This is a genomic window from Maribellus maritimus, from assembly GCF_022267315.1.
Classification (GTDB): domain Bacteria; phylum Bacteroidota; class Bacteroidia; order Bacteroidales; family Prolixibacteraceae; genus Draconibacterium; species Draconibacterium maritimum.
The window spans coordinates 1-55,754 of the sequence record NZ_JAIKLE010000013.1 but is presented as its reverse complement, the minus strand read 5'-3'; the positions used below and the strand labels follow the sequence as shown (position 1 = coordinate 55,754).

Genomic DNA, 55,754 nt, shown 5'->3' with positions numbered 1-55,754 from the left:
GCTGTTCCCGTTCTTTGAGTTGATCAACTGATGCTTTTTTAAAGGGTAGCGATACAAAGAATGTGCTTCCAAGATTTAGTTTACTTTCAACCCAAATGTCTCCTTTTAACAGGTTTACCAGTCGATTACAAATTCCAAGACCAAGACCTGCGCCACCCCGTATTTTTTCGGTTCGTTTATTTCCCTGTTCAAAAACATCAAAAATGTAAGGTAAATCCTTATCGCTTATTCCAATTCCTGTATCCGATACCTTAAACAAAACCTCGGCTCTGCCTTTTGTTTCCTTTTGAACCTCGCAAATCAAAGTAATCTTCCCTTTATCGGTATATTTTATTGCGTTAACCAGCAGGTTCATTAAAATCTGTTTTAACCGGAACGGATCCCCTCTTAAAACCTGTGGAAGCTTTTTATCTTTTATTATTTCAAAATCAAGACTCTTTTTTTCTGTTTGTTGGCTAAAGACTTCTTCCAATTCAACAAAAATGTCGTTTACCGAGAAAGGTATATTTTCCAGATACACCTTGTCCATACCAAGTTTGAATAGAAAAACAATTTCAGTTACCAGGTAAAGAAGATGGTCGGAAGCATTTTTTATAAGGTTAATCAGTTTTTCCTGCTTCTGGTTTAGTTCTGTTTTTTCCAGTTGCTCGGTAAAACCCAATATTGAGTTTAGAGGTGTCCTGATTTCATGACTCATGTTGGCAATAAAAATCGATTTTGCTTTGTCAGCTTTTTGAGCCTGCTCCTTACTTTTTATCAGGTTTTCTTCGAGCAATTTATCGTTGGTAACATTTTGCGAAATTAATATTCCTGCAATGGTTTTGCTTTGGTGATTTTTTACAGGGGCGGCTACAATGTAATAGACATTTTCCCGGTATCTTACTTCGCCTTCCGTATATTCGCCGTTTAAAGCTTTGTTATAAAATGGAAAAACTCTTCGTTGCGTTTGTTTATCAAAAACATCGAACATTTTTTTTCCTATAAAGTCAGAATTGTTTAAGTTAAATTTTTCTTTTTCTCTGCCGCCACATAATATATATCGGTAGTCTTTATCGTAAAGATAAACGTCCATGTCGGGCAGATTTTCAAAAACGATTGACTGGTAGTCGAAAGCCTGTATATCATTGCTTTCCATAAATCGGAAATATAAAATATATCTGTCGCTGTTTATATTACTCGATTCAATGTCAATTTCCAGTTCACACCGGTTCAGGTTTCCTACTCCGGTTTTTAGGTCAATTTCAATGGTTTCATTTTTTAAGTGGGAGAGTGCATGAGAGAATGCTTCCTCGAAACTCTCTCTGTCTGTATCGTGAATAAATTCAGTAAATTTAAATTTGCGTGAATAATTAAATGTGCTGCTTGAGAAATAATTTTTAAAGCCGGAATAATGGATGATTTCCATAGCCGAATTTAAAATCATTATTCCATCCTGCCAAAGGTTTCTGTCGTAACTTTGGTCTTTTAAAATATTACTTTCCTTTATTCTTTGAAGTTTTATTTTGCCAAGCTGGGTGTTTAGCCAACTTTCAATTTGTTCTAATTCAGACGTATTTTCTTCTTCAGATAATAATTTTTCGATGGCTTCCGAAACATTAAGAAGCCTCTTGTCGAATTTCCGATATTCAGTTGGCATTAAACATTGTTTTATGAATGAGTAGAATATACAAAATTTTTATGCTCTGTGACTAAAACAATCTGATATCAGATTCAGTTTAATGTTATCGTAAACAAAACCTGGCTCATTCCTGCCACCGGACTGATCAGTAAACAATTTTTCAGGGTAAATGCAGAAAAATATCCTTCCTTCGGTCTCAACACGGATTTTTCTTTGAATTCAGTGTAAGAATCTTTTTAAATCCCGGTAGTTAGGAATCTGCTGAATCTTTCGAAGACTTCTTTTTTCGAAATGATGAAATGATTTGCATCGTTAGGTTTGTTCCCAAATCGTACGCCAGGTCTTTTATTTTGTCCGATAAATTATCCAGGATGTTTGCAGAAGATTCAACCAATTCTTTTTCCACAAATTTTTCCTGGAATTTTAATTTTTCCTGCATTAAAACCAGTTCCCTCATGTTTTTTATTCTTTTCATATTATTCTTTTTCCTGGTTTTCATCATCGAATAAAACTTCTGAGAAATTGCTGAGTAGGGCTTTGGTTAAAATTTTCTTTCTGAAGATGATGAACAAAACAGCTATCAAAACTAAAAAACCGGTTGCGATTAAAACACCCTCAACATAATTGTTAAATTTTTGTCCATACCAAATGGCAAATGCGGCTCCGAGAAACATGATTATTATTACTGAAAATAGAATAATAACCAGGTAGCTAAGTAAATAGCTCACAAAAGTGGATGTTTTTTTTAACAGCAGAAGCTTAAACAAGTCAAACTTTACCTGAATATATTGTTTAACAGAATCATTAAGCTCTGCTATATTGTTCGTTAATTTATTGCTCATTATTTTAAGATTTAGTGGAGTAACACACTAAATTTATTAATTGATTACGCGCCTGCCTTCGCTTTTTCTTTTACTTCTTTTTCTACTTCTTCTTTTTTAGTGCGCATTTCATCAATAACTTCATTAAGCTTTTCTTTTACGTAATCCACTTTTTCTCCCAAAGTTTCGGTTACTTCTTTTGAAGTGTCTTTTACCTTTTTACCAATTTTTTTTCTGGTTTTTTCTCCTTTGTCAGGTGCTACCAATATTCCGGTTAGTGTTCCTGCTGCTGCGCCTGCAATAAATCCTAATAATGCGTTTCTTGTTCCCTTTTTCATAATTGTAATTTTTAAAATGTTTATATACTTGCTAACTTATGTTTTTGTTTTTTCCTTTGTTTTAAGTTGATTTTAAGAAGCTTTTTGAAAAAAATATTCCAATATTTTTCGTTTTAATATAATTTATTTATTGTCAGTGATTTGAGTCTTTTCTTAGATTGCGGCAAACAATTATAAATGTGAATATATTCTACATATTGTGTAATTTGTCTATAGTTTATAAATAAACTTTTGTTTTTTTAGCCCATATCAAACCGTAGAAATAAAGTCGCATGTTGTGGAGGATTTTATCCATTCTTTTCTCAGAATAATTCTTTGGTTTTTTTGTTTTATCTATTCAATACTAGCTGTTTGCGCGGTTTTGGTTATGCTGGCACAGTTTTCACATAAGCATTGGTGTATAACTTTAAAATTATGATTATGAAAGCATTTGGAACTATTTTAACGGTATTGGGATTGATAGGTACCATTTTATTTGGCATTCAGGCAGTCAACAACTCGGAGACGTTTAGTTTACTGGGGATTGATGTTGCCGTAAGTGAAGCCAACTGGACTCCTGTTATTGTAAGCGGGGTCGTTACTGTAATCGGTATTCTAATCCTGTTGATCAGAAAAGGAAAATAGTAAAAAAGATATTAGAATAATGTTTAACAATTAAAAATTAAAGTCATGAATAAATTACAGGTAAAAGGAAACTGGAATGTAGTAAAAGGTAAATTGAAGCAGAAATATGCGGATATAACCGATGATGATCTCACTTATGTAGAAGGAAAAGAAGACGAATTACTCGGTCGTTTGCAAAAAAAGACCGGCAAAGCGCGTGAAGAATTAATAGATGAATTAAATAAGTTATAGTCATGAGATCGCTGCTTTACCTTATTGCCGTTATTTTGGTAATTGGATGGATTTTTGGATTTTTTGTTTACACCGTCGGTGGTTTAATTCATATACTACTGGTGCTGGCGGTTATCTCAATTTTGATTTCAATAATCAGGGGCAGATGACCAAACAAAAGAGCAAAAGTTACACGGACTTTCGAACGATGGTCCGTTTTTTTTATGTTTTCAATTATTTTACCGGAGTTATTTCAAAAGGAATAGCAAAATTTAGCGGTTTATTTTTATGGTTATAAAACTTTGAATACTGATGGGTTATTTCCACTCCAAAATAGAAGATAAGTGAAACAAAATAAATCCAGATTAGAATAACCACAAACGAACTGGCTGCGCCATAAACAGCTCCTAATTTGCTGTTTCCAATAATAAAACCGATGATATATTTTCCAATAAAAAAGAATACGGCTGTAAATATAGCACCAAACCAGCTTGAGCGCCATTTTACATTGACATCAGGCAAAAAACGGTAAATAAAGGAAAATACCAGGGTAATAATTGCCAGCGAAATGAAAACATTTATAACCTGGGCAAATACAACAAAATCAGCTGTGAAATACTGACTTAAAATATCGCGAAGAAAAGCAATTGAAGCGTCAACAACTAGTGAAACGAGCAAAATAAAACCCAAACTCAGAATCATCCCAAAGGAGAAAATACGATCTTTGACAAGTTTAAGAATATTCTGCTTTAATTTCGATTTTACTTTGACCCGCCATATATAATTGATATAATTTTGCATAATGCTAAATAGTGTAGTGGCCGAAACAAGAAATATAACTCCACCAATAACAGCACCTATTCCGCTGTTTTCCGCAATCTGATAATTTTCAATGGCATTCTCCAAAAGCTGGCTGCTTTCACTACCGATTAATACATTTACTTCATCAAATAATTTTTGGCGAATGGTAATGTCACCGGCAAAAATTCCGAAAACAGAAATAATGATTATTAGTATTGGAGCGATTGAGAATATTGCAAAGTATGCTGTTGTACCTGCCATACCAACCGGATTGTTTGAACCAAAATTTACCAATGCTTTTTTTAAGATCAAAAAGCTGTCGCGAATTATTTTTCCTGTTTTTCTGCCTTTCATAACTAAAATTATTTTTTTCTTTTCCACAATTTTTTGAAACTAACACGATACTTGTCAACTCCCCTGTCACTAATCAAAAAAGCATAGGGCTTTAACTCATCGATATTTCGCATGATTACTTTTAATATGGCGAGTGTAGGGACAACTATCAGCATTCCTGCTATTCCCCATATCATGTTGGCAACCAAAAGGCTGAGGATGATTGCCAACGGATTTATTTTAATGCTGTTACCTACAATGTTGGGGGTCAGTAGATTGTTCTCAGTAAACTGGACAACGATAAATAATACAGCAACCTTAAGCAGGGTTGAAAAGGGGTCAGGAACAGTGAACAGTACATAACTAAATGGAATTAAAAAGCCGAGAAATGTTCCTGCGTATGGAATCAGATTTAGAAGTGCAGCTAATATCCCAAAAATCAGGGCATGTTTTACTCCAATTATATAAAGCCCGGTTGAGTTTAAAATGGCGAGAATGGCAACAACAATAAACAGACCTCCTAAGTATCGGGTTGTTACGGTAGATACCTCTCGCAAAATATGTAGCGTCTTTTCTCTTTTTTTCCTTCCAACAACACGAAATATAAAATGGGCCGATTTCGTTCTGTAAAAAAGAAGAAAAAAAGTAAAAACTGGTAGGATTGCAATTTGAAAGATAGTTGTTGTGGTTGCTGCAAATAAATTCCCCAGTTGTGTCTCCCAGGAAGAGAAAAAATTGTTTGAGAACCGGTCCACATAATGGTCCATGGCTCCGGCATTCATGCCAAGTTTACTTTCTAAAATCAGTTTTAATGAATCTGCTTTCGTTTCAAAATTTTCTTTTAGCTCTGCAAGGTCGATAGTCATATTCGAAAGTTTTGCCGATAAAAAAAGAGCTACACTTCCAATAATTAGTATCGCAACCAGTATTACAAACAAAATGGCAATCGCCCTGTGAATTCCCAGTTTTTCTATTTTCCATGAAACAGGATAAAAAAGATAGGAGAAAAACACGCTTATTGCCAAAGGAATTAATATACTTTTTGCAGTAATAATCCCTGCAAGCAGAATAGTGATGATAAATAAAACTAACGTAAAACGGATAAGTCGTTGATTTTCCATATGCTGAAACTTTGTTTGAAATAAAGAAAGAATTGTGCCAGGCATTCAGCGGAAGTTCCCGGGGAGATAACCAGATGCGGTTTTTGGGAGTTACTTCAGGGGTGATGGTAAATTAATTTGCCAATGTTTGGTAAGGTAGTTTAAGAAAATGTTGATAAGACTTATATTGAAAACTTCTTTGAGAAGGTTTAATTTGTTAAGGAGAATTGTGAAATATGAATGGGGAATTTTATCTACATAATACGAAAATCAGTTTCGTAAATTCCACAGTTGTATGTGGTCTGGAGTTCCCGTTATTCAAAGAATTCAAGCATGTTGTTTGCTTACATATTTTTGGCAATATTTTTTCATTGTTAGTTTACGTCGAATTTAAACATTACAGTTATGCCACAGAAAAATAGTATCCCTCAGGTTAAAAATGAAAAACAATATGAGGCATTAAGAGATAAAGGCTACAGTAAAGAAAAAGCAGCCAGAATTGCCAATACACCGGACTCCGGAACAAAAGGCGGAAAAAGTAAAAAATATGAAAAATGGACAAAAGAAGAACTTTATAAAAAAGCAGCCAAAATAGGTATTTCAGGAAGAAGTAAAATGAACAAAAACGATTTGATACACGCACTTCGGAATCATTAAATACTTTGTATTTTGTGGTTTTTTTGAAAAAAGTGTTTAAATGCCGAAATTTGAAAAAAAACTCCGGTTAAAACAAAGTCTTCAATTTTAAGTTAAATAGAAACTGAATTTTATTTCTGTAACACACGGGAATAGTTTTGAAATAAATATCAATATGCTTCGTCGCTTACTTTTTTTAATTTTTGTTTTTTTGGGCTGTATTGTTCAAATGCAGGGACAGGAAAACTATGAAATCAGAAAGATTTCTTTTAAAGGCGATAAATCACTGGAAGAGAGTTTTTTGCTGGAGAGGATGGCGTTAAAAGAGGTTTCCGGTTTTCAGAAATTAATTACAAGCGATGAACCCCCGCTTTACAACAAGGAACTTATTGAGCTGGATCTGGAAAGACTTAAAAAGATATACCAGCGCGAAGGTTTCATCGATGTAACAGTTTCAGCCGAACCACCTGATGTTAACGACAAAAAACAAATCGTAAAGCTAAAGTTTATCATTGAAGAAGGAGAGCCCGTTCAGGTTGATTCAGTTTATCTGATAATGGTTGAAAACAAGCAACAAATAAATGTCGATTCTTTAAAAGAAAAGGCGATAAAAAAATTACAGCTAAAAGAGGGAAAACGGTTTCGCGATGAGGCTCTTCAGGAAGATGTAGCGTATGTCGAGAATATTTTCAGAGATTTGGGGCATGCGTATGTGAGTGTTAGTTATGAGCTTGGTTTGAAACCTAACAAAAAAACAACATCAATAAGATATAAAATTACACCCGGTCCGGTATGTAACTTTGGAGAAACTACAGTTGCAGGAAACAAACATGTTTCAGAAACATTTATTCGAAAACAGTTTGAGTATGAAGAAGGAGAATTATATAATAAGTCGTTGTTAACTGAAACCCGTCAGTCTCTTTATCATCTTCAATTGTTCCGTGTTGTTTCCGTTTTGCCGCAAAAAGATCCGCAAACCCGGCAAAGCCCCATTCCGGTGAAGTTATATGTAGAAGAGGCACCGCGTGTGGATACAAAATTTGGTGTCGGTTACGGGACAGAAGATAAGTTCCGGACGTTTGTTGATTTTAGTTACCTTGGCTTTTTCGGCACTGCCCGGCGTATTAACCTGTATGCAAAACACTCTGCTCTTGAACCCTATTATATAAGCTTAAAATGGACACAACCGCAAATTTTGAATAAAAACGGATCGGTTTCTCTAAATCCATTTATTTCAAGCAACTCGGAGCCTGGTTACAATACACGGACTTATGGAGTTAATGTGCCGCTCACATACAATTTTAACAGCCGGCTGAATTCGACGCTTACCTATTATCTTGAAAATGTTGAACAGGAAATAGAAGCCGGAGATCCGGATTTTGAGGATACTGAAAGTGAGAAGTTTCCATACAATAAATCGGGTATGCTGTTAAGTACCGTCTTTTCTACAGCCAGACCTAAATTTTCTCCGGAAAGCGGCGTGAGTATGTCGTTTGGATTTAAGTTTAACGGTTATGTTTTTGGTGGCGATTTTAGTTACACTCGTTTATGGGGCGATATTAGAACCTACCAGAAAATCGGGGACTGGATACTTGCGTTGCGGGTTATGGCGGGAGGAATAAATTCTTCCAACGAGAACGGTTTTATTCCGGTTGAAGACCGTTTCTATTCGGGAGGGAGTAATTCTATTCGCGGTTGGAATCGATCAGAATTGGGACCAAGACGAGAAAGTGGTTCACCGCTTGGTGGTAAAAGTATCATCGAAACAAATATCGAGTTGCGTTATCCTTTGTTTTGGAGAATTAGCGGAGTTGCTTTTTTTGAAGGTGGAAATGTTTGGACGGGGTCGTACCAGTATAAGTTAAATGATTTAGGATATGCTGCCGGCGGCGGAATAAGGGTTGAAACACCAATCGGGCCGGTTCGCTTTGATGTGGGGCTACCGGTTTGGAATCAAAAAAGAAGCCCCCAGTTTTTTATTAGTGTTGGACAGGCTTTTTAAACAAATGAAGAATTTTTTCAAATATGGGCTGCTTATTTTGGGATGGTTAGTTGCGGGAATCATTCTTTTAATTGTTATTGCCGGTGTGTTACTGCAAACTCAGCCTGTGAAAAAGAAGATTGCATCTGTCGCACAGGAAAAAGTATCCGACGTTTTAAAGGGTGATATTACAATTGGTAAATTAGATGGGAATTTTTTTACAAGCCTTTCTTTAGAAAATATTTTATGGCTGAATGAAAGTGATACGATAGCTTTTATTCAACAATTTGATGCCAGATATGAGTTAAGGCCTCTTTTGAAGAATAAGCTACTTGTTCACAGCGCACATATTTCAAATCCGTATTTTTACCTAAAACAAAATAAAGATTCAACTTGGAGTGTACAAAATCTGGTTGAACAGACGGCAGGTGATAAAAGCACCGAAAAGTCTTCGGACAGTTTTAATATAGTGATTTCAAATTTTGAAATCGAAGAAGGGAATGTGAAAATCGACGCGTTGGACACAATAATTCCTCAAAGAATAAATCATTTGAATACAAGGTTGGACTTAAATTATTCGTCAGAAAGCCAAAATTTGATGTTGAATAATCTTTCATTTTCCACCGCAGAGCCAACGCTCACTCTGGAAAAACTTTCATTTAATGCTGAACGAAATTCCAACAAAATTAAAATGGAGGATTTTTATTTAAAAACGGCCAATAATAAGTTGGAAGCGAGCGCCGACTATGTTCAGGATACGTTGTTAAACGCGACAGCCGATATTGAAAGTGCACCTTTACATCTGAACGAATTTGAATTTTTCCTTCCGGGGCTGACACTTCCGGCCTCGCCAACTTTAAATATCTCAACCAGTGTGAAAGAAGGGCATCTGGAAGCAAAAATTATTTTGGCTGACAAAGATCAACAGATTGATCTTTTGATAAATTCAGAAAATTTTGCTCAGTTTTTAAATGATACCAAAACGATACTCCTGCAATACGATGTTGAAGGAACATTTCAAAAGATAGATCTTGCGCACTGGTTGGGCGACCCTCAGTTGGATTATCTTGTAAATGGCCGGCTTCAGATTAAAGGGAAAGGAACAGACCCTGAAACTGCTGTTATTTCACTAAATGGAGATTTCAAAGATTGTATCATAAAAGAAAAACCGGTAGATAAATTATTGGCTTCTCTGCACCTCAAAAACGGAAATCTGGATGGAAAAGTAGAAGGAGAGGGAAATTTTGGAACGATAAATATTACCCCTGAAATAAAAGATTTACAGGGAACACCCTCTTACCGGTTAAAACTGATAACCCGGAAATTTAATTTGGCCGAAATTACCGGGAACGACAGTCTTCAGTCGGATATAAATTTAATTGCACAGATTGAAGGTGAAAGTTTTGATCCTAAAAAAATCCGGGCCAACTCAAATTTAAATTTATCAAAGTCCCGGTTTCAGGAAGTGGTTCTCGATACTTTGGTTGCTCAAGCCCGATATCAATCTGAAAATATTCAAATCGATTCGTTGTGGACAGAAACACAAACCGTTAAACTAAATGCATCGGGGAATTATAATATGGAAGGAAATTCTGACTTGATATTAAAAGCCAGCTTTACAGGTCTTGAGGAATTTGCCCGGTTTATTCCTACAGAACAGGTTTTTGCAGAAGGGGAAGTTAATGCCCGTTTAAAGGGAATAACTGATTCTTTAAATGTAGAAACAATGTTAACCTTACAAAACGTTCAATATGATGGTTTAACAACTGAAAAAATAGCAGTTACAGTCAACGGACAGCTAACTCAACGAGATACCACTCTTAATGCCAGTATTATAGCAAACAAATTCAGAGCAGGAAAATTACTTCTCGATTCAGTAAATTTTGATGTTGACTATTTAACTGATTCTCTTTTTGTTGACGGAAGAGTTTCAGGCGACAATGTGAAAACAAATTTGACGGCTGGAGTCAATTTGGGAAAATCGCAAAAGATAAGCGTTGAAGACTGGGCAGTAGATTACAAAAACCAGCATTTTGAACTTCAAAATCCACCGGCCGTTTTTGAATTGGATTCTTCCCAATACAAAATTTCAAATTTTAAGCTTACTTCTAACCTTTCCGATTCTGCTCAATATATTATGGCGGATGGTCTGATATCCCGGGATGGCAAAGAAGATTTTCGTATGGAAGTAGCAAATATCAATATACAGCGACTTTTGGAAATGTTTGAGATAGATTTTGCTGCTTCCGGAATATTAAACTTAAAAGCAGATTTAAAGGGCACGGCAAAATCACCCCTGTTGACGGGGAGCTTTTCGGTTGACAATGCAACTTTGAATGAATACAGGTTTACCGATTTTAGTGGTAATATTGGGTTGAAAGAACGGAAATTGAGCACTGATATAAACATTATTCCAACCAGGGAAGGTCGATTAAAACTAAATGGTGTATTTCCCGTGCTGGCAGAGTTGGATAGTATGAAATTCAACCTTAATCCTAAAGATTCTCTTGATGCAAATCTGATTGTGGAACAGTTTCCTCTGGCCGTTTTACAAAACATTAAAATCGCAAAAAATATTGAAGGTTATGTAGAAGGAAATGTTGATGTAAAAGGAACACTCGAAGCCCCCGACCCAAAAGGAAATTTTCATTTGGTAGATGCCTCGCTGGAGGTGCCCGAATATGGAATTGATTATGAAGAGCTTTCTTTAAATATTGAATTTTTCTCTGAAGCGGTTAAGCTCGATTCGTTTTATATAAAAAGTAAAGATGGGAATATGAAAGCAAGTGGAACCATCGATTTTAACACAGCATTTTATAAAGGTGATATTAGCCAGTCGGAAATAAATGTAGAATTTAATGATTTTAATCCGGTAGATCACAGGCAATTTAATATGCAGCTGTCGGGAGATGCAAATCTGCAGGGGAAAAAAGGGGAGGTGGTTTTTAGCGGCGATCTGAACATCCCTGAATCAGAAATTTACTTGCCGGCTATTTTTAATATGATGGGCAGAATGAACGCCCCGGAAATACCCGATCCGATTTTGGTGCGTGAGATGAAGAATATGCAGCTCTATGAAGATTCGATCAAATTTGTTGGCGACACCATTCAAACCGATAGTTTTGATTTTTCTTATCTCGACAATTTTACCGGAACACTTAATTTAAAAATCCCCAAAAACTCCTGGATTAAAAATAAAGATATGCACATAGAAATATCGGGGGATGTGGAGCTAAGAAAAAACAAAGATTTTTTCGAACTATTTGGTTCGGTTGATGTGGTGCGGGGGCAATATGATTTACTGGGGAAAACTTTTATTATCGACGACGGAACAATTGGTTTTCAGGGCGGGGAAGAATTGATGCCCCGTATTGATATAACCGCTTCCTATACATTTCGAAATTCAGAAAGGGCGCAACAAAAACTGACAGTTCAGGTTTCAGGTACAGCTGAAGAACCAAATGTAAATTTCAGTTTGGATGGCGGCAATGTGAGCGAGGGGGATGCACTTTCATACATTTTGTTTGGGAAAAGTATGGATGAACTTAGTATAGACCAGCAACAAAATGTGGCTGGGGCCGGAAGTCTGGCCGGAACAGCTGCTGCAGCAATTTTATCATCGCAGTTAAATAATTTTTTAGGTGAAAACCTGGATGTGGATTATATAGAAATTAAAAGTGACGGTGATTTTGATAACGCAACTGTAGTAGTGGGAAAATACATTACAAATGATCTTTTTGTGAGCTATGAACAACGTTTTGGCGAAACCGATGAAAAAGAAATGGCGAAATATGAAGTTAAGCTGGAATATGAACTTTTTAAATTTCTTTTTCTTCAGCTTAACAACTCTTCCAACGACAGCGGCTTTGATGTAATATTCAAACTTAATTCGGAATAATATTCCTTTTTATTCTCGTGAATCTTTATTTGACAGGCAACGAAAAAATCCTTCGGAGTGTTTTTTTAATCTCTTTTATTTTAATCAAAATGTAGTTGTTAACGGGTTGATTATATGTGGATACAAGTAGTTGGTGCGGCATTGTGGCTAAAAGGTTTCGGAGTAGTTCAGGAGAAATATTGTATTTTAATCTCGAACAGATATTATGACTTTTTGAATATCCCGAATAACCCTTAAGAAGAAACTTTTTTTAAGAAAAAAGGGGGCTCAATGGAACCCCCTCGCTTTGTAATTATATGGTTAATATAACCATTGCTCATCGCTTAAAAAGCGATTTTAATTCCTATTCCCGGGTCAGGCGAGAAGAAAACTCCTCCTTCACTAACAATTTCGATGTATGGTTTTAGTCCAATATCAAATGCAATGGGAACATCCGGTATTTTATATTCCAGACCGATTACACCGTCAATACCAATCCCAAAGTCTCCGTCATCAATACCGTGCGGATGGTTGTACCACGATGCTCCATATCTTCCGTCAAAATCATCGCCATAAAATGCAACATGGCCTCCAACACCATAAAACCAATTTAACCCGGGTTCGTTAAAAGCCATTTGATTTTTCTCCCATAGTCCGGTTAAACTTACGCCGTCGTGCCAGAAACCCACAATACCTTCAAATGCTGAGGCTCCGTTGTTTTTTTTCAGTGTAATACCGGAAGTCCCCCCTGAGCGGAGCCCGATTGCAAAATCATATTGAGCCATTACAACTCCCGTACTTAAAATCATCAGCGTAACTAAAACGATTTTTTTCATAATAATTTTTTTAATGTTTTGGGATTGCTCAGCCAAATTCCCGACCACAATATCAATTGTTTGTATTTTTTGTTTTTAAATGTCTGTTTTTTAGGTTTTTAGTTATTTTCCGAGAATGCGCTTCATTTGTTTCATTCTTGTAGACTATTAACCTCAATGTGTGGATTCGTTTTACCAAGTCCACACCAGAAAATACAACAAGGAATATATTGGTTTTTGAATTTAATATGTTGGTTTTCAGTTCGTAGGATTTGGAGGTTAAATGTGTTTCTTGAGTTGGCATAATTGTTCGCTGGTATTTAGCAGATTTTCAAAATTTAAATGATATGAAAAAATGCAAAAAAACAAACAAAGTTATTCTGCCGGTTTTTTTATCGGTTGTTTTTTTATTCGTTTCGTGTAATACAACCAGAACCTTAAAAGGCGGAGCAATTGGTGCCGGTGCCGGTGGTGCAATAGGTGGAGTTATTGGCTCAAAATCAGACAACACAGCCAAAGGAGCTATTCTGGGGGCTGTAATCGGCGGTACAGCCGGTGCATTAATCGGAAATTATATGGATAAACAGGCAGAGGAACTTGCCCGGGATTTGGAAGGTGCCCAAATTGAAAGAATTGGAGAGGGAATCAAAATTACTTTTGACTCCGGGATTCTTTTTGGTTTCGATTCGTCGGAACTAACATCTACTTCAACAACCAACATTACGGAAATGGCACAAACGCTTATTAAATATGATGATACAAAGATTATTATCGAAGGTCATACCGATAGTAAAGGAAGCGACAGTTATAACCAGGATCTTTCGGAAGAACGTGCAGCCTCTGTTGCCGATCTGTTAAAAAGTAAAGGCGTTGCCGGAAACAGAATATCAGAAGTTGGATACGGTGAAGAGATGCCGGTTGCCGACAATGAAACGGAACAGGGCAGAAGCCTGAACAGAAGAGTTGAAGTAGCCATTTTTGCCAATGAAAAATTAAAACGTGCTGCTGAAAGGGGAGACCTTGATAACTCGTAAAAGAACATTTCAAGTAAAAACAAACACATTAAAACAACAACAGAGAATATGAAAAAAATAGTTATAATTACGTTATCAATCATTTTGATAAGTGGTACAGCATTATATGCTCAGGAATCGCAAAGTGGGATTAAAGGAGGACTTAATCTGTCGAGTTTAACCACCGATGGGAACAATGATAAAAATCTGAAAACCGGCTTTCATGCCGGTGTATATACAAAAATCCCGTTGAGCGAGAGTTTTGCCATTCAACCCGAACTTATGTATTCGGGTAAGGGCATAAAATTAAATTACGACGAAAGTGCATTTGCCGATGGAGAAACAAAATTCAATCTCAACTATATTGATTTGCCGGTAAAACTGGTATTTAATCTTTCTGAAGATTTTGAATTTCAATTTGGTCCGTATGTGGGTTACCTTATAAATGCGAATGTGGATACCAATGCCGAAGTTCTCGACTTCTGGAACATTGAATCAAACGACGAACTTAACCGGGAACACTTTCACTCATTGGATTATGGATTGACTGCCGGACTTGGCTTTGACCTTGAGCCTTTAATTTTAGGATTTAATTACAACCTGGGGCTCAATCAGGTGGCAAAAGATGATGATGCCTCTTATGATATTTTGGGTGATGCGAAAAATTCGGTAATCCAGGTGTACGTTGGAATGAAATTTTAACCCGAAAAATTTATAGTTATGTTACGTTTAGCCATTATCTTTTTCATCATTGCAATTATTGCAGCCATATTTGGTTTTGGTGGAATAGCAGCAGGCGCTGCAAGTATAGCAAAAATCGTTTTTTTCATATTTATTATTTTGCTGCTTCTCTCTGTTATAGCAGGTGGAATACGCGGTTTTAAATAGGAAAAGGTATTTTTCATAATCAAATTTTATAAGTTTGGTTGATGGGAAGCTGAAATTTTAGCTTCCCATTTTTGTTTCTCACACTATTCTTATTTACATAAAAACACAATCGTTTGCTCATAATTTTGTGGCATTACATCCACAGGTCAACAAGAAATCTACACTACTTAAAAAGGTTATATTTTCCCGATTTTGCGGATACTTGTTTATAAAGTATTGAAAAACTGCTTGTTGTGTTTTGTTGGATTTTTATTTGAAGATTACAACCTGTAATAGAACGAAATTTGCAATTGAAACAGATAGAGTAGAACGATTTAATAAAACAACCATGAAAAAAATAGTCTCAATAATTTATTCTTTTGAAAATGTAGAAAAAATAGCTGACTATTCAATAAAGTTAGCTCGCGATTTAAATCGTGAACTGGAATTTTTACATGCAACCGAATCTAAAAATGTCAATTGGGATCCCACCATTACAAAATACAATTCACTAAGTAATGTTGCAGAGGGTGAGAATGATTTACTGGTTAAAGAGCGGACACGTATTTTGCAAAAATTACTTCATGTAAAAAAAGTTTCGTTAGATTATGATTATCCGGTTCATTTTACTGTTGTACCGGGTTCTGTTTCGGTCGTTGCAAAAATGCTTCACGAAAGAGATGATGTGGAAATGGTAATTGTGCCCTTCACAACAAAAAACAGAATGGATGTTGTAGTTTTTGAGATGATTGACGATTTGGATTTGCCGGTATATACTTTCCCGCTTGATGAGGAGTATCACAAAATTAAATCCATAGTTTATGCTTCCGATTATCAGAAACAAGATGTAAAAATACTCAAACGAATTGCGCGACTGGCCAAAAAGTTTACTGCGTCGGTAACTGTATTTCATGCACTAAAATCAAAAGAGTTTGATGCTGAGCTTAAAAGGAACGGGCTCCAGGAAGTGGTGAATAAAAAGATTGATTTGAACGATATGAAGGTAGAACAGGAAAAAGCCGGTAGCCCGGCAAAAGGCATCCGCAGATTTACGCAAAAATCGTATGCCGATTTGGTTGTTTTATTAAAACAGAATAAGAATTTTTTTAAAGAAATTTTTGGCAGAAGCACAACCAAGGAAATACTAAACGATATTGATACGCCGGTACTAATATATCATCAAAAATAGTTGGTTGTTTATTTGGTCAGTAATGAAAAAAGGGTTTCCGGAGGTAGATTCGCGAAATCCTTTTTTAGATCGAAACCACCAGTTCTCGAAAAAAATACCATGTCATCATTCCGGAGGTGATAAGTTTTAGCAGTGTTCCCGCTAAAAAACCAAGGAAAGAGCCGAAGCCGGATTTTAACGCTGCACCTGAGTCTTTTCCAGCAGTTAACTCACCAACCACTGCGCCAACAAACGGGCCGATAATAATTCCGAATGGCGGGAAAAAGAACAAACCAATAACCAGCCCTATGATACTGCCCCAAACACCGCGTTTACTTCCACCAAATTTTTTTGTTCCCCAGGCGGGGATAATATAGTCGAGTGCATAAACGACAGCAGTTATAATGGCCCATATTACCAGAAAACGGGATGAAAACTGGTATCTTTCTGTAAAATGAAGGAGGAGTAGGCCGATATAGCTTAAAGGAGGTCCGGGAATAATAGGGAGTACACAACCAAGAATTCCACTGATTATCAAAATGACTCCCAACCCAATTAAAACATAATCCATAATTGTAAATTAAATTTCCGGTAAAAATATTTTTTTGAATTGTACTGTCATTTTTATTTCGGTAAACACCGGATTATTTTCGGTTATCTTTTCTCCATTTTATACTGAGCAGGAAAATGAGAATCACCGAAAGCGCAACCACAAGGCCGCTGAGATACATAAATTCTTGTTTTTCGAGCAAATATATCGCGTGGGCGCTTATTTTTTCCCAGTAGGTTATTGTGAGCAGCACCAGTAAATTGTTTATAGAATGGCCCAGAATTGAAAGGACAATGTTATTTGTCCGAATCATAATCCATCCCAAAAGAAGGCCTAAAATAAATGTTGCGGGCATCTGCCACGGATTTAAATGGTATAAGGAAAACAATAGCGCTGACATAAAAACAGCCACAAAGGCATTGTAATTGCGTCGCAATCCCTGTAAAATTATTCCTCTAAAGATAAGTTCTTCTACCACAGGGGCCACCACAGCTACCTTTATGAACGCTCCCCACCAGCCAAAATCACTGTCGAAAATTTTACTGAACATTTCCCAAAACCACACGGGTGCAGGAATCATTTTTTCTACCCATGCATTCACGTCATTCAGGAGATTTTGTATTCCCCAGAAAAAAGTAGCAATAGGAATAAGAATCAGCGGGTTAAACATTTTTAGCGGAAATACTTTCAGGAAAGGTGCTTTGGACTTTTTAAAACCGTAAATCAGTATAAAAAGTGTAGAGCCAACGCCAAGTACAATCTTTTTTACCGGATTGTAGAGGTATTCCGTGTCCTTGTAATAATCGACTAGAGCAAGCGGAAAATCTACAATGGTTTGAATAAACATGTAGAGGATAAGTAAATGAATGGATTGCAGAATTGTTGGATAATATTTTTGTCTCACTTCATTCATTTATTTTACTGCTGTATTTATTGATTATGTAAATAAATTAAACCTAAAAATGTTCAGATTAAAAATAGTAAAAATGTCAATCGGGTACATTTTCAGCAGCCAGAATTTTGTTGGTTTTAAAAGAAAAGTAGCGTTGGATAATGTAGCTGTACACAACTACAATAAAAGTGGTTACTCCTTTAGCTAAAGTTGCATACATTCCGGCCACTTCCACAAATAGTTTCAGAAAAATATAATTTAATAAAACAGATCCGGCTACTGAAACACCATATCTAAAAAGCTGAATACGACCACGTAATTCAGAGGCTGTGAAAGTTATATATTTTGCCAATAAAAACCCGGTAGTAAAAGTTATGGGGAAAACCATTAAAAATGCTGCAATGTGCGGACTAATGGCAACAAATCCCAGATCGACAATTTGCATTTGTAAAACAAAATGATAAAAAACAAAATACAGGAAGATATCAAACAAGGTGTTTGCTCCACCCGTAGCTGCATACCTGAAAATTTCGATGGGGATAAATTTAAAAAAAGGGAAATAAAACCAATCGATAATCCGGATTATCAGATCTCTAACTTTGTTAAAAAAATAACTCATAAATAGTAACTGCCCCGTTTAACGTCGTAAAGAAACCAAATTCCGGGTAATAAATAAAAAAATGGAGCAATATTTATATTTCCGGTGGTTTTCTGAGCTGTTTTTTTTGTGCATTTATTTTTTTCTTTTCAAGCCGTTTTTGTTTCGACCCTGCAGTTGGACTGGTTTTTATTCTTTTCTTTTTTGGAGTTAAAGCATTTTTTACCAGTAAGATAAAGCGTTCGAATACCTTTTTCCTGTTGGCCAGTTGTGAACGCTCCGACTCTGAGAAAAGTAACAATTCGCTTTCCGAGTTTATCCGGTTGCCCAGTTTTTGGCGGATGAGGTCTTTTTCTTTCTCTGAAAATACAGAAGATTCATTTACCGGGAAACGAAGTTCAACCCGGGTATTTACTTTGTTTACATTTTGTCCGCCGGGGCCGCTACTCCGCGTGGCTGAATAAGTGCATTCATTTTCGAGGCGTTTTATTATTTCTTCCGAAAAAATCATATCATCCGTTTTTACTTATCGATTCCAGCTTTTCCTGATTAAGAATCGAAATATCTTTACCTTTTAGTTGTATGATTTTTTCTTTTTCAAATTCCTTTAAAAATTTGATGGCGCTTTCGGTAGAAATAGAAGCAAAATCGGCAATTTCCTGCCGGGTAAGAAATTTAAAAACATTTTCTTTTAAAAATTCTTCTTGTGAAAGATAGAGTAGGGAGGAAGCCAGTTTTCCGCGCATTTGTTTATAGGAAACATTTTTTATTATTTCAAAAAGATGCCTTTCGTTTCGATAGTTCTTTGATGTTATTTCAAGCGCAAATTTCGGGTTTTCTAACAGTAAATCTTTCAATGTCTCTTTTTCAATCATACATATCTCGCAGTCGGTTAGGGCCTGTGTTGAATAGGTATGGATGTTTTCACCAAAAATGGAAGAAAAAGCGAGAAAGTCGCCGGCTTTGGCAAGGCTAATGTTAATCTGCTTTTCAACGCCGGTTTGCAGGTAGACTTTAACCAGCCCTTCAACAACATAAATTACATAAGGCGCAAAGGCACCTTGTTTAAAAATATTTTCACCTTTCAGATAAGAAACCCGGGTTTTGTTTTCGTTCAAAACCCTGCTTTGAACCAAATCCATTTCTTTAATCGGATTCGGTGTGGTTATATTTTCAGAGTCCTCCATAATTCCGGTTTTGTTTACCTAGTGCAAAATTATGAAAACCTTTAATATATTGGTATAAATGCCCTTTTTTTAAACTAGAGCTGACTTGTTAAAGCCGACTGTTTCTCTGTATGTTTGTGGTGAAACAGTTGCATTTTTTTTAAAAAAACGGCTAAAATAGTATTCGTCGTCATACCCTAATTCGAAGGCAATTTCTTTAACCGTTTTATTGGTTAGATACAATTCCCTTTTTGCTTCAATAATTATTCTGTCGGAAATGATTTCGGTTAATGTTTTATTAAAATGCTTTTTTGTGATTTTAGCCAGGGCTTTCGGGCTTATGGTTAGTATTTCCGCGTAGTCGCTGGGGCTATGTTTGGTTTTATAGTATTCTTCAATACTGTTTTTCAGGCTTTGTAACACAAAAGGTTCATTTGTTTGTATGTTTTCATTTTTAATTAAATCCGGGTACTGTGCAGCTTTATGCCGAGAGGCTGTGATAAGAAAAATTTTTAAATAAGAAACAAGCGACTCGTACTGTGCCAGTTCAGTTTGTTGTAATTCTTCTTTTATTTGGCTAACCAGAATTTGCAGTTTATTTTTTGTTTCTTCCTGAATTTTTACAAAAGGAGGATCATAAATATTATTAAATAAAACACCATGACAGGCAATTTCTTTATGGTGTTTGTGAATGCAGAAAAAATCGGAATGAAAATGAATAACTGTGGCTGTTATCTCTTTTTCTGCCGACAACAAAAACGGTTGGTAAGGAGAAAAAGCAAGCAATAAACCTTCCTTAATGTTGTATTCGCTGAAGTCGGCTTGTAATGTTCCTTCTCCCTGATGTATCCATATCAGCGAATAATAATTTAAACGTTGAATATGGTCGAACGGGTTAGTACCGTCAACAGAATAAAGTTTAAAAGCAAGGTTCCCGGTTTGGTGGTTAATAAGCGTGTGGTTACTTTTTTGTATCATTTTTTTAGATTACTGGTGTCTGTTGATTTTGTTTATTTCGAAATCAGCGATACTGGCATAACGTTTTCTCATTAATTCGTGTTCATTAAACGCCCACATTTTGTTTCCATACGCCCTGAACCATTTTCTGTTTTTTTTTGATTCCTGGTCATTTTCATCCATTTGAGCTTTTAGAAGAGTTGTTTCTTCATTAAATAGGGGTAATGGACGTTTGTTTTCATAATTTTGATATTAGATTGAGTAAATGAAGAGAAAGGCAGTTCTATTTGCCTTTCTCTGATTTTATTTAAGCTGCCGCAGTTTCAACTAACGACGATTTTGGAAAGTCTACTTCCACTTCAATTGCGTTATTAAAATAGTTTGTGAAAATGTTCAAAGCGGTGTGGGCAATAATTTCTGTTACTGCGGCGTCGGAATATCCTGCATTTTTAACTTCGTTAATATCATCGTTGCTAACACGGCCTTTGGCAGCCACTAATTTTCTTGAAAAACGAAGTGCAGCTTCGGTTTTTGGATCTGCTGATTTTCCTTCTTTTGCCAATTCAAGTGTTTTTTTGTCGATCCCTACCAGTTTTTCACCGATAAACGAATGAGCTGCATTACAATACTCACAACCATTTGCGTTTGCTACCGAAATGGCAATCAGTTCACCCAATCGGGAACCGATTGTACTTTTTCCAAGTTGCTCACTAAAATTTAAGTAAGCGCCTAACACTGCGGGAGAATTTCCCATGGTTCGCATCATGTTCGGAACCATCCCCAGCCTGGCTTCAATTCCTTCAAATAATTCTTTTGATTTTCCTGTTGTTGTTGTCGGATTTAGTGCTTCAATTCTTTGCATTTTTTACATTTTTAAATTCTGGTCAAAATTGACATTGCAAAGATTTGCAAACCTCGTATATGGAGAAATGGATGATTTTCGCTGATTAATGGACAATTTTTGAGTGATGTATTGCTTTGTTTTTCAGATTATTTATTCTGAGAACTTTCGTTTCGTAGGAAAAAAACCATAAAATTTCAGTTTTTAACCCGTTTTCTTCCACCGTGTTTTTATCGTTTTTCATTTGGAGCCCAGTTAACTTTGTATCAGAAAAATTAAACAAATGAAAAAAGTAGCCATACCGGTAACAAATGATCAGTTAAGCGAATTTTTCGGGACGTGTAACCACTACAAAGTTTTCGAGATTGAAAAGAAGGTTTTAAGGAGTTATGTTTTGGAAATTCCTACTGAAACCGACATTATGGAATTACCCGGCTGGCTGAAAGAAAAAGGCGTTACCGATGTTATCACTTTTCGGGTGAATCGGAAAATTATATCGCTGTTTGCTTCCCGCAAAGTGAATTTGTTTGTCGGCGTTCCGTTGGGAAATCCAAAGCACTTAATCGACAAATATTTGGAGGGAAGATTAGAATCGGACAAAAGAATTATAGCAGAAATAACACAAACAGAATATTAATTATTAAAGATTTAAAATCATGAAATTATTACAAACAGGTTTACATGAATTTGAAACCGCAGCAGAATTGGAAAGTTTTATCAACGAAAATGAAAATGTAATGGTATGCTGTGGTCGGATGGGGCCAATGTGTTTGCCGGTTTACGATGTAATGGAAGAGCTGGAAGACGAGCGTGAAAACGTGAAATTTGCAGTAATGGCATTTGACAATCCTGAAGCAGCTGTAATTCGCAACGCTCCTGAATGTCGTGGTTTTATGGGGTTGCCGTTTACCATGTATTATAAAAATGGTGAAGTAGCTCATGCAACCAGCAGCATACAGAATATGCAGCAGGTAACCGGCATTCTTGATGAAAAATTTGGAGAATAAAAATTATCATAAGGCTGTTCTGGTTCATTGGAAGGGAGTGAGGCTTTGTTGGTTTTTGATTTAGTTTAGTTGTTTTTGATGTTTTTAATTGGGTAGATACAAAGTTTTCAGGACAGCCTTATTTAATGTTTTACACGATGGATGAAGTTTTTGATGTGATAATAGTTGGAGCAGGAGCTGCCGGTTTAACTGCCGGGATTTATGCTTCACGCGCCAAACTTTCAACGCTTATTTTAAACGAAGGTGCAGTTGGAGGACAAATGGTATTAACCGAAGAAATTGCCAATTATCCGGGCGTTCCGGCTACCAAAGGTTATATGCTCGCCAACACGATGAAACAGCAAGCCAAAAGTTTTGGCTGCAAAATAAAGTCGAATATAAAAATTACAAAATACAAGCTTGAAGGTGAAGTAAAGGAAATTGAACTGGAGGACGGGAGATCGTTTAAAGGAAAATCGGTGATTTTAACACCTGGAGGGCGACCGCGTTCTTTAAACATTGAGGGTGAAGGCGAATTCAAAGGAAAGGGGATTTCGTATTGCGCAACCTGCGACGGCGATTTTTTTACCGGAAAGGAAGTAGTGGTCGTTGGCGGCGGAAATTCTGCTTTGGAAGAAGCGGTGGCTTTAACAACTTACGCAACAAAAGTTACCATTGTCCACCAGTTTGATCATTTTCAGGCATTTGAACACGCAGTTCAGGAAGCAAAAAAGAATCCGAAAATTGAATTTATCATGGAATCGGAACTGCGCGGATTTTATGGAAATGGTCTGTTGCAGAAAGTAGCAATTGAGCATTTGCCTAGTGGCAAAACTTCAGAATTAACTACCGACGGCACATTTATTTTTGTGGGTTATCAGCCGAATACCGAAAGTATAAAAGGCCTGGTAGATTTAAATGAACGTGGCGAAATTGTTGTCGATTCCGGTATGAAAACCAGTGTTGACGGTGTTTTTGCTGCCGGCGATTGTATTACAAAACGTTATCGGCAGGTGACTACAGCTGTAGCCGATGGAACCATCGCTGCATTAAGCGTTTCAGAATATTTAAGGAATTAATAGTCAATCAAATTTTAGTTTTATAAAGAACGGTGTACTTTTGTGCGCTGAAGATTCGAAAGGAAAAAAAGATATGGCAAAGCAGGAAATTAAAATAAACTGGCTGGAAAACATGGCCTTTGAAGCCGATGTGAGCGGACATAAAATTACGATAGATGCTGGTAAACAGGTGGGAGGAGAAAATCGCGGCCCCCGGCCAAAACCATTATTGATGGTTGGCCTTGCAGGTTGTACTGCAATGGATGTGATTTCTATCCTGAAAAAAATGCGTATTGAACCCGAAGAATTTAATGTTCGGGTTGAAGGCGATGTTACTGAAGAACATCCCAAACAATTTGAAAGGATGAAGGTTATTTATGAGTTCAAGGGCGAAAATTTGCCGATGGAAAAATTACAGAAGGCAGTAAGTCTTTCAGAAGAGAGATACTGCGGAGTAAGCGCAATGTATAAAAAGGCCATTGAAATGACTTCTGAAATTGTAATTCTGAATTAAAAATAAAAATATGTCGACAACATTAATCATTATCGTTGCTGTTATTGCTGCTCTGGTGGGGCTAATAACGTTTAACTATTTTCGGATGAAAAATGCAAAACCGGTAGCCAATAGCAAAAAAATTAAAGTTTTGGGGAATAAAAATTTTAAAACGGTAACCCGCAGAGGAGTAGTACTTGTTGATTTTTGGGCTCCCTGGTGCGGACCATGTAAAATTATTGCTCCGGTTTTAAACGATATTGCTGACAGCGAAGATAATGTTACGGTTGCCAAAGTAAACGTTGACCAGCAACAACCGCTGGCAAAAAAATTTAAAGTACGTAATATTCCGACTCTGGTGGTTCTAAAAGACGGAGTGGAAATACACCGTTTTGTTGGGGTGAAAACCAAACGCGCCATCATGAAAGAAGTAAATGCACTGATGGCAAGCTGATAAAAAGAATCAATTAATCATAAAAGTATACCGTCTTTCCGTTGTGGAAAGGCGGTTTTTTGTTTTATTTGATAAAGTTGCCACTCCGAATCACAAATCCCCGATGTATAAAAGTTCAATCTGGCCGGCCCCAATGTTTGTTTATTTATTATCGTTTTTGTGAATAATATCTGTTTTTAAGAAGTTAAAACCCATAATGGAGTGATGAGCTGCCAGCAAAAAAAGCAACAAAAAGAAGTAAAAAATAATGGATTATTTATCCGGTAAAATAGGCAGGATATATGCCATGACAAGTTTTTTTTAAAAAAAAATCGTTACAGACTCAATTTCAGGTAGATAAGGCGGCGTAAAATGGAGAGAATCCGAGTTTTTGATGGCAGTTGCAAAAAACTGCGCTGGATTGTTATTTTTCTGAACGGACAGCAAATGATAGACTATTAACAAGATACCGGAGACAAATCAGACATTATTACGACCATTGAAACAAGGAGATTATGATATCCTGAAAGAAATAAGCGGAGATACTGGTCTATGGACTTATTTTACAAATGATTTGTCAGACCAGGATGAACTCAAAAATTGGATTGAGGCTGGTGTAAAGGAAACAAAAATTAAAAAGAGGATCGTCTTTTTAATCGTTGACAAACAGACAAATTCCGTTGCCGGCTCAACCAGCATTGGAAATATTTCAAAACGGGATAAGCGGATTGAAATTGGTTGGACATGGCTTGGCAGAGAGTTTCAGGGAAAAGGTGTAAATGAAGCGGTTAAATATTTGCTTCTGAAATATTGTTTCGATGAACTAAATTGTGAGCGTGTTGAATTTAAGACTGATATTTTGAATAAACCGGCAAGAAACGCATTGAAGCGAATAGGTGCTGTTGAAGAAGGGGGTTTGAGAAGTCATACTTTAATGACACATAAGAGAAGGCGAGATACAATTTATTATAGTATATTGAGGCACGAATGGAAAGAAATACAAATGAAAAATAATTTTCTGGGAAAATGGGATTTAATCCCCGATAAGTCGTAGTACGAGCGGGGAACTCCTCCTTTAAAAGCAACTTATGAATTCAGACAAAGCAAGAATAATGGTTTCGAAGTTTTTATAAATTGGATGGATGAGGAAGGAAAAGAGTTCGAGGTTGAATACCAAACTGTCCCGGACGGGCAGAGGAAAAAGTACGAAAATCCGCAGGTAGCAGACGAAGTGATGAGTGAGTTTGAATCGGAATTTATTTTGAATTCTTATACTTTCAAAGGCGAAAAGGTGATAGCTTTTGCGTCAAGGATAATTGAAAGTGAGGTAAAAATGAAAGTTATTCAACGCTTTTTTACAGCGGAAGGGAAACATTTTGATAATATTCAGTATTACCAAAAAGCTGCTTTATAAGATTACCTTGTTAAACAGTAAAATTTTTAGGTGTGTTGTGAATATCAAAAAATCTCGAAATAAAAATCCATGAAGTTTAAATAGGAAACCATGGCAAAAATTTTAAAAGCAAATCAAAGAGAATATCTGGAAAATCCAAATAAGATTGATAATTACAAGATATTTACAGATAGTTCGCGGGAAAAAAATGGCATAAAACCTGAAAATCTGAATTTTGATTTGAGAAAATTGAATCCCGATCAATATTCCGCTCCCTACCATTTTCACCGATTTGCAGAAGAACTTTTTATGATTATTTCCGGCTCAGCAACATTAAGAACTCCCGATGGATTGGAGATTGTAAACAGCGGAGATTTGATTTTTTTTGAAAAGGGAGAAACAGGGGCTCATCAACTGTATAATCATACTTCAGAGTCGTGTGTTTACTTAGACATAAGAACCTATAACGGCTATGACATAGCTGAGTACCCTGATTCCGATAAAATATTGTTGGCACCGTCATTCGAAATTTTTGACAAAAATGTGCAAGCGGATTATTTTGATGGTGAAAAGGGGATAAAAGATATATGGAATCAGCTTCGAAATAGAAAGTAAAAAAGTCGCTGTTAATTCATTGAAATTTTTTACAGAGAGGTTCAGTACTTGATTTATGTTTCTGGATTTTCGTGTAATATATTGATATATAGTGGAATATGTCTTGGGTGCCATGTTTAATAATAGAATATCGATGAAAGTTATTTTGCTTTTAGTAACAGCAGTTTTTCTTCAAAGTTGTAGCTTTAGCGGGAGTGCTCAAAAGGTGAAACAACCAAATGTTTTAATTATTCTGGACGACGATTTGAAATATGCTGATGTTGGGTTTCATAACAGCGACATTAACACACCAAACATAGACAAGCTGGCGTATAGTGGAGTAAGACTTGAAAATTTTTAGCCTGCCCGATGTGTACTCCAACGCGTGCAGGATTGATGACAGGACGCTATCCGATCCGCTATGGATTGATGCGATCGGTGATACCGCCATATCGCGGTTTTGGATTGGATCCGAATGAAATTATATTGCCGGAAATGCTTGCCGAGGCAGGCTATGAGCACCGGGCATGCATTGGCAAATGGCATTTGGGACATTTAAGAAAGAAGTGGCATCCCAACAGTCAGGGCTTTACCTATTTTGCCGGCTGTTACAACGGAGCAATAGACTATTTTACAAAGGTAAGGGAAGGAGAAGCTGATTGGCACAGAAATTCGCAGACTATTCATGCGGATGGATACGTAATAGATATTATTGCAGATGAGGCAGTTGGTTTCATCAACAGTGTTCCCGACAAAGAACCTTATTTTCTTTATGTACCTTTTACTGCCCCGCATTCACCTTATCAGGCGAAAGAGGAGGACATTGCCAAATATCCGCATCGCGAAGGAAAACAACGCATTTATGCGGAGATGGTGGATTGTATGGATCAGGCAATTGGCCGAATAATCGATGCTGTCGAAAAACGCGGAGACAGAGATAATACCTTTATTTTTTAGCGACAATGGAGATGTTAAAAATGTAGGCGATAACTCACCAATGAAGGGAAATAAATTAACTGTTTACGAAGGAGGCATTCGTGTTGTTGCCGCAGCTCACTGGCCCGCCGGCGGTGTTAGCGGAGGCAAAATTATACATACTTAAATGGGGTACATCGACATTTTTCCTACGTTAAAGGCTATTACTCAGGGTAAAACAACAAATGATAATGAGTTTGATAGTATAAATGTTTTAGAGAATATGAGAGGGAATGGTAAGAATGTTGAGCGCAAGTGGTTTGCATATTTAGATCAAAACGTTGAAAAAAGAGAACGATTCGCGGTGAATTACAATAACTGGAAGTTGGTTCTGGAGCGCGATGCCCAGGACAGAGTATCCCGATGCGGAGCATTAAATATGCTTTTTTATTTTGATTCCTTGAATATTGAAAGCAACGATGTTAAAGAAGAGAACCCAAAACTTTTAAAAGAACTTCTGCAAGCTGTTGAAACGTTTTCAGACACAAAATCAGACCATCAGATTTCCAGATATAATGTCGGGAAATCCGGATTCACGGCTCCCTAAGATTGGATGATTGAAAAGTAAAAATAATACCGGCAAAAGTCTGTTTATGAATATTTATAATATAAGCGGGAGTTCTGTTTTCAGGCTGCAAACAGACAACATAAAAACAATCGTTGATTTTAGTGCTCTGCTTGGTATTTATACTATTATACTTATTGATGGAGCAGGACAAATTATGTTGAACCAGAAAATTGTAAAGCAATAAAAATTAGCCAACAGAGGGGGTATCGGCAATTTCTCCACGAAAAGGCTGATTGGAGGAGAGCATTGTCGGACTATTTGTTTTATTTCATCTTATCTGAAGGATTTATTCCCCAAGCCACGATTTTAAAATGGTTTTCTGGTTTTTGGAAGGATTAGTTACCTGGCTGATTTTAAAAGAGTTTTCCGGGGTTTTTATTAGCTCAAGCCCGGCATATCCCAGGTATTTTTTATAATTAAGTTCTTTTGTGGTATAGATGTATTCAAAAAACGCAGTAAGTGGACTCCCCGCGATGCTTTCACATACCTGTTGAAATTCAGCTTCTGTAAAACCGCGCTTTTGCTTTTGGTAATACTCGCGGTAAACCAGTCTCATTACATCATCAAGTGATTTTTTATTTTGGCTTGCATTTCGAATTGCAAAATCGAGCAACAAACCAACTACCGGTCCTTTTTGGTAATAGGTGATTGAATGGTCTTCTTCGCCCCGGCTGGCGCCAAAGGGACCATCTTCCCAGGTATAATAACTCGACTGGGCTAACGATTGGAAAAATCGTCCGTTGTCGTTTTCTACAGCATTAATTTCGTTTTCGAACCAGGAGAGAAGCGTATTTTTATCTGCTAACCCTGCATGTTTCATTAGCATATTTTGGTAGTATACGGTTAATCCCTCACTAATCCAAAGTTGATTGGTACGGTTTATTTTGTCATAATCAAATGGCCCCAATTCAAAAGGCCGGATACGTTTTACGTTATAATGGTGAAAATATTCGTGTCCGATAAACGATAAAGTACGGTTTATAGCTTCAGTCGTTCTTAATGAATTTCCGTCAAAACTAATGGTTGTGTTATTTAGGTGTTCAATTCCACCCTGTCCGGGGCCAATGGCTATAAAAGTATATTTTTTATACGGAATATCGCCCATCAAATCAGTTGCTGCCTCAACTACTTTTTTTAATTTCTGCATAAAAGAAATTTTATCAAAGTCGCCAAGTTTATAACCAATAAAGCGATGTTCTATTCCCTGAACCGTAAATGAAGGCAACTCTTCCAGGTTTCCAATTAAAATTGGGCAATCGTAAAGAATGTCGAAGTCAGGAGCTGAGAATTCATTGCTCTTTCCATTAATTGTATCCAATCCTGTTGCTATATCACTCCATCCGTTTGCAGGATTTATTTTTACGGAAGCCGGGCATTGTATCAAATTTTCAATATATAGAAAAGTATTGGCCGGTGCAAGGTAAGCATGTTCCGCATCGACAAAACTAAGTGCAACAAAAGACCTTTCAGCCTTTATTTTATAATGAACAGTGAATGCTTTATTTTTTTGATTTGTAATATACCAGCTATTTTCGTTTAGCTTTTGAATGGGAATTTTTTTACCTTTTACCGTAGTCGCATTTATTTCTGAAATGTTGTTGGCATAATCTAAAATTTGATAATAACCGGGCATCCACTTCGGCATTTTCAAAACGATAGTATCTCTATTTATACCACTAACATAAAAATCAACTTCGTAGCTATGACTTTGTGCTTCCGGAACAAAAACCTCGAAATGCAATTTTATTTTCGTTTTTTGCGCTACTGATAAATTTGGGGTTGCAGCCCAGAATGCAGATATCAAAAATATTATTATACTTATGTGTGAACTTATGTTTCTTTCCTGAGATGATGTAGATTGATGCATTTTAAGTGTAGTTTAGACTTTTTTATGCTGGAAAAGTATTAACTTTTTTCAATATTTGTGTAATATGATTCTATTTTTTTTAAGCCTTTCTACTTTTCTTGTCTACTCTTACAAAGAAGTAGACAAGTGTTAGAATAAGGTAAACAACAGCTTGGATATACATAAATACCATCTCTGATTTTATATCCGTAAGACTGACTCCCATTGTTCTTAACCTGAGGTAAGCCGGAATTACCGTTGTGCTCGGCATTAGTTTTGAAAGCGAAACCAGCCATTGCGGAATGGAAGATGCAGGCCACGATAATCCACTTAAAAATAATGCTATTGGTGACAGAAAAACCATAAAAATAAGCGCCGACTCTCGGTGTTTGAATAAAGTGGATACTCCAATTCCAAGAAAAATAGTACTCAAAAGAAAAGGAAACATAAGCATTAAAACATCCGGAATACTTGCTTTGTCAGGATATTTGAACCAATGATGAACCAAAATAATAGCATAAGCAATATTAAAGAGTGAAATGAAAATATATGCACCTGTTTTTCCTGTCAGATACGGAATTATTTCTTTTCTTCTTTTTTGTTTGGGCAGGATAAAGGGTGATGCTTTTGATTCAGAAAATGAGCCTCCCAGTAATCCGATTCCGATTAACAGCGTTTGTTGAAAAATAACGAGAATTACGCCTGGCATTACAAAACTCCCGTAACCTGATGACGGATTGTATAAAATATGTGTGTATGCCGGCAGCGGATCGCTACTTATTTTGGCTTGTTGAAAAGATTGGCCTTCTGCCATGTAGTGTAATAAGGAGATTCCGCCACTAAAATAAGCATTGGAATATGTACTTGCCAAAATGGTATTCCTGTACTTTAGAAAATAACTGGCATCCGCGTAAACAGCAACGTTTGCCTGCTTGCCGGATAGTACATTTTTTTCAAAGTTTTTGGGAATCAGAATTACACCGCTTACTTTGTTTACCATAAACAGATTTTCGGCACTGACTAAATCCAACGGTTTGTAAACAACTTCCAACTCACTTGACGCATCAATCATCACTGTATATTTTCGACTGGCCTCAGAATGATCCTGGTCAACCACCGCTATTTTTGTGTCTGTCATCACTTCATTATAATAACCAATGGAATAAATAATGGGATAAATTACCACGGCTCCAATGAGGATGAGCAAAGCTCCACTGTCGGTAAATATGGTTTTTAATTCTTTGGAAAAATGAATGGCTGTAAGTTGGAATCCGTTGATTTTATTTTGAATTGTTTTCATTGCTTAATTTTTTATAATGTCCGTTTTTATTTTCAGCAACTTTTTTAGCTTTTACCCCAATATTTTGGGTTTTCCAGGTAATGCTTATAAAAAGGCATGAAACAGAGAGAAACCAGCAGAAAAACAAGGATATAGCAGATGTAGGGGAGAGCTTCTTTGAGTGGTGCGCCGCGGAGTGACTGCGAAATAAATAGTTTTTGCCACCATGTAAACGGGAAAAGTGAAGCAAAAATTTGTGCAAATTTTGGCATGGCTTCCAACGGAAATGTAAGACCGGAAAAAGTGATTCCCATCATGGAATAAGCACTGGCGATTGACAGGGCCAAACGCAGGTTTATAGTTGTTCCAACAAAAATAAGAGCCATCAGCTGGTAGGTTAAAATGGTTACGAACTGAGCACCGAAGATTATGAGGTAATTTCCGTTTAAAGGCATTCCTTCGATTTTGTATAACAGAATATTGATGGAAAGAGCAAAAACAGAAAAAATAACGGTATAAGGCAAGAGTTTGCCAACAATTGCCAAACGAACACTGTTTCTGCTTGTTTCCAAAAGATCTAAACCTGTACCTCTTTTTAATTCATTTCCCAGCGTATAGATTGAACTTAGCAGCACAAATAGAAATAACATCACATACATCAGTGCAGAGTTGAGGAAATATGAATAATTGGTAAATGGATTAAAGAGGACATGTCGCTGGATATTTACAGGAATAATCCGAGCCATTGCTTCCTCTTCGTTTTTGCCTGTCATCATTAATTTCTGAAGTTGTACACTACCTGAAATGGTTTTTATTGTGGTCAGAACGGAACGTTGAAGAATGCCTGCTTTTAAAACATTGGTACCATTTATGTAAACCGGAATCTCAGCCCGAATTCCCTGGAAAACTGATTTTTCTGTTTCGAAAGGAATAACTACTATTGCTTCAACCAAACCTTGTTTGAGCATTTCCCTGGCTTTAAAAATATCAGGTGTTTGCACGGTTACATCGGCGTCGGAAGATGCATCGAGAGCATTTGCTATTTTTATCGATAAGGTCGAATTATCTCGGTCAACAACTGCAACAGGCAGCTCTTTTACTACCCCCTTATGGAAAATAAAAAATAGTAAGCCAATACCGATGATTGGACCTAACAATAAGAGAAAACGGTAAGCCGGATTGTGAAAAATCCGCCTTAATTCCCGTTTTGTTACGGCAAAAAGGGATTTTTTCGTTTTCATGATTTATTCACTTAAAGTTACAACGGCGGTCATACCCGGACGCAGACCAACGATTTTTGAAACCGGGCGGGCCTCAATTTCAAATGACTTTAAATCAAATTCGCCGGATGTTTTGGTGGCATTCCAACGGGCAAAATCACCTGTAGGACTAATATAACTTACTTCAAATTCATATTCATTATTATTCAAACCGGGAATTTTAGCTTTAAATGTATTCCCCATATTAAATTGCGACAAATAGTCTTCGCGAATGTAAAATGTTACCCAGATATCCTCGAGATCCAGTAAGGTAACCACCGGAAACCCTGTTGGAACCAGTTCTCCTTCTTCAACGTTTATGCCGGAAACTTCACCACCTGAAATTGCGTTGACAGATGTTTCGTCAAGATAAGCCTGTACTTGTTCAATGGCAGCATCAGCTCTTTTTACAAGAGCAGCTGCAGCATCTTTGTCTTCTTCGCGTGCTCCCTTTTCTGCTTTTTGCCATATTGCTTTTGCTGCATTGGCCGTTTCTCGGGCAGCTTTCATTTTAGTCTCTACTTCATCGCGTTTTTGTGCTGGTACTACACCTTCTTCAAACAGATTCTGAATGCGTTCAAACGTTTTTTCGGCAAATTGAGCCGCAGCTTCAGCTTTTACATATGTACTGTATGCTGCTGTAATATCTTCCTGCTGGGCTCCGTTCTGTGCTTTCCTACTTTGGGCGCTTGCTGCTGAACGAGCCGCCGTTGCTTCTGCCATTTTTGCATTAATTTCAGGACTGTCAATAGAAAAGATAAAATCTCCTTCATTGACTTTTTGTCCTTTTTTTACCGCAATATCTAAAATTCTTCCCGGAACTTTTGATGCTATTTTCAATTGTTTAGCCTCAACTTCTCCCTGTAAAACAACTGGCTCTTTTTCCAAAACAACAGTAAAAGTGTAAATAATAAATGCTAAAACTGCTGTGACAACAAGAATGGTAGCTATCGTTTTTTTATTCATGATTTATCGATTCTTTAATTGATTAATGATTCTGTAATAGTGTTATTTCCTTTGCAAAAAGCAGTATATTGTTCCGGAACACCGGCTGTTTGAATGAGTTGTGCAAGTGTAACATCGTAATTATAAAATACTTTTAAACGAAGTGCTTTCACCTGAGTCACTTTAGTGTAAGCTTCTATTACTGACGTTGATGTTGCCAGCCCTTCTTTAAACGCTTTTTGTGTACTTTCAGCGTATTCTTGTGCCAGCTCAAGCGTACTTTCCAGTTCATTGCGTTGTTCCATTTGCATCTGTAAGGTTTCGTGAAGTTTGGTTATGTAAGCTTTTATATCGGAATATGCTTTTTGTTCGGCAAAGTTCACCTGGCTTTCCAATGTTTTATCTGCCTTTATTTTATTTTTTCTCCCTAAACCTTCAAAAACCGACCATTTTAAACCTACGCCCATCATCCAGTCGGGCATATAGGGCGAAAGATTTTTTTCGGCCAGATTATAGCTTCCAATCATAGCTATAGTTGGCAAATACTCTCCTTTGTTCACCTTATTGTTTATGTTCACCAACTCCCTTTTTTTATTAATTTTTTTTAGTTGCGGATTTGTCTCATATGCTTTGTTTACCCAGTAGGAAATACCCTGTAATTCTTTATTGATAAACAAGTGGCTTGCAGGCAAAATAGTAAACATCGAGTCAATCGAAAGCGTCGCTTCCAGTCCCGAGCGAACAACTTCAATATTTCGTTTTGCTTCTTTTAGTTGCCGTTCTGCTTCATTTTTTGAAACCCTGGCATGTAAAAGCTCTACTTTGGCAATCATTCCATTGTCAAATAATTTTTGTGCGTCAACGTAATGTTGTTCAGCAATATTCATCATTTGTTGCCTTACTTTCAATACCTGCATGCCAAGAGTAAGTCCGTAATAACGGGTAGCAAGTTCCGTAAGCAGATTTCCCTCAGTTTGTCGCAGTTCTTCTTTGCTTATCGCGAGTTCAGCATTGGCTGCATCATTGGCGCCCTTTATTTTTCCCCCTGTAAATAAAGGCCATATCATATCTGCTGAAACTGTTGCAAAATTCTTTTCCTGAATTACTTTATCCCAGTTTGCATTGTTAATTTCATTTCCGGCCTCAAGTAATTTTTCTCTTACTGCACCGGTGCTCATGTCATCAGGTAAAACCGGAACAACTGCGTTGGTAACCGGATCGGGATTGGGGACACCGCTGAATACACCATATGTGCCGAGAGTATTGTACAGAGGCGTAATTGCTTCTTTCACTGGGGTTAAATCGAGATGAAGCATGTCTGACATGGAGACAGCTTTGGCACTCACCGAAACCTGGGGCATGTACAATCCTTTTTTTGCCTTTAATTCGTATTCTTTTTGTTTGATTTGTTGTTTCGCGCGTTGTATTCCGGGATTTTGCTCGGTCATCATTTGAAATGCTTCTTCAAAAGTGAGCATTTGATTATTTTCCTGCCCGGATGAAACGATAACACCGCAAAACACCAAAAAGAAGGTACAAATGGTTTGTTTTCTTTTTTTCATTTTCCTGGCTCTTTTAAAATTTTATTTGTTAAATAAATAAGGTGGTCTTCATCTTCTTTCCTTAAAATGACCCTTTTATTCGAGTTTTTGTAATGTTGGTTTATATACTGGATGGTGTTGATTACAACAATCAGGTACAAGTCAGATTGGCTAATTTTTTTGTCCAACTGTCCGGATGAGTGACCATCGTACACCAAAATATTCAGAATTTTAAATATCTCGTCATGTAGCTTTTCATCTATGACAAAACTGTAATCGTTCATTAGCACATAAAGAAATTTGAGTTTATTCGGGGCAGTATTTGCCATCTTAAAAAAGTGGCGAATCATATTTTCAACAATGCCTGTGAATGTAGAATCAAGACTGGTTAGTTCTTCAAATTTTTCAACAACCTCCTGGTAAACATCATGAAGCAGCGCATTTACCATTTCATATTTACCTTTGTAGTGCATATAAAAATATCCGGATGCTACGTTTGCATCCTTGGCAATTAATGATGCGGAGGCGCCACCAAATCCTCGTTCCACAACCAATTTCATTGTTGATTGCTTTAACCTTTCAATCCTGTTTTGATCTGTAATTCGTGCCATTTTTATTTTATTAATAAATGAATGTTCATTCATTATTTGGAGGCAAATGTATAAACAAATTTTTTATGTGAAAGGAAATTTGTTGCAATTTAAGGGGAAATTAATATTGAGTTTTAGCATTTAGATTTTATATTAACATTCAGTTTATATTTTAAAAAAAATAGAAATACCTGTTCTGTTTTTCAATAAAAGTTGTACTTTTGAACTAAAATAGTCGAAAAGTCGTAATATGAAATCAGAAGTTAAAGAGAATATAATTACAGTTGCGCAGGACATTTTTATGCGTTTCGGTTTCAGAAAAACCACAATGGATGAAATTGCGTATGCAGCGCGTAAGGGAAAGAGTTCTTTGTATTACTATTTTAAAAGTAAAGAAGAAGTTTTTCAGGCTGTAGTAGAAAAAGAGGCAAGTGTATTACGCTCAGAAATTGTCGCTAAAGTAGCGGAGAGTAGTTCAGCTAAAGAAAAATTACGTTCTTATATTGTTGTACGCATGGAAGGATTTAAAAATTGGGGAAATTTCTATGTTGCGTTAAAAGATGAATATCTTTCAAATTATGATTTTATAGAAAAAATCAGGATTCGTTATGATGAAAGCGAAGTTAATTCAATAACTCAGATCATAAAAGATGGAATTGATGGTGGAGAGTTTAAAGGTTTAAATGCCGAATTAACAGCGAAGACAGTATTAATTGCAATGAAAGGATTAGAGGTGCCCTTAATTGTTGGAAAAGATTTGGAAACAAATTTTAGAAAAGAAATTGACGACATGTTGGAAATTTTATTTCATGGTATTTGTGCCTAAAAAATTTTGCTATAAATTCGACTAAATGACTAAAATCGTCGAAATGATTAGATTTTGAAATATAAACAGTTAAACAATGAAACAGAAAATTAGAAAATCAGACCAGTACGAATTGAGGACCCGGCTGGTTTCTTCATCAGAAGAAGGATTTTTATTAAACAAATCTCAAAAAAGCGGAAACAATAACCGGAAAAAATTTTTGGTGCTAGTTATGGTATTATTGAGTTTTAGCCCCAATTTATTTGCCCAGTTTCAATGGGGAATAAAGCTTGGAGTAAATACTTCTACTCAATCTGATATTGGAAATGTTTTTGACAATGATGGTTTGCGAACCGGCTTTGATGCAGGAATTATCGGCAGGTATGAGGCAAGTAACTGGTTGGCTTTTAAATCGGGAATCGAATATAAAACGATTGGAGCTAAAACTGATGTTTTGGGTGAAGACTCGAAACTTCAAAACAACTTGAGTTATCTGGCCTTACCGCTTAAAGCGGAGTTTTCAGCCAGTGAAAAAGCCGGTTTCAAAAATGGGCAACGTTTGTTTTTTGCTACAGGGCCGTACTGCGCTTATTTAATAAATGCCGAACAAAAATTCAAGGGGCAAACAAGCGATTTAGACAATTTAAACGATATTGATTTGGGATGGTCGTTTGAGCTTGGTTTCGAATTTCCGGTGTGTAAAAGTAATGCATTACAGCTTTCAGTAAATTATGATATGGGTTTAAGTAAAATAGCAGATAATGATGATGTTAGAAATAAATCGGCTTCAGTGAATATCGGATTTTTGTTTTAAAATGTATAAGTTGATTATTAGGTAGAAAGACAGGAGTAGGTGATTTCACTTATTCCTGTTTTCTTTTTTCCTGAAAAAGTGTTTTGTTTGAAAAAAATCCATCTTTTTTTATTCTTAAATAAAGATGGATCTTTTATAATTTTTTCACAGACGAAGGCAGGAGAGTTTTTTACTCTTCTTCATTTGTCATCGAATAGGGATAGCTTTCCTTCCCTGCTCCACGATTTTTATTGGGCGAGGATGCCATATTAAAGTCAAGCTCTCCGCCATTTTGTAATAATTCGTGTGTAATATAGTTTTTGTTCCATACTTCCCCGTTAAGTTTTACATCATCAATGTAGAGGTTTTCTTTTGAGTTGTTGTCGGCGCGAATAACAAACTCATTTCCATTTTCCATCTGAAGTGTGACTTTGTTAAACAAAGGAGCTCCAAAAACATACTGATCGGTTCCAGGGCAAACAGGATAAAATCCCATTGAGCTAAAAACATACCATGCCGAAGTTTGTCCGTTGTCTTCGTCGCCACAGTAACCATCGGCCTGTGGAGTATATAATTTAGTAAGAACCTCGCGTACATGTTTTTGAGCTTTCCATGGCTGGTTGGTATAATTGTACAGATAAATCATATGCTGAATTGGTTGATTACCGTGCGCATAGTTTCCCATACCGGCAATTTGCATTTCACGTATTTCGTGTATTGGAAAGCCGTAGTAGGAATCGTCAAAAATAGGAGGAACAACAAACACTGAATCAAGCATAGCTACAAAACCGGCATCGCCGCCCATTAATTGTTTGAGCCCTTCAATATCCTGAAAAACACTCCACGTATAATGCCAGCTGTTTCCTTCAGTAAAGGCATCTCCCCATTTGTAAGGGCTAAATGGTGACTGGAAAACTCCGTCTTCATTTTTCCCTCGCATAAGATTATACTCCGAATCGAAAACGTTACGGAAATTCCGGGCGCGTTTTTTGAACAGGTCAATTTCTTCCTGTGGGCGATCCAGCTCCTGAGCCAGTTTCCATATACAATAATCGGCATAAGCATATTCCAGGGTGCGTGCTGTGTTTTCGTTAATTTTTACGTCGTAAGGAATATACCCGAGTTTATTGTAATAATCAGCACCAAACCTTCCCACTGATTTTACATCCTCCATCCAGTCCTCCGTATTTTTTACAATTGCTTCATAAAGCGTTTCAATATCATACCCTCTGATTCCTTTTAAATACGAATCGGCAATTAACGATGCAGAATTGGAACCAATCATACAATCCCTGTGACCGGGGCTTGCCCATTCCGGTAACCAACCACTTTCTTTATAAGTGTTAACCAGGCCTGCCATTATTTGTGAATTCAGCTCGGGATACATTAGCGTGAAAAACGGGAAAACCGCGCGGAAAGTATCCCAGAAACCGTTGTCGGTAAACATGTAGCCCGGTATGACTTCGCCATTATACGGACTGTAATGTACAATTTCGTTACTGGCATTAATTTCAAAAAATTTGCGCGGGAAAAGCAAGGTGCGGTAAAGGCTGGAGTAAAACGTCCTGCGTTGTTCATCAGTACCTCCTTCAACTTTTATTTTTGAAAGTTCTTTTTCCCAGATGGCTTCACCTTCTGAATAAATATTTTCAAATGATTTGCTGCCAATTTCACGGCTTAAATTTAATTCTGCCTGTTCCGGACTAATAAATGAAGAAGCTACCTTTACATTTATCTTTTCACCTTTTTGGGTTTTAAAGCCAACAACTGCACCGGTGTGATCTCCTTTTGCTTCTTTGGCATTACCCAGATTTTCCTCTTTCCATGTTTTAGTGACTTCAAAATCTTTGTCGAAAACTGCAACAAAATAGTTATGAAAATTGGCCGGTACTCCTCCGTGGTTATTTTGGCAGTAGCCGATAATTTTTCGTTCTTCAGGAATGATTTTTACCGATGAACCACCGTTAAATGCATCAAGTAACAGATATGAGTTTTCATTTTCGGGGAATGTGAATCTGAATATTGCTGCGCGTTCGGTTGGTGTTACCTCGGCAGTCACATCATAATCTGCCAGATAAACTTTGTAGTAAAAAGGTTTGGCTGTTTCTGCCTTGTGTGAAAACCAGGAAGCCCGTTCGTCTTCATTCACTTTTAATTCTCCCGTGATCGGCATAAACGAAAACGCTGCGTAATCGTTTATCCACGGACTGGGTTGATGGGTTTGTTTGATACCTCTGATTTTATACGCATCGTAAGTGTAGCCCCAACCATTACCCATTTCTCCGGTTTGGGGTGTCCAGAAATTCATTCCCCATGGTCGCGCAATGGCAGGGTAAGTGTTTCCGTTTGATAATAAAAACTCGGAATCAGTTCCCATTAGCGGATTGACCAGGTCCGTTAAATTCTCATTGCCATAAGTGGCAACGGTATGCGAGGTGTCATTACCACTGTTTTTACACCCAAACAGAAATAGTAAGGTGATAATTAATGCTGTGTATTTCATCTTTATATTTTTTTAGTTATTAATTCGAATTGATTTTTTTTATTTCCAAAGATTATCTTTTTTCTTTTTTTACTGCCAGATGCAACAGAAAAGGAGTTGTCTGCCTCCCTGATTTTTTAATAAACCTTTATTTCAGCAAAAGTTGCAAGGTCGCTGTTTTTAACATCCGATTTTGAAATCAGCTTGATGAATCTTCCGGTAACCTTATTTTTTAGCTTTAACTTTTGCAAACCAGGGTTGTTTTCAATGTTGCTAAATATTCCTGTTGCCAACGGAGAACCCCAATTTTTACTGTCCCGACTGCAATATAACTCATATTCGTATATTATGCCTTCTTTTTTTCCGTCTTGTCGTGGAAGATAGGAAAAACCTTCGAACGTTTCATTTCTTCCAAAGTCAATTATAATCTCTCCGGATTTGGAGTCAGCAAAAGTTCTCGCTTTATTATCGATTGCATTTTTCATCAGATTTGCCGGAACAGTTTTCCACAACTCCCTGGAAATACCAATTTCTTCGTCAATAATATCTGTTGAATAATCTCCAGAATCGGCTTTTGCAAAATAATGTATTTCTCCTCCACCGGGGAGTATAAGTGGAGAGGAGTATGCAATAAAGTCTTCTACTTCCGGTTTCGGTTTTAAGGAATAAAAGACGGTTGCTCCCTCTATTTCTTCAAAAGTAACTGTGTTGTTTAAGGACACGTGTAAAACGGGATCATCGATTAAAACAGGCGCATTGAAAAGTCCCAATTCCGAAATCGTGATACATGGAGCATCGGTTTTTAGAGTTAATCTCGCTTTGGTTGTTGTTATTTCATCCATTTGTAATATTCGTTTATACCCGACGGTAGTTCCCTGCGCAATTTTTTCAAATTTACCATTTTGTTCCACTTCAAAAGTAAAAGCTTTAACACGTTGTCCCAAACGAATATATTCTTGCAAAAGCAGACGGTTAAAACGCGTAGCTACTGCAAAATTAATCTCGATGGTAGCCTCCTTTACACTGTCTTCACTAGCCCAGTAAGTTTTGGTGTTATTATCAACGGATTTCTGTATACTAAAATTCTTTGAATTTCCCCTTGTATTGCTGGCAGAAAGCGTTGCTTCAACAATAAGGTTTTCACTGAATTCAAGGTCAACCTGCTTTTTAAACTTTAATAAAGCCCGGACATCGCTGTGCTGTATACGGCCACTTGGAGCAATGGCAATACCAAGGTTCAGAGTTGATCCGCGTGCAATGGATGTATAATATAAATCCATTAAGTTGGATAGGCTTCGTGGCTGATGGCCGGTGTGAAAATACCAGGCTTTAGGCCAAAGTAGAGTTGTATTTACCTCTGCGGGAATCCATTGAGGCCCACCTTTATCGCCTGTACCAAGCCTTTTTCCAAAACTTTCACTTTCTCCCGGAAATTTTCCCTCCGGATCAAAAGTGTTCCAATTGGTTTCATTTCCTATCCCGGCTTCGTTTCCAACCCAGCGTACCCCGGGACCTGCATCGCTAAAAATTACTGCATCGGGCTGGTATTTGTGCACAATTGAGAAAATAGAATCATAACCATAATAGGTTCTGCGATCGATATTACGCCTTTCGTTTGCACCTCCGTAATACCCTGTGCCACCGTTTGCTCCGTCAATCCAAAACTCAAACACTTCACCATAATTGGTCATTAACTCTTCCAGTTGGTTGTAATAGTATTCTACATATTCGGAGTACCCGTATTTAGCGTGATTCCTGTCCCATGGTGACAGGTAAACTCCCAGATGTAACCCGTATTTTTTACACGATTTTTTCAACTCTCCCAATACATCTCCCTGTCCGTCTTTCCATGGGGTTGCTTTTACCGAATAATCGGTGTACTTGCTTGGCCAAAGACAAAAACCGTCATGGTGTTTACAAACTAAAATTAGTCCTTTCATGCCAGCCTCGTAAGCTGTTTTTGCCCACTGGTCGGTGTTTAGATCATTCGGATCAAACAATTTTGGATCAACATTTCCGTAGGCCCATTCTTCTTCGGTGTACGTATTCAGTCCATAACAAATTAAACTGTAGTACTCCATTTCGTGCCATCTTATTTGAGCTTCTGACGGTATGGCCCCGTATGGCCGTGGAGAATTTGTTTCCCTACAGCTGAATAGGACAGAAGCAAGAAATATTGAAAACAGCAGTAGATAAATTTTATCTCTTTTTTTAGTAAACATTTGATTCTGGACGATTTTCCAATGCAGCTCCGTATTCCTCATGCGGTTGGTTCCCCATCACAAATTTGAGTGTGCCTCCGTTTAATATATCTTTATGGGTGATAAATGTCTTTTTGTATTCCTTCCCATTGAGCATTGCCGATTGGATATAAATATTTTCAGGACTGTTGTTTTCAGCAATAATGGTAAATGATTTATTTTCAGGTAAATTAATAGTTATTGTGTCAAACACCGGGCTGCCAAATACATATGCTCCAGCTGCCGGGTTTACCGGGTACATTCCCATCGATGAAAAAACATACCACGCCGACATTTGTCCACAATCCTCATTGCCGCACAAACCGTCATTTTGATCAGTATACATGGTACTGCAAATTTCGCGAACCAATTCAGCGGTTTTCCATTGTTGTCCTGCATAAGCATACATATAAGTTGTATGATGACTTGGTTCGTTTCCATGCGCATATTGACCGATTAATCCGGAAATATCAGAAGAAGCACCTTCTACTTGTTCTGAATCAATGGTAAAAAGGCTATCCAGTTTATTGATAAAAGCTTCCTCACTTCCAAATAGTTGAATTAGCCCTTCCGGGTCATGTGGCACCAGCCAGGTGTACTGCCAGGCATTTCCCTCGCAAAAATCGTCGTTGCGATGTTGCGACGAAATAGGGTCAAAAGGAGTTCTCCAGCTTCCGTCGCCCATTTTACCACGAACAAAATGAATGTCTTTATCAAAATAATGCCGATAATATTTTGATCGTTTTGTATAAAGTTCAGCATCTTCTGTTTTTCCCATAGCATTTGCCATAGCAGCAATGCACCAATCGTCGATCGCATATTCCATCGCACGCGCAACAGACTCTACCTGTGACTCTGCAGGAATATATTCCTGTTTTTTTATGAAATCCAGTCCACGTTCGTCCCGCATCGAAAAAGCTTTCATTGCGTCCAACGCTTTTTCAGCGTCAAAACCCCGAAATCCTTTCAAGTAGGCGTCTGCAATAACCGGAACTGCATGATATCCAACCATAGTATTGGTTTCGTTACCGTGGAGATGCCAAACCGGAAGTTTGCCCTGTTGGTTGTATATATCAAGCATTGTATTTACAAAGTCGTTAACACGATTGGGTTGCGTAAGCGTATAAAGCGGATGAGCTGCACGATAGGTATCCCACAACGAAAAAGTTGTGTACGTGTCGTAGCCCGGATTTTCATGGGCTTGTCGATCTGCCCCCCGATAGTCTCCGTTTACATCATTAAATAACGACGGCGCAATCATTGTGTGATAGAGTGATGTGTAAAATATTTTTTTGTTTGAAAGATTGGTTGATTCAATATCAATTTTCCCCAATTCATTATTCCACATCGTTTGTGCCATTTCTTTCACTGCATCAAAATTCCATAAACCGATTTCCTCGTCGATCTCAGCAAGCATATTATTTTCGGCGCCCCTCATATTTACGGGAGAAATTCCAGTCTTTACCATCAGCTCGCCATTTCCTTCAAATTCGATAATGGCAGTCATATCGCCTGTTTCTTCATCGGATTCAAGTATTTCAAATTTTTTTATGTCTTTTGAAAACCGTGTGTAATAAAATAACTGCTGGTCTTGTGCCCATCCACTCGAAAAACGAAACCCTTTAACAGAATTGTTATTTGCCTGTTGAATGGCCCCTTTTGTTATTTTATCCCAACCGGTTCCGTATTTCAAATCAATTATAATTTTTGAATTTCCATCAGCATTAAAATTGTATTTATGGAAACCAACCCGTTTGGTAGCTGTTAATTCGGCGTCGACATTATATCGATCGATGTGAAGCGAATAATAACCGGCTTTTGCTTTTTCATTGTCGTGTGAATATTTTGACTTCCAGGGGAAAGGTGTTTCTTTTGCTTCTTCAGGATTGAAAGCGTTGGAAACAGGCATAAAAACAAGGTCACCTAAATCTCCAATTCCTGTGCCACTTAAATGTGTATGAGCAAATCCGATTAAAACCGAATCGGAATAGTGATAGCCGGAACACCAGTCCCAACCTTGTGTTTCGTTGTTTGGTCCAAGTTGAACCGCACCAAAAGGAACACTCGCTCCTACAAATACGTGACCGTGGTAACCACTTCCAATCAACGGGTCTACAAACTGAGTGTAATCCGTCGATTGTTGCACCTGCTGTTCATTCCCGCAGGAAAAGAACAAAAAAAGAGGTAGCAGACTAAAAAGCCTGCTGTTTAATAATTTCATAATAACAAATTTTAAAACAAATTTTTTTTAAATAAATGGATAGCAGAATGTAGAATTAGTTTTAAAATTTGGTCGTTTATGCCCGTTTAAAGTTCGCGAATTTTTATATTACGGAACCAAACTGTATATCCGTGATCCTGCAAACCAATATAACCTTCTTTGGCAATACCTTCGGTAAAACCGGGGAAATTTTTGAATTTACTGTTTTGTACCAGTTCATCCCATTCAGGTGTCCAGTGTGTATATTTTACTACTTCGGTGCCGTTCATGCTGATGGTTGCTTCACCGTCGTCTACTTTAATTACGCAGGTATTCCACTCTCCTGCAGGATTTATAGTTGATGGATCTGCTGCAATCATGTCATAAAGCGAACCGGCAAGATGACTATCTATTTTATTATCGGTAGCGTCTTTATTATCAAGCACCTGAACTTCCGGAGCTGCAAAATAAATAGGTTTACCCGGAACTTCGCGGACATAGTAGAAGATTCCTGAGTTCGCCATTTTTCCCGCTTTCCAATCAATTGACAATTCAAAGTTTTTAAATTTTTTGTCTTCAAAAAGGATATCGCCGCCAGCTCCCTGACCGGGATTTTTTCCTTCTCCGGTAAATACTTTCATTGTGTTATCTTCAATTTCCCAATTGGCAGGCATTTCCGTTCCGTTGCATTGGCGCCAGCCATCGAAATCTTTACCGTTAAAAAGTAGTACCCAGCCGTCATTTTTTTCGGCTCTCGTAAGTGTGTTTGGTTTTTGTGCCATTGTTGTTGCAGAAAGCAAAATCCCCGCAGCAAAAATAACTACTGTTAAAATGTTCTTTTTCATGATTAGTTTTTTTAATCCTTAAAGGAAATGAATAAAAATTTTAATTGATCTGTGCTGTCAAATATAATAATTTGGTTCTGGCTATCCTATACTCTGTTGAAAGGTTTGTAGTTATTTGTGAAAAAATGAAATCCAGTTTTAAATTATTTTGCTACTCTATTTTAAATTTATTGGTTTATAAGGCTTTTTCTTTTTCAGGCATCTGTTTCAACTAAAACTTCTTATTTTTACCTGTATAAGCGCTGAAAGGATATGGAAAATTTTGTTGCCATAGAAAAATTTTATGAAAAAAATCTTGAGCGGGAACTCTCAATCGCAGAGAAGGAGTTGATTCAGATTTCATTTCGAAAAGAAATATTTGAAAAAAAACAACTCATTTTTGGTAGTGGCGAAACAAATACTCGTCATTATTTTATTGAAAAAGGTTTATTGCGAATGTATGTTATTGACTCTTCCGGCAAAGAATTTAATATTTTGTTTGCCCGCGAAAACCAATGGATTGGTGATTTGGCTACACCCGCCGAAACTTCTTATTTTCTTGATGCAGTAGAGAAAAGTGTCGTATATTCAGTTACTGACGAGAACATGAATAAACTCACCAATAATTTTGCTTCGTTTGTTCGTTATTTGAAACGTTCATACATATTTCAGCAAAAAAGGCTGATTTCTATTCTTGCAAAAACCGCCGAAGAAAACTACGAAGATTTAGTAAATAACCATGCTGAATTAATAAATCGGCTTCCCCAGTACCATATTTCATCCTATTTAGGAGTTACTCCCGTATTTTTAAGCAAAATTTTGTCAAAACGCGCAAGAAAAAAAGACTAATTTGTCTTTTTATTAAACTAGTTTATTTTTTTGATGTTTATGACAATGTAAGTTTGCAGTGTTAATAATTAAAAAATCAGAAAAATGAAAAAGTTAAGTTTAGTATTATTAAGCGTATTATTTCTCTCGGTAGGAGTAATGGCAAAAGGTGTAGACGATGGAAAGGCTGTATACAAGGTTGATCCCATGAAGAGTAAAGTAACCTGGACCGGTAAAAAAGTGACAGGAGAACACACAGGTACAGTTTCGGTGAATAATGGAGAAGTACATGTTAGTGGAGAAAGCCTGGAGTTGGCAAATATTAAAATGGATATGAACAGTATCGCTTGTACCGATCTTTCAGGTGATATGAATCAAAAATTGGTTGGGCACTTAAAGTCAGATGATTTCTTTTCTGTAGAAAATCATCCTCACGCCGTTTTTGAAGCAACGGGATTTAAAGCTGGTGCAGCTGACGGAGAATATATTGTAACCGGAAAGCTTACCATCAAAGGTATCACTCACGAGCTTTCGTTTCCTGCAACAGTTGAGGTAAATGATGGTACGGTTACGGCAAATGGTACTGCGGAGATTGATAGAACAAAATATGATGTAAAATACGGATCGGGTAAATTTTTTAGTGGTCTTGGCGATAAAATGATTTATGATGATTTTGAAATTGAATTTAATTTGGTTGCAACGGCTGAGGCCATTTAATTGTTGGTTTAATAAGGTATATACGCCATTAGAAAGGATTTGATCGCTTGGTCAGATCCTTTTTTAATCCACTTTATCGGTATTTTATGCTACGAAAAGAGTTTTTATATTTAGTTGGAGGATTAACAGGAATGTCAGGATTAAGAGATTTGCAAAAAGCAACCGGCGATTTAGCCGAAAGAGATAATAAAATGCCTGTACTTTTTATGGGGCATGGTTCACCAATGAATGGAATTGAAGAAAATGAGTTTTCTGCATATTGGTCAAAACTTGCAAAAGAAATTCCGCAACCGGAAGCCGTTTTGTGTATTTCAGCGCACTGGCTGACTCGCGGAAGCCATGTTACGGCAATGCCAAATCCAAAAACGATTCACGATTTTGGTGGTTTTCCGCAGGAACTTTATGATGTGCAATATCCTGCGCCGGGAAGACCTGAGCTTGCAAAAGAAGTGTCGTCTATTGTAAAAACTACAAGTGTAGGGTTGGATCATGATTGGGGGCTCGATCATGGTACATGGACAGTGGTCCGACATATGTATCCTGAAGCTAATATTCCTGTAATTCAACTAAGTATAGATTTTTATAAACCCGCTGACTATCATTATAAGCTGGCAGCAGAACTTGCTTCGCTTCGGAAAAAAGGCGTCTTGATTATTGGCAGTGGAAATATGGTTCATAATCTTCGGCGTGTTGACTGGCAAAATATGGATACACCCAACTTTGGTTTCGACTGGGCAAAGGAGATGAATGAAATATTCAAAGAAAAAATTGGAAAAGCAGAACATCAGGCATTAATCGATTACGAAAATCTCGGCAGTGCGGCAAAGCTGGCAATTCCAACACCTGACCATTATTACCCGCTTATTTATACTCTTGGTTTACAGGATAAAAAGGATGAAGTCGAATTTTTTAATGATAAATATGTTGGCGGTTCATTAACAATGACTTCGGTGAAAATTTTTAGCTGATTTTTAGGAATGTCCCTTTACAACAATCAGCATTATTTTCAGATTTAGCCTGAAAAATTTATAAATCTGAACAAATATATTTGTACGCAAACGTTTTGTCGTTTTGGTTGGAATTGGCGGGTAAAATTCATCCTTGTTGGCGAAAGTTATTTTATTTTTCATTTTTTTCTTTTTTAAATTCACTCATTCAATTCAATCACTTTATTATTCAGGCAGTAACCACCAGAACGGATAACCTTTGGCTTTGTGCAGAAACATGTAATGCAGGAAAAGTTTAATCCAGTGTCCTGCCAAACCAATCTCTCCGACAGTAGATTTTATGTTTCGCCCCCAGTCTGGATATTTTTCCCAGTCGGGAACAACCGGAGAAACAGTCATCGTAGCACCAAGTCCGTTTGTTAAACTGTATCCGGCAGAAACAATACAAGCTGCACCCATTCTCCCCATACTTGCCGTATGTTTGTGTTCTATTTTCCCTGTTTTTACAGCATGTGCAATGTTTTGAGCAATAATTTTACCAATAACTCCGGATGGCATCCCGGTTCGCGGTGGCGCCGGAAATATGGCCGTACCATTTACACTTTTCATAGGTTTTGAAATACTATGTGGTGGCGCAAATGCAATTCCGGCGGCGTAAATATTTGAATATGTTGGGTTTTGGTAAGTTTGAGGCCAGTCTTTGATGCTCCATTCCTCAAAAGGTTTTGGATTGTAGTCGGCATCAACTTTCATAAAACCGTTGGCTGCAAACAGGGTAGAGGTAATCTCTTCACCTGTTTTGTTGTAAGCTTTTATTCCCTGTCCGGCAAACCCGGGAATAAGCATTGCAAAATCGAATTCTGTTGTTTTTTCTTCTCCATCCAACGTTTCATAATGTGCCACTCCCTGTTCCACTTTTTTTACTCCGGCACGTTTTATCCATTTGATATTGTTTTCTGCAAAAACCGATTCAGTAAAAACTTTGGTTGAAGTAATGTAACCCCCTCTTTTTACAAATGCACCGCCCATTCCAAAATCACCAACTTCAAATTCGTTGCTTATCCATGTAATTTCCGCCAGATGCGAAAGTTTTCTTCTTTTAAGTTCAAAAGCGATGTTCAGAGCATATTCAAAAGCAGCTCCCTGACAGGTTGCCATTGGATGCCCGGTTCCAATTAAGAAACGTTGTTTTTTACCTTCCTGCATTAATTTTATGCTTTTCTCCAATTCTTCCCAGGCGTGTGCAGCGTGGTCGTAAGAACAAACAGAGACCGTTTTTTTCCCCGGCCCCAAACCTTCTGTAGCTTCGAAGTTTAGTTTTGGTCCGGTTGCATTCACGAGAAAATCGTATTCTACTTTTTCGGTTTGGCCTTTTTTATCGGCAGCTGTGTATTCAATATCAACAAATCCCATGTTTGTATTTTCATCACCCTCAGGATAAATCGCCGTGGCTTTGGCTTGCTTAAATACGATTCCCCAACGTCTATATACTTTTTCAAGTTTAAAACGCACCTGATCAACCGTCATTCTTCCGACTCCAACCCAAATATTGGAAGGAATCCACTGATAATACTGACTTGGAGAAACTACGATTACATCGTGTTTTTTACCGAGTTTTTTCTTAAGGAAAGCGGCAGCAGTATGACCGGAAATGCCTGCGCCTAAAACAACAATCTTCATCTGTTTAAGTCTTAGTTTTATTTTTCGATTTTATCAAAAAAGTTAACAAAAAAGAACATAAGATTGTTTAGATGGTGTCTATTTTAAAAATGAAAGAAACACAATTCTTATATTTAATATATTGAGGAGTAGCTGTTTGTGTGTTTTTTTTTTTCAATGAGTATGAGAGAGATGCAAAAGAGTTATAGTTCTTTTAAAGGGTCAAATTTTATTTCAGGAATAATTGCTCTTAAAAGCTCTGTAACCGTTTTATCGATATTTGGATTTGAATTATCAATTTCAACAAACGGATGGTTTGGTGCTTCAAACGGAGCAGAAATTCCGGTGAAATTTTTAATCTCACCTGTTCGGGCTTTTTTGTATAATCCTTTCGGATCGCGGTTTTCGCAAACTTCAAGCGGTGTGTTTATAAAAACTTCCAGATAATCTTCATCGCCAATAATTTCTCTTGCCATTTCGCGAATTTCGTTGGTTGGGCTTATAAAAGCACAAATCAGGATAATTCCACAGTTCATAAAAAGCTTGGAAACTTCGGCAATTCGTCGGATGTTTTCAATCCGATCTTCAGCAGTAAATTTGAGATTTTTATTGATTCCTGAACGAACATTATCTCCATCCAGAATCTGGCAGAAATAATTTAATTCAAACAGTCTTTTTTCAAGAGCACTTGCAATGGTCGTTTTTCCCGAACCGGATAAACCGGTAAACCAAATAACTTTTGCTCGTTGTTTTAGATAGATTTCTTTTGATTTTCTGCCTTTAATTTTATCAAACACCGGATGTATATTGTCTTCAATCATTTTTATTTATTTTACTATAAAATAAGGGTTTAATAAATTCTCTTTGTTGTATGTTAATTCTTCCGAAAAATCAGTCAGCCAAAGCTTTTTCCCTGCAGCGTTTGTAATAGCATGTCCGGCAGCGGTGTCCCATTCCATGGTTGGTCCAAAACGCGGATATTCGTCCGCCACACCTTCAGCAACCATACAAATTTTTAACGAACTTCCTTTCGAAATAATATCAATTTCGGCATGTTTTTGTTTTAACGCATTAATATATCCTTCAGTTTCAGGACTCATGTGTGAACGACTTCCAACCACAAAATATTTCTTCGTTTTTTTGGGCTTTGGTAATTTTTCACTCTTTTTCAATACTGAATCAAGCGTAATTTCACCACTAATATTTTCACACATAAACGCGCCTAAAGAAATCTCGCCAAAATATAATGTTTTAGAAACCGGAACATAAATTATTCCCATTACCGGCTTGCCGTTTTTCGCCAAAGCAATATTTACCGTAAACTCACCATTCTTTTTTATAAATTCTTTGGTACCGTCCAACGGATCAACAATCCAGAATTGCTCCCAGTCTTTTCGCTCTGAATAATCAATATTACGCCCTTCTTCACTTAAAACAGGGATTTCAGTCTTAGATAAATATTCCTGAATAATATCGTGACTTTTTTTATCGGCAATGGTTAAGGGTGAATTATCTGCTTTTTTTTCAACCGAAAAATCCGAATCATTATAAATTTCCAAAATTTTTTCACCTGCTTTAACAGCGGCTTTTATCGCAATTTCCAGATTTGTTTTGTTTTCCATTTTATCCCCGGGGTATTTTTCAAAAACAAATAATTTATCAACGAATTCAAATAGAATCGTTTAACAATTACAATTTCAAAATTTGTTGAAATTGCGGCGAAGATACTAATTTTTGTTTTTTTTAAACCGTTACAAACTGGGCGATGTTACGATTGATCTCAATCCGGTTAAAGAGGGATTTCATAACCCGGATATAAATTTCATCTTTCAGAACCAAATCTTCAATTCCTTCATCGATGTTTGGATTGTCGTTTATTTCGATAATATATACTTCACCATTTATCATTTTCAAATCAACTCCGTACAAACCGTCACCAATGAGCGAAGCAGCTTTTACAGCAGTTTTTACTACAATCTCAGGAACCTCTTCAATCGCCAGCGTTTCTGATTCACCATAATTTTCGTTGCTTTCCGTATTCCAGTCGTAAATTTGCCAGTGGTCTTTTGCCATGTAATATTTGCAGGCGTATAATGGTTTTTGATCCAAAACACCAATTCTCCAGTCAAATTCCGACGGCATAAATTCCTGCACCACAACAAGGTCCGATAAATTAAATAGTTTTTTTAGCGAGGCATCCAATTCTTCTTTATTATTTACTTTTTCTACTCCCAGTGAAAATGCGCTGTCGGGCTGTTTTAAAACCAGTGGAAAATTCAGATGTAATGATTTTGATTTATGGTAAGTTGATTTTGCCAAAATAACAGTAGCAGGTGTTTTTATTTTATTTTGTTTTAGGCGTTCATTTTGAAAAATTTTGTTGGAGCACCTCAGAATCGACCAGGGGTCATCAATAACTACTAATCCCTCTGCATACGCTGAACGTGAGAACTGGTAGGTGTGATCGTTTACATTTGTGGTTTCGCGTATAAAAAGCGCATCAAATTCAGGCAACTGGCTAAAATCGTCTTTGGTAATAAATTCAACATAAAAACCGATTTTTTCAGCAGCTTTTTTAAAGTTTTGCAAAGCATCGGGGCAGGAGGGGGGATTTTTTTCCTGCGGATTAACCAGAATGGCCAGGTCGTATTTGTAGTTTTTAAAACGAGGCCGGTTAAAACGTTTTTTTGAAAAATAGTTTTTTGCAAATTCCTGCACCTTTTCCATATGTTCCGGATTTACCTTTTTCAGGCTTAAAGGTGAGACCTTCTGCACAATCCATTTTTCGTTTTTTACAAAGTCGATTTGGATTAACGGGGCTTCAAACAAATGATATAATTTTTGTGCCAGCAAACGGAATCTGGGATTTACCGACTGCCCGAAATAAACAAAAATGCTAATCTTATTTTGCTGAACGTGTTTTAAACTTTTTTGAATATTATCATCTACATAACCGGAAATGGACCTTACCAACGAAAGACTTGAAAAATCGCGTAAAGTTGTAACGTTAGGAATTACCCGGTGGTCACGCGCCGATGCAAGGAGCGACACATAATACCCCATTTTTTGGTACTGGTACGAGTTACTAAGATTAAAAATCCGCACATTTTTTAACGACTGAAATTCGGGGTCAGTAATGTAACTCCGCGATGAAATTACTTTAACTCCTTCAATTTCCAGATTCCAGCTTTTGGGATCGCGAACAATAATAATATTTGAAATACTTTGTTTTTCCTGGTGATCTTCGAGTTTAAAAACCATTCGCAGACCGTCTTCGTTTTTTGAATAATAATCAGGCAATTCTTCAGTTATTGTAAATCCTGCGTTTTTATAAAATTCAACTAATTTTTTGTCCGCTTTTCTTGCTTCCAATGAAATTCGTTCAAATTTGCCGGTGGTTGCCATATTTAAAATAGCTTCCATAATTTGTTTGCCAATTCCCTGTCCCTGGTATTCAGGGAATACGCCGATTGAAAACAAACGTAAGGTTTTTGGATAAAGAAACAACGTAGCAGAGCCTACTGGTATGAATTTTTTGTTTTTGAGGATTTCTGCAACGACTATATTTTGGAAAGGGCTTGACAGACTGTAGCGGATAGCCCGCCGGGTACTTTGTTGAAAACGAGGAAAACATTTTTGTTCCAATTCTTCAAGAAAATCAAGGTCGCTGGACGCTGATTTTCGAATCGTAATCTTCATGCGATTTGTCTAAACGATATAAAAGTTAAAACCTATTTTTTGACCTAAAAAACTGAACCAAATGTAAACCATTTTTTTATTCGATGTTCTTTCTGCGAACAAAAATTAATGAATTGTAAAATTTCTGGTTTTCAGTGTGTTATTGTTGTGTTTGCTTAAGTGTTTGCAGGTTAACATTCATTTTATCTTGAATAGGCTTGAATTTCATCGATTAATCCGAGTTGAAAGGCTTTTTTTACAACGGGCCAGTCGCCACGGCGGTTAAAAAATAACGAGCAATAATTTCGTTGTATCAAACTTCCGTGGAAAAGATAAAATTCCAGTTGCCGGATTCCAGCTTCATTTTTTACCAAACTCAGGGCAAAATCAACATAACGTGTCATTGGTAATGAAGATTCTGTTGTTAAGTGTTTTATAATGAAGTCAATATCCTGACTATTCCCATTGTTTGCTTTGTTGATAAATTCCTGTAAAATTCCGCTGAATTTAATTTTTTTCATTTTCGCAACGTTTTAAAAAAGTAAGAATGTAGTTTGCCGAAACTGTAATTACATGTCCTGTATTTTCAAGTATTTTACATTCAGCTTGCTCGATGTTGGTTTTTAAACGGTTGGCTGTTTTTTCTGAATTAAAAAAACAATCGTTTTCGCCACCCATAAAAAACACAGGTGTTGTAATTTTTTGCAGTTCTGCATCTGTAAACAGAGGAAGTGCATCGGTTCGCGGAATAAAATGCTGTTTCACGAGTTTTGTAAATTGTATGGTTTGTTCATCGAGTTGTATGTTGTTGTAAACAATTTTATTCATTTTATTAAACCCCCATTTCCCCGAAACAGAAGTTACCAGCAGCCAAAAAATCAAAGATGGTTTTATTTGGGTAATTCCCGATGTTGAAATCAGCGCCAGTTGTTTTACTTTTTCCGGATGTTGAGTAGCAAATTTTATTGCAATCCAACCACCCAATGAACAACCTACCAAACTTGCATCCTCCAGTTGAAAAGCTTCAAAAACGTCAATCAACCAGTTGGAATAATGCGAACTTTTAAAATCGGGCCGGTTCTCCGCACTTTTGCCACACTCACCAATTATGTCGACGGTAAATACCCTGTAATTTTTTGAGTATTCATTTACATCAGCAGTCCACATGGCTGAGTTGGAGCCTGCTCCGTGCAATAAAATCAACGCCGGTTTTGATTTTACTCCACACTCGATTACAAACGTAAAACCATAACGTGTTTTTATAAACTGTTTTCTACAGTTTTGTGGCCATCGATTTAAAATTTGGTCGTAATAATTAAGGATTTCTTTTCTCCCTGTTCCTGTTTTGAATACTAAATTCTTTGCCATTGTTTTTAATTTTTTGGCAAAGTTCGGGATGTATAATTGCAGTTTTTTTGATGTAGATCAAAAAATTAGGTTTGTTTTCTGATTCGGCTCAATGTTTCTTGTGTTACTCCCATTAATGATGCGATGTGACCCAGTTTGGCACGTTTTATCATTTCCGGCGAAATTTGTTTCAGGTAATCGTATTTTTCTTTTGCCGACATCAGTCCAAACTCCCTGGAATTCGTATCAATTTTAACAAAGTGTTCACCCATTAAAACATTTGTAAAAGTTACAAACTGTGGAAATTGAGCTAGCTTTTTGCTGTTTTCCCTTGAAATCCCAATAAGTTCAGTTTCTTCGCAGGCCTGTAAATATTCAATTGCCGGAGTTTGATGAAAATAACTATACAAAGATGTTATAATGTCATTTACAACATGAATCCAGGCGGTTATTTCTTTTCCTTCATGCAAATGAAATTTTCGGACCATTCCCGACTTTATAAACCAGATTTTATTGCAATATTCTCCTTGTTCGAGGATAAACTCATTCTTTTTGAATTTTTCAATTTCCGCTCTTAATTCCAGTTCAAGGATGGCAGCGTCATCAAGCTTTGCATATTGGTTTATATAATCAATTAGCTTTTGCATTCAATGTTTCAGAAGTTTTTACTGAATGCAAATATAGCTAATTCAACTTTTGAAATTTGGTTTAAGCATTTTCCAGTGCCACAATATCAAACTTTTTCATTTTTAAAAATGCCTGAACAACTCGTTCCGAACTGGCAGGATCACTCATTAGTTTTTCAAGGACTGACGGAATAATTTGCCATGAAATTCCAAACTGGTCTTTTAACCAGCCACACTGCTCAGCTTCGGGTACAGCAGAAAGTTTCTTCCAGTAATAATCGATTTGTTTTTGTGTGTCACATTCGCACACAAAGGAAATCGCTTCGTTAAAACTAAAATTATGCGAAAGCGAACTATCCATGGCCATAAAAACCTGTTTGTTGAGTTTAAATTGTGCGTGTTTTATTGTTCCTTCAGTATCCGGATCTTCTGCTGTATATCTCATAATTCCCACTACAGAAGAGTTGTCAAATACGGATGTGTAAAATCCGATTGCCTTTTCAGCATTTCCTGCCTGAGTCTTCGTAAACATTAAAACTGGAGTAATTTTTTGACCAACATCTTCTATTTTCCCCAACGCCAGTTGCCAGCTAACACCAAATTTGTCCTGCAACCAGCCATATTTTTCACTCCAGTCATATTTGTCGTAAGGCATTAAAACCTGTCCGTCTTCAAGCAGTTTTTCCCACGCTGCATCAATTTCACTTTCATTCTCAAAAACTACATAAAACGAAATGGAAGGATTAAAGATAAATTGAGGACCTCCATTTAAACACATAAATTTTTGTCCGGCTGATTCAAAGTTGACGACCATCGGACTTTCTGAAGTAATCTTGGTGTTACTAAAAATTGAGCAGTAAAATTCTGCTGCTTCTTTGGCTTTTCCGTTGAACCAAAGACACGGGTATATTTGATTTTTCATGACTATATTTTTGAGAGTAAATTATTCAATCATTACATTTTTTAATTCTTCTTCCAGCCGATCCATATTTTCTTCATTTTTACCTTCAGCATATTTTTTCACCTGGCTACATTCTTCGGGCGTTTTAAAAAGCATTCTGAAACTCACTTTGGTTTTTGCAGCCGACAATTTTTCAAAAGAGGCTGCAATTTGAAAATGCGGCAATACTACATGATTAAACACAATCATTGATGGTCTTTCAATTTTTACAAAAACCGACTCATTTGCGTAATCGGTACCGTCGGGTCCATGCATAATAAAGCTCCATTTTCCACCCGGGCGAAAGTCAAACACGTGAAATGTATTTGTAAATCCATTGGGGCCCCACCAGTTTTTTAAATGTTTCGGATTACTCCATGCCTCAAAAACTTTTTCCTGCGAGAAATTTATACCATTTTAAATACAAAATGCCGCATTGAAATTTTTTAGGTAGTGTTTGTTTCCGGTTATTGACATTATGGTTTCGGGTTGCATTTCTATT

Annotated in this window: 62 protein-coding genes (1 of these 62 running past the window's edge); 26 read left to right on the top strand and 36 right to left on the bottom strand. The window is 36.9% G+C overall.

The features are described from left to right. The 4 genes from K5G00_RS13120 to K5G00_RS13105 all read right to left on the bottom strand — a co-directional run. Nucleotides 1–1,636 carry the 5' portion of an ATP-binding protein gene (locus K5G00_RS13120; protein ID WP_238766608.1) on the bottom strand. The gene continues 806 nt to the left of window position 1, outside the view, so the window shows 1,636 of its 2,442 coding nt (coding positions 1–1,636); it begins with the start codon at nt 1,634–1,636; its stop codon lies beyond the left edge, outside the window. Between the two features lie 232 nt (nt 1,637–1,868). Next, the gene (locus K5G00_RS13115) at nt 1,869–2,093 is read right to left on the bottom strand and encodes a hypothetical protein (protein ID WP_238766607.1); all 225 of its coding nucleotides are present in this window, start codon (nt 2,091–2,093) and stop codon (nt 1,869–1,871) included. A 1-nt stretch (nt 2,094) separates the two neighbouring features. Continuing rightward, complete coding sequence (locus K5G00_RS13110; RefSeq protein WP_238766606.1) at nt 2,095–2,460, bottom strand: hypothetical protein; 366 nt, start codon at nt 2,458–2,460, stop codon at nt 2,095–2,097. A 44-nt stretch (nt 2,461–2,504) separates the two neighbouring features. Further along, nucleotides 2,505–2,777 carry a YtxH domain-containing protein gene (locus tag K5G00_RS13105; protein WP_238766605.1) on the bottom strand — a complete coding sequence of 91 codons (273 nt, stop codon included), beginning with the start codon at nt 2,775–2,777 and terminating at the stop codon, nt 2,505–2,507. 420 nt (nt 2,778–3,197) lie between these two features. Here K5G00_RS13105 and K5G00_RS13100 point away from each other — a divergent pair, with 420 nt between their 5' ends. The 3 genes from K5G00_RS13100 to K5G00_RS13090 are packed head-to-tail and all read left to right on the top strand — an operon-like array spanning nt 3,198 to nt 3,781. Next, nucleotides 3,198–3,401, top strand: coding sequence for a transglycosylase (locus K5G00_RS13100; RefSeq protein WP_238766604.1), 204 nt, complete (start codon nt 3,198–3,200; stop codon nt 3,399–3,401). A 45-nt stretch (nt 3,402–3,446) separates the two neighbouring features. Next, the gene (locus K5G00_RS13095) at nt 3,447–3,632 is read left to right on the top strand and encodes a CsbD family protein (protein ID WP_158862317.1); all 186 of its coding nucleotides are present in this window, start codon (nt 3,447–3,449) and stop codon (nt 3,630–3,632) included. A gap of 2 nt (nt 3,633–3,634) precedes the next feature. Then, entirely contained in the window at nt 3,635–3,781 is a 147-nt protein-coding gene (locus K5G00_RS13090; RefSeq protein ID WP_158862315.1) for a lmo0937 family membrane protein, read from the top strand. Nucleotides 3,782–3,845: 64 nt separating this feature from the next. On the opposite strand, the gene K5G00_RS13085 is transcribed toward K5G00_RS13090, so the two are convergent. Further along, nucleotides 3,846–4,766, bottom strand: coding sequence for a YihY/virulence factor BrkB family protein (locus tag K5G00_RS13085; RefSeq protein WP_238766603.1), 921 nt, complete (start codon nt 4,764–4,766; stop codon nt 3,846–3,848). Between the two features lie 8 nt (nt 4,767–4,774). Then, on the bottom strand, nt 4,775–5,866 hold the full coding sequence (locus K5G00_RS13080; protein ID WP_238766602.1) for an AI-2E family transporter: 1,092 nt from the start codon (nt 5,864–5,866) through the stop codon (nt 4,775–4,777). Nucleotides 5,867–6,250: 384 nt separating this feature from the next. On the opposite strand from K5G00_RS13080, the gene K5G00_RS13075 reads away from it, so the two are divergent. The 3 genes from K5G00_RS13075 to K5G00_RS13065 all read left to right on the top strand — a co-directional run bounded on the left by K5G00_RS13075 (nt 6,251) and on the right by K5G00_RS13065 (nt 12,360). Beyond that, on the top strand, nt 6,251–6,502 hold the full coding sequence (locus K5G00_RS13075) for a DUF7218 family protein (protein ID WP_238766601.1): 252 nt from the start codon (nt 6,251–6,253) through the stop codon (nt 6,500–6,502). A gap of 154 nt (nt 6,503–6,656) precedes the next feature. Further along, nucleotides 6,657–8,483 carry a BamA/OMP85 family outer membrane protein gene (locus K5G00_RS13070; RefSeq protein WP_238766600.1) on the top strand — a complete coding sequence of 609 codons (1,827 nt, stop codon included), beginning with the start codon at nt 6,657–6,659 and terminating at the stop codon, nt 8,481–8,483. Between the two features lie 4 nt (nt 8,484–8,487). Continuing rightward, a complete protein-coding gene (locus tag K5G00_RS13065; protein ID WP_238766599.1) occupies nt 8,488–12,360 on the top strand; it encodes a translocation/assembly module TamB domain-containing protein in 3,873 nt (1,290 codons plus the stop codon). A gap of 323 nt (nt 12,361–12,683) precedes the next feature. Here the strand turns inward: K5G00_RS13065 and K5G00_RS13060 are convergent, their stop codons facing one another. Continuing rightward, nucleotides 12,684–13,175, bottom strand: coding sequence for a hypothetical protein (locus K5G00_RS13060; RefSeq protein WP_238766598.1), 492 nt, complete (start codon nt 13,173–13,175; stop codon nt 12,684–12,686). A 326-nt stretch (nt 13,176–13,501) separates the two neighbouring features. Between K5G00_RS13060 and K5G00_RS13050 the strand changes: the two genes are divergently transcribed. Both K5G00_RS13050 and K5G00_RS13045 read left to right on the top strand, forming a co-directional pair. Then, a complete protein-coding gene (locus tag K5G00_RS13050; protein WP_317235546.1) occupies nt 13,502–14,188 on the top strand; it encodes an OmpA family protein in 687 nt (228 codons plus the stop codon). 48 nt (nt 14,189–14,236) lie between these two features. Beyond that, nucleotides 14,237–14,869, top strand: a complete 633-nt coding sequence (locus tag K5G00_RS13045; protein ID WP_238766597.1) for a porin family protein — start codon at nt 14,237–14,239, stop codon at nt 14,867–14,869. Here the strand turns inward: K5G00_RS13045 and K5G00_RS30340 are convergent. Beyond that, the gene (locus K5G00_RS30340) at nt 14,866–15,072 is read right to left on the bottom strand and encodes a hypothetical protein (RefSeq protein WP_449566826.1); all 207 of its coding nucleotides are present in this window, start codon (nt 15,070–15,072) and stop codon (nt 14,866–14,868) included. The two genes, K5G00_RS13045 and K5G00_RS30340, sit on opposite strands and share 4 nt — an antisense overlap. 311 nt (nt 15,073–15,383) lie before the next feature. Here K5G00_RS30340 and K5G00_RS13035 point away from each other — a divergent pair, with 311 nt between their 5' ends. Beyond that, on the top strand, nt 15,384–16,223 hold the full coding sequence (locus K5G00_RS13035) for a universal stress protein (protein ID WP_238766596.1): 840 nt from the start codon (nt 15,384–15,386) through the stop codon (nt 16,221–16,223). A gap of 64 nt (nt 16,224–16,287) precedes the next feature. Here K5G00_RS13035 and K5G00_RS13030 read toward each other — a convergent pair whose 3' ends face one another. From K5G00_RS13030 to K5G00_RS12995, 8 genes are all read right to left on the bottom strand, one after another. Continuing rightward, nucleotides 16,288–16,773: a DUF456 domain-containing protein gene (locus K5G00_RS13030; protein WP_158862293.1), complete on the bottom strand. Its 486-nt coding sequence runs from the start codon at nt 16,771–16,773 to the stop codon at nt 16,288–16,290. A 73-nt stretch (nt 16,774–16,846) separates the two neighbouring features. Then, the gene (locus K5G00_RS13025) at nt 16,847–17,665 is read right to left on the bottom strand and encodes a CPBP family intramembrane glutamic endopeptidase (protein WP_238766595.1); all 819 of its coding nucleotides are present in this window, start codon (nt 17,663–17,665) and stop codon (nt 16,847–16,849) included. Nucleotides 17,666–17,741: 76 nt separating this feature from the next. Beyond that, entirely contained in the window at nt 17,742–18,263 is a 522-nt protein-coding gene (locus tag K5G00_RS13020) for a GtrA family protein (RefSeq protein ID WP_238766594.1), read from the bottom strand. A gap of 73 nt (nt 18,264–18,336) precedes the next feature. Further along, nucleotides 18,337–18,753, bottom strand: a complete 417-nt coding sequence (gene arfB, locus K5G00_RS13015) for an alternative ribosome rescue aminoacyl-tRNA hydrolase ArfB (protein WP_158862287.1) — start codon at nt 18,751–18,753, stop codon at nt 18,337–18,339. A 1-nt stretch (nt 18,754) separates the two neighbouring features. Further along, nucleotides 18,755–19,429, bottom strand: coding sequence for a Crp/Fnr family transcriptional regulator (locus K5G00_RS13010; protein ID WP_238766593.1), 675 nt, complete (start codon nt 19,427–19,429; stop codon nt 18,755–18,757). Between the two features lie 69 nt (nt 19,430–19,498). Beyond that, on the bottom strand, nt 19,499–20,386 hold the full coding sequence (locus K5G00_RS13005; RefSeq protein ID WP_238766592.1) for a helix-turn-helix domain-containing protein: 888 nt from the start codon (nt 20,384–20,386) through the stop codon (nt 19,499–19,501). Between the two features lie 9 nt (nt 20,387–20,395). Continuing rightward, complete coding sequence (locus K5G00_RS13000; RefSeq protein ID WP_238766591.1) at nt 20,396–20,548, bottom strand: DUF1348 family protein; 153 nt, start codon at nt 20,546–20,548, stop codon at nt 20,396–20,398. A 124-nt stretch (nt 20,549–20,672) separates the two neighbouring features. Further along, entirely contained in the window at nt 20,673–21,227 is a 555-nt protein-coding gene (locus K5G00_RS12995; RefSeq protein WP_238766590.1) for a carboxymuconolactone decarboxylase family protein, read from the bottom strand. 262 nt (nt 21,228–21,489) lie between these two features. Between K5G00_RS12995 and K5G00_RS12990 the strand changes: the two genes are divergently transcribed. From K5G00_RS12990 to K5G00_RS12940, 12 genes are all read left to right on the top strand, one after another. Next, the gene (locus tag K5G00_RS12990) at nt 21,490–21,843 is read left to right on the top strand and encodes a NifB/NifX family molybdenum-iron cluster-binding protein (protein WP_238766589.1); all 354 of its coding nucleotides are present in this window, start codon (nt 21,490–21,492) and stop codon (nt 21,841–21,843) included. Nucleotides 21,844–21,862: 19 nt separating this feature from the next. Continuing rightward, complete coding sequence (locus K5G00_RS12985; RefSeq protein WP_158862275.1) at nt 21,863–22,213, top strand: thioredoxin family protein; 351 nt, start codon at nt 21,863–21,865, stop codon at nt 22,211–22,213. Nucleotides 22,214–22,350: 137 nt separating this feature from the next. Then, the gene (locus tag K5G00_RS12980; RefSeq protein WP_238766588.1) at nt 22,351–23,271 is read left to right on the top strand and encodes an NAD(P)/FAD-dependent oxidoreductase; all 921 of its coding nucleotides are present in this window, start codon (nt 22,351–22,353) and stop codon (nt 23,269–23,271) included. A gap of 73 nt (nt 23,272–23,344) precedes the next feature. Further along, nucleotides 23,345–23,764, top strand: a complete 420-nt coding sequence (locus K5G00_RS12975; protein ID WP_238766587.1) for an OsmC family protein — start codon at nt 23,345–23,347, stop codon at nt 23,762–23,764. A gap of 10 nt (nt 23,765–23,774) precedes the next feature. Then, the gene (trxA, locus tag K5G00_RS12970; protein WP_238766586.1) at nt 23,775–24,197 is read left to right on the top strand and encodes a thioredoxin; all 423 of its coding nucleotides are present in this window, start codon (nt 23,775–23,777) and stop codon (nt 24,195–24,197) included. Nucleotides 24,198–24,675: 478 nt separating this feature from the next. Beyond that, nucleotides 24,676–25,230 carry a GNAT family N-acetyltransferase gene (locus K5G00_RS12965; protein ID WP_238766585.1) on the top strand — a complete coding sequence of 185 codons (555 nt, stop codon included), beginning with the start codon at nt 24,676–24,678 and terminating at the stop codon, nt 25,228–25,230. Nucleotides 25,231–25,314: 84 nt separating this feature from the next. Further along, nucleotides 25,315–25,590 (top strand): hypothetical protein, encoded by a 276-nt coding sequence (locus K5G00_RS12960; RefSeq protein ID WP_238766584.1) that lies wholly within the window; start codon nt 25,315–25,317, stop codon nt 25,588–25,590. A 90-nt stretch (nt 25,591–25,680) separates the two neighbouring features. Next, nucleotides 25,681–26,184: a cupin domain-containing protein gene (locus K5G00_RS12955; RefSeq protein ID WP_238766583.1), complete on the top strand. Its 504-nt coding sequence runs from the start codon at nt 25,681–25,683 to the stop codon at nt 26,182–26,184. A gap of 133 nt (nt 26,185–26,317) precedes the next feature. Continuing rightward, the gene (locus K5G00_RS30180) at nt 26,318–26,524 is read left to right on the top strand and encodes a sulfatase-like hydrolase/transferase (protein ID WP_262921358.1); all 207 of its coding nucleotides are present in this window, start codon (nt 26,318–26,320) and stop codon (nt 26,522–26,524) included. An 8-nt stretch (nt 26,525–26,532) separates the two neighbouring features. After that, a complete protein-coding gene (locus K5G00_RS12950) occupies nt 26,533–27,120 on the top strand; it encodes a sulfatase-like hydrolase/transferase (protein WP_262921357.1) in 588 nt (195 codons plus the stop codon). 145 nt (nt 27,121–27,265) lie between these two features. After that, entirely contained in the window at nt 27,266–27,685 is a 420-nt protein-coding gene (locus K5G00_RS12945; RefSeq protein WP_238766582.1) for an alkaline phosphatase family protein, read from the top strand. Between the two features lie 46 nt (nt 27,686–27,731). Further along, nucleotides 27,732–27,890: a hypothetical protein gene (locus K5G00_RS12940; protein WP_238766581.1), complete on the top strand. Its 159-nt coding sequence runs from the start codon at nt 27,732–27,734 to the stop codon at nt 27,888–27,890. Nucleotides 27,891–27,992: 102 nt separating this feature from the next. Here the strand turns inward: K5G00_RS12940 and K5G00_RS12935 are convergent, their stop codons facing one another. The 6 genes from K5G00_RS12935 to K5G00_RS12910 all read right to left on the bottom strand — a co-directional run bounded on the left by K5G00_RS12935 (nt 27,993) and on the right by K5G00_RS12910 (nt 35,187). After that, nucleotides 27,993–29,573 (bottom strand): M61 family metallopeptidase, encoded by a 1,581-nt coding sequence (locus tag K5G00_RS12935; protein WP_238766580.1) that lies wholly within the window; start codon nt 29,571–29,573, stop codon nt 27,993–27,995. Nucleotides 29,574–29,652: 79 nt separating this feature from the next. Further along, nucleotides 29,653–30,852 carry an ABC transporter permease gene (locus K5G00_RS12930; protein WP_238766579.1) on the bottom strand — a complete coding sequence of 400 codons (1,200 nt, stop codon included), beginning with the start codon at nt 30,850–30,852 and terminating at the stop codon, nt 29,653–29,655. Nucleotides 30,853–30,896: 44 nt separating this feature from the next. After that, entirely contained in the window at nt 30,897–32,072 is a 1,176-nt protein-coding gene (locus K5G00_RS12925) for an ABC transporter permease (protein WP_238766578.1), read from the bottom strand. Between the two features lie 3 nt (nt 32,073–32,075). After that, entirely contained in the window at nt 32,076–33,056 is a 981-nt protein-coding gene (locus K5G00_RS12920; RefSeq protein ID WP_238766577.1) for an HlyD family secretion protein, read from the bottom strand. Between the two features lie 14 nt (nt 33,057–33,070). Next, nucleotides 33,071–34,597 carry a TolC family protein gene (locus K5G00_RS12915; RefSeq protein WP_238766576.1) on the bottom strand — a complete coding sequence of 509 codons (1,527 nt, stop codon included), beginning with the start codon at nt 34,595–34,597 and terminating at the stop codon, nt 33,071–33,073. Next, nucleotides 34,594–35,187: a TetR/AcrR family transcriptional regulator gene (locus K5G00_RS12910; RefSeq protein WP_238766575.1), complete on the bottom strand. Its 594-nt coding sequence runs from the start codon at nt 35,185–35,187 to the stop codon at nt 34,594–34,596. Before K5G00_RS12910 ends, K5G00_RS12915 begins: the two co-directional genes overlap by 4 nt. 229 nt (nt 35,188–35,416) lie before the next feature. Between K5G00_RS12910 and K5G00_RS12905 the strand changes: the two genes are divergently transcribed. Continuing rightward, complete coding sequence (locus K5G00_RS12905) at nt 35,417–35,992, top strand: TetR/AcrR family transcriptional regulator (RefSeq protein ID WP_238766574.1); 576 nt, start codon at nt 35,417–35,419, stop codon at nt 35,990–35,992. Nucleotides 35,993–36,068: 76 nt separating this feature from the next. Next, complete coding sequence (locus K5G00_RS12900) at nt 36,069–36,785, top strand: porin family protein (protein ID WP_238766573.1); 717 nt, start codon at nt 36,069–36,071, stop codon at nt 36,783–36,785. Between the two features lie 169 nt (nt 36,786–36,954). Here K5G00_RS12900 and K5G00_RS12895 read toward each other — a convergent pair whose 3' ends face one another. The 4 genes from K5G00_RS12895 to K5G00_RS12880 all read right to left on the bottom strand — a co-directional run bounded on the left by K5G00_RS12895 (nt 36,955) and on the right by K5G00_RS12880 (nt 44,531). Then, nucleotides 36,955–39,267, bottom strand: a complete 2,313-nt coding sequence (locus K5G00_RS12895) for a GH92 family glycosyl hydrolase (protein ID WP_238766572.1) — start codon at nt 39,265–39,267, stop codon at nt 36,955–36,957. A gap of 116 nt (nt 39,268–39,383) precedes the next feature. After that, nucleotides 39,384–41,327 carry an alpha-L-fucosidase gene (locus tag K5G00_RS12890; protein ID WP_238766571.1) on the bottom strand — a complete coding sequence of 648 codons (1,944 nt, stop codon included), beginning with the start codon at nt 41,325–41,327 and terminating at the stop codon, nt 39,384–39,386. Between the two features lie 130 nt (nt 41,328–41,457). Further along, complete coding sequence (locus K5G00_RS12885; protein WP_238766570.1) at nt 41,458–43,707, bottom strand: GH92 family glycosyl hydrolase; 2,250 nt, start codon at nt 43,705–43,707, stop codon at nt 41,458–41,460. Nucleotides 43,708–43,793: 86 nt separating this feature from the next. Next, a complete protein-coding gene (locus K5G00_RS12880; RefSeq protein WP_238766569.1) occupies nt 43,794–44,531 on the bottom strand; it encodes a 3-keto-disaccharide hydrolase in 738 nt (245 codons plus the stop codon). Nucleotides 44,532–44,783: 252 nt separating this feature from the next. Between K5G00_RS12880 and K5G00_RS12875 the strand changes: the two genes are divergently transcribed. The 3 genes from K5G00_RS12875 to ygiD all read left to right on the top strand — a co-directional run bounded on the left by K5G00_RS12875 (nt 44,784) and on the right by ygiD (nt 47,023). Continuing rightward, nucleotides 44,784–45,359: a Crp/Fnr family transcriptional regulator gene (locus K5G00_RS12875; protein WP_238766568.1), complete on the top strand. Its 576-nt coding sequence runs from the start codon at nt 44,784–44,786 to the stop codon at nt 45,357–45,359. Between the two features lie 84 nt (nt 45,360–45,443). Further along, nucleotides 45,444–46,055 carry a YceI family protein gene (locus tag K5G00_RS12870; protein ID WP_238766567.1) on the top strand — a complete coding sequence of 204 codons (612 nt, stop codon included), beginning with the start codon at nt 45,444–45,446 and terminating at the stop codon, nt 46,053–46,055. Between the two features lie 86 nt (nt 46,056–46,141). Beyond that, nucleotides 46,142–47,023, top strand: coding sequence for a 4,5-DOPA-extradiol-dioxygenase (ygiD, locus tag K5G00_RS12865; protein ID WP_238766566.1), 882 nt, complete (start codon nt 46,142–46,144; stop codon nt 47,021–47,023). Nucleotides 47,024–47,026: 3 nt separating this feature from the next. Here ygiD and K5G00_RS12860 read toward each other — a convergent pair whose 3' ends face one another. The 10 genes from K5G00_RS12860 to K5G00_RS12815 form a co-directional block, all read right to left on the bottom strand. After that, nucleotides 47,027–47,185: a hypothetical protein gene (locus K5G00_RS12860; RefSeq protein WP_238766565.1), complete on the bottom strand. Its 159-nt coding sequence runs from the start codon at nt 47,183–47,185 to the stop codon at nt 47,027–47,029. 42 nt (nt 47,186–47,227) lie between these two features. After that, nucleotides 47,228–48,682 carry an NAD(P)/FAD-dependent oxidoreductase gene (locus K5G00_RS12855; RefSeq protein WP_238766564.1) on the bottom strand — a complete coding sequence of 485 codons (1,455 nt, stop codon included), beginning with the start codon at nt 48,680–48,682 and terminating at the stop codon, nt 47,228–47,230. A 182-nt stretch (nt 48,683–48,864) separates the two neighbouring features. Then, nucleotides 48,865–49,482, bottom strand: a complete 618-nt coding sequence (gene cysC, locus K5G00_RS12850; RefSeq protein WP_238766563.1) for an adenylyl-sulfate kinase — start codon at nt 49,480–49,482, stop codon at nt 48,865–48,867. Nucleotides 49,483–49,488: 6 nt separating this feature from the next. Continuing rightward, nucleotides 49,489–50,283, bottom strand: coding sequence for a 3'(2'),5'-bisphosphate nucleotidase CysQ (gene cysQ, locus K5G00_RS12845; protein WP_238766562.1), 795 nt, complete (start codon nt 50,281–50,283; stop codon nt 49,489–49,491). Between the two features lie 121 nt (nt 50,284–50,404). Continuing rightward, nucleotides 50,405–52,360, bottom strand: coding sequence for a GNAT family N-acetyltransferase (locus K5G00_RS12840; protein ID WP_238766561.1), 1,956 nt, complete (start codon nt 52,358–52,360; stop codon nt 50,405–50,407). Nucleotides 52,361–52,542: 182 nt separating this feature from the next. Further along, nucleotides 52,543–52,860 (bottom strand): hypothetical protein, encoded by a 318-nt coding sequence (locus tag K5G00_RS12835; protein ID WP_238766560.1) that lies wholly within the window; start codon nt 52,858–52,860, stop codon nt 52,543–52,545. Next, a complete protein-coding gene (locus tag K5G00_RS12830) occupies nt 52,847–53,707 on the bottom strand; it encodes an alpha/beta fold hydrolase (protein ID WP_238766559.1) in 861 nt (286 codons plus the stop codon). The genes K5G00_RS12835 and K5G00_RS12830 overlap by 14 nt, the downstream gene beginning before the upstream one ends. A gap of 65 nt (nt 53,708–53,772) precedes the next feature. Beyond that, a complete protein-coding gene (locus K5G00_RS12825) occupies nt 53,773–54,333 on the bottom strand; it encodes a Crp/Fnr family transcriptional regulator (RefSeq protein WP_238766558.1) in 561 nt (186 codons plus the stop codon). A gap of 61 nt (nt 54,334–54,394) precedes the next feature. Further along, the gene (locus tag K5G00_RS12820) at nt 54,395–55,234 is read right to left on the bottom strand and encodes a VOC family protein (protein ID WP_238766557.1); all 840 of its coding nucleotides are present in this window, start codon (nt 55,232–55,234) and stop codon (nt 54,395–54,397) included. 21 nt (nt 55,235–55,255) lie between these two features. Continuing rightward, the gene (locus K5G00_RS12815; RefSeq protein WP_238766705.1) at nt 55,256–55,663 is read right to left on the bottom strand and encodes an SRPBCC family protein; all 408 of its coding nucleotides are present in this window, start codon (nt 55,661–55,663) and stop codon (nt 55,256–55,258) included. Between the last annotated feature and the right edge of the window lie 91 nt (nt 55,664–55,754).

What these genes read in the sequence shown, in the direction of transcription:
- K5G00_RS12925 (WP_238766578.1), bottom strand. Translation starts at nt 32,072, where the DNA reads ATGAAAACGAAAAAATCCCTTTTTGCCGTAACAAAACGGGAATTAAGG.
- K5G00_RS12980 (WP_238766588.1), top strand. Translation starts at nt 22,351, where the DNA reads ATGGATGAAGTTTTTGATGTGATAATAGTTGGAGCAGGAGCTGCCGGT.
- K5G00_RS12860 (WP_238766565.1), bottom strand. Translation starts at nt 47,185, where the DNA reads ATGAAAAATAAAATAACTTTCGCCAACAAGGATGAATTTTACCCGCCA.
- K5G00_RS12930 (WP_238766579.1), bottom strand. Translation starts at nt 30,852, where the DNA reads ATGAAAACAATTCAAAATAAAATCAACGGATTCCAACTTACAGCCATT.
- K5G00_RS13105 (WP_238766605.1), bottom strand. Translation starts at nt 2,777, where the DNA reads ATGAAAAAGGGAACAAGAAACGCATTATTAGGATTTATTGCAGGCGCA.
- K5G00_RS13010 (WP_238766593.1), bottom strand. Translation starts at nt 19,429, where the DNA reads ATGGAGGACTCTGAAAATATAACCACACCGAATCCGATTAAAGAAATG.
- K5G00_RS13080 (WP_238766602.1), bottom strand. Translation starts at nt 5,866, where the DNA reads ATGGAAAATCAACGACTTATCCGTTTTACGTTAGTTTTATTTATCATC.
- K5G00_RS12875 (WP_238766568.1), top strand. Translation starts at nt 44,784, where the DNA reads ATGGAAAATTTTGTTGCCATAGAAAAATTTTATGAAAAAAATCTTGAG.
- K5G00_RS30340 (WP_449566826.1), bottom strand. Translation starts at nt 15,072, where the DNA reads ATGAAAAATACCTTTTCCTATTTAAAACCGCGTATTCCACCTGCTATA.
- trxA (WP_238766586.1), top strand. Translation starts at nt 23,775, where the DNA reads ATGTCGACAACATTAATCATTATCGTTGCTGTTATTGCTGCTCTGGTG.
- K5G00_RS12955 (WP_238766583.1), top strand. Translation starts at nt 25,681, where the DNA reads ATGGCAAAAATTTTAAAAGCAAATCAAAGAGAATATCTGGAAAATCCA.
- K5G00_RS12935 (WP_238766580.1), bottom strand. Translation starts at nt 29,573, where the DNA reads ATGCATCAATCTACATCATCTCAGGAAAGAAACATAAGTTCACACATA.
- K5G00_RS12900 (WP_238766573.1), top strand. Translation starts at nt 36,069, where the DNA reads ATGAAACAGAAAATTAGAAAATCAGACCAGTACGAATTGAGGACCCGG.
- K5G00_RS13090 (WP_158862315.1), top strand. Translation starts at nt 3,635, where the DNA reads ATGAGATCGCTGCTTTACCTTATTGCCGTTATTTTGGTAATTGGATGG.
- cysQ (WP_238766562.1), bottom strand. Translation starts at nt 50,283, where the DNA reads ATGGAAAACAAAACAAATCTGGAAATTGCGATAAAAGCCGCTGTTAAA.
- K5G00_RS12855 (WP_238766564.1), bottom strand. Translation starts at nt 48,682, where the DNA reads ATGAAGATTGTTGTTTTAGGCGCAGGCATTTCCGGTCATACTGCTGCC.
- K5G00_RS30180 (WP_262921358.1), top strand. Translation starts at nt 26,318, where the DNA reads ATGAAAGTTATTTTGCTTTTAGTAACAGCAGTTTTTCTTCAAAGTTGT.
- K5G00_RS12960 (WP_238766584.1), top strand. Translation starts at nt 25,315, where the DNA reads ATGGATGAGGAAGGAAAAGAGTTCGAGGTTGAATACCAAACTGTCCCG.
- K5G00_RS12950 (WP_262921357.1), top strand. Translation starts at nt 26,533, where the DNA reads ATGTGTACTCCAACGCGTGCAGGATTGATGACAGGACGCTATCCGATC.
- K5G00_RS12920 (WP_238766577.1), bottom strand. Translation starts at nt 33,056, where the DNA reads ATGAATAAAAAAACGATAGCTACCATTCTTGTTGTCACAGCAGTTTTA.
- K5G00_RS13060 (WP_238766598.1), bottom strand. Translation starts at nt 13,175, where the DNA reads ATGAAAAAAATCGTTTTAGTTACGCTGATGATTTTAAGTACGGGAGTT.
- K5G00_RS12835 (WP_238766560.1), bottom strand. Translation starts at nt 52,860, where the DNA reads ATGAAAAAAATTAAATTCAGCGGAATTTTACAGGAATTTATCAACAAA.
- K5G00_RS13005 (WP_238766592.1), bottom strand. Translation starts at nt 20,386, where the DNA reads ATGATACAAAAAAGTAACCACACGCTTATTAACCACCAAACCGGGAAC.
- K5G00_RS12890 (WP_238766571.1), bottom strand. Translation starts at nt 41,327, where the DNA reads ATGGAGTACTACAGTTTAATTTGTTATGGACTGAATACGTACACCGAA.
- K5G00_RS12895 (WP_238766572.1), bottom strand. Translation starts at nt 39,267, where the DNA reads ATGAAATACACAGCATTAATTATCACCTTACTATTTCTGTTTGGGTGT.
- K5G00_RS12910 (WP_238766575.1), bottom strand. Translation starts at nt 35,187, where the DNA reads ATGGCACGAATTACAGATCAAAACAGGATTGAAAGGTTAAAGCAATCA.
- K5G00_RS13100 (WP_238766604.1), top strand. Translation starts at nt 3,198, where the DNA reads ATGAAAGCATTTGGAACTATTTTAACGGTATTGGGATTGATAGGTACC.
- K5G00_RS12830 (WP_238766559.1), bottom strand. Translation starts at nt 53,707, where the DNA reads ATGGCAAAGAATTTAGTATTCAAAACAGGAACAGGGAGAAAAGAAATC.
- K5G00_RS13035 (WP_238766596.1), top strand. Translation starts at nt 15,384, where the DNA reads ATGAAAAAAATAGTCTCAATAATTTATTCTTTTGAAAATGTAGAAAAA.
- K5G00_RS13000 (WP_238766591.1), bottom strand. Translation starts at nt 20,548, where the DNA reads ATGGATGAAAATGACCAGGAATCAAAAAAAAACAGAAAATGGTTCAGG.
- K5G00_RS13030 (WP_158862293.1), bottom strand. Translation starts at nt 16,773, where the DNA reads ATGGATTATGTTTTAATTGGGTTGGGAGTCATTTTGATAATCAGTGGA.
- arfB (WP_158862287.1), bottom strand. Translation starts at nt 18,753, where the DNA reads ATGATTTTTTCGGAAGAAATAATAAAACGCCTCGAAAATGAATGCACT.
- K5G00_RS13110 (WP_238766606.1), bottom strand. Translation starts at nt 2,460, where the DNA reads ATGAGCAATAAATTAACGAACAATATAGCAGAGCTTAATGATTCTGTT.
- K5G00_RS13070 (WP_238766600.1), top strand. Translation starts at nt 6,657, where the DNA reads ATGCTTCGTCGCTTACTTTTTTTAATTTTTGTTTTTTTGGGCTGTATT.
- K5G00_RS12995 (WP_238766590.1), bottom strand. Translation starts at nt 21,227, where the DNA reads ATGCAAAGAATTGAAGCACTAAATCCGACAACAACAACAGGAAAATCA.
- K5G00_RS13045 (WP_238766597.1), top strand. Translation starts at nt 14,237, where the DNA reads ATGAAAAAAATAGTTATAATTACGTTATCAATCATTTTGATAAGTGGT.
- K5G00_RS13115 (WP_238766607.1), bottom strand. Translation starts at nt 2,093, where the DNA reads ATGAAAAGAATAAAAAACATGAGGGAACTGGTTTTAATGCAGGAAAAA.
- K5G00_RS13020 (WP_238766594.1), bottom strand. Translation starts at nt 18,263, where the DNA reads ATGAGTTATTTTTTTAACAAAGTTAGAGATCTGATAATCCGGATTATC.
- K5G00_RS12990 (WP_238766589.1), top strand. Translation starts at nt 21,490, where the DNA reads ATGAAAAAAGTAGCCATACCGGTAACAAATGATCAGTTAAGCGAATTT.
- K5G00_RS12825 (WP_238766558.1), bottom strand. Translation starts at nt 54,333, where the DNA reads ATGCAAAAGCTAATTGATTATATAAACCAATATGCAAAGCTTGATGAC.
- K5G00_RS12870 (WP_238766567.1), top strand. Translation starts at nt 45,444, where the DNA reads ATGAAAAAGTTAAGTTTAGTATTATTAAGCGTATTATTTCTCTCGGTA.
- ygiD (WP_238766566.1), top strand. Translation starts at nt 46,142, where the DNA reads ATGCTACGAAAAGAGTTTTTATATTTAGTTGGAGGATTAACAGGAATG.
- K5G00_RS12945 (WP_238766582.1), top strand. Translation starts at nt 27,266, where the DNA reads ATGGGGTACATCGACATTTTTCCTACGTTAAAGGCTATTACTCAGGGT.
- K5G00_RS13065 (WP_238766599.1), top strand. Translation starts at nt 8,488, where the DNA reads ATGAAGAATTTTTTCAAATATGGGCTGCTTATTTTGGGATGGTTAGTT.
- K5G00_RS12985 (WP_158862275.1), top strand. Translation starts at nt 21,863, where the DNA reads ATGAAATTATTACAAACAGGTTTACATGAATTTGAAACCGCAGCAGAA.
- K5G00_RS12905 (WP_238766574.1), top strand. Translation starts at nt 35,417, where the DNA reads ATGAAATCAGAAGTTAAAGAGAATATAATTACAGTTGCGCAGGACATT.
- cysC (WP_238766563.1), bottom strand. Translation starts at nt 49,482, where the DNA reads ATGATTGAAGACAATATACATCCGGTGTTTGATAAAATTAAAGGCAGA.
- K5G00_RS12975 (WP_238766587.1), top strand. Translation starts at nt 23,345, where the DNA reads ATGGCAAAGCAGGAAATTAAAATAAACTGGCTGGAAAACATGGCCTTT.
- K5G00_RS12840 (WP_238766561.1), bottom strand. Translation starts at nt 52,360, where the DNA reads ATGAAGATTACGATTCGAAAATCAGCGTCCAGCGACCTTGATTTTCTT.
- K5G00_RS13085 (WP_238766603.1), bottom strand. Translation starts at nt 4,766, where the DNA reads ATGAAAGGCAGAAAAACAGGAAAAATAATTCGCGACAGCTTTTTGATC.
- K5G00_RS12820 (WP_238766557.1), bottom strand. Translation starts at nt 55,234, where the DNA reads ATGAAAAATCAAATATACCCGTGTCTTTGGTTCAACGGAAAAGCCAAA.
- K5G00_RS12915 (WP_238766576.1), bottom strand. Translation starts at nt 34,597, where the DNA reads ATGAAAAAAAGAAAACAAACCATTTGTACCTTCTTTTTGGTGTTTTGC.
- K5G00_RS12885 (WP_238766570.1), bottom strand. Translation starts at nt 43,707, where the DNA reads ATGAAATTATTAAACAGCAGGCTTTTTAGTCTGCTACCTCTTTTTTTG.
- K5G00_RS12940 (WP_238766581.1), top strand. Translation starts at nt 27,732, where the DNA reads ATGAATATTTATAATATAAGCGGGAGTTCTGTTTTCAGGCTGCAAACA.
- K5G00_RS13075 (WP_238766601.1), top strand. Translation starts at nt 6,251, where the DNA reads ATGCCACAGAAAAATAGTATCCCTCAGGTTAAAAATGAAAAACAATAT.
- K5G00_RS13095 (WP_158862317.1), top strand. Translation starts at nt 3,447, where the DNA reads ATGAATAAATTACAGGTAAAAGGAAACTGGAATGTAGTAAAAGGTAAA.
- K5G00_RS13050 (WP_317235546.1), top strand. Translation starts at nt 13,502, where the DNA reads ATGAAAAAATGCAAAAAAACAAACAAAGTTATTCTGCCGGTTTTTTTA.
- K5G00_RS12880 (WP_238766569.1), bottom strand. Translation starts at nt 44,531, where the DNA reads ATGAAAAAGAACATTTTAACAGTAGTTATTTTTGCTGCGGGGATTTTG.
- K5G00_RS13025 (WP_238766595.1), bottom strand. Translation starts at nt 17,665, where the DNA reads ATGAATGAAGTGAGACAAAAATATTATCCAACAATTCTGCAATCCATT.